A 57,671-nucleotide genomic window follows, 5' to 3' on the forward strand; every position below is an offset into this window, starting at 1 on the left:
AACCTCCGTCAAAGTATGTAAAAAATACTTCGACGAAGGTCATTGGAAATCCTTGTTAGTTAATTGGTCAGCCGTAGTTTTTTTTTTTCACTAGAAAGTTTAAGCTTCATTAAGCTATTCAAAGGGGTGGCGTAAGCCGTTTATCCTTGTTATTCCCCGTAGAGGATGGACGTGCAGTGTGTAGTTCAGTTGCCTGAGATCAAGACATCATTTTATACTTGAGAGGAAGTGCATGTTTAATTTTATATAGGGAGGGAGTTTCTTGTCTGTTTCTATAGAATGGTCGATGGCTGCTGATCGGAAGATACGGGCCGATTTTTACCCTGCAGAGCGCGAATCTGTGGGAACGCTTCTCGTTTGTCACGGTTTCAAAGGGTTTAAAGATTGGGGCTTCTTTCCTTATATAGGCAAGAAGCTTTCGCACAAGCTTGATGTGATCGTATTTAATTTTTCCCACAATGGAATCGGTGAGAATGGGACGGATTTCACGGAGTTGGATAAGTTTGCACTCAATACTTACTCCAGGGAATTGGAGGATTTGGATTTTGTCGTTCATGCCGTTCGGGACGGTTTGTTTCCTGAAGAGAAGCGGCCCCAGACAGCGCGGCTATTTGTGCTGGGACATAGCCGGGGGGCCGGAGTCGCATTAATTTACGCTTTGGATCATCCGGATCGAATCTCGGGTGTGGTCAGTTGGAACGGAATTACCCATCCGGACTTTTTCGAACATAAAGTAAAGGAACAAATAAATGCCAACGGAATAGGGTATGTGGTTAACGCCCGCACCGGCCAACAGATGCCGCTGTCTAAAGAAATATTAGACGATATGGAGAGGAATGCGGACCGATACGATATCGTGGGCCGAGCCAAAGGCTCCCGGCTTCCGATTCTTTTGGTTCAGGGGACGGAAGATTATGCGCGTCTGGTAGAGGGATCCAAGAAGCTGCTGCAAGCCCGTCCGGACATTGAATGGCATAGGGTCGAGGGAGGAACGCATGCCTTTAATGTGGTCCATCCTTTCCAGGGCACGTCAGAACCTTTGGAGGAGGCCCTGCGGGTAAGTAGTGATTGGATTATGAAATTAGACCCCCATGCCGCTGACCGCGGCACCATCAGATGATGAAAATGGATGGATATTTAAGGTAGAATAGAGTTGAATTGCTTCAATAGTGTGAAATTTGAAAACTAAATGGATTTCATACAGTTAGATTTCTATATTCGGAAGAAATATGGAAACTAACTGGAAAACCTACAGCTAGTTTGCGCCAAAACAGCCGTTTCGCCCAAAGTTGCCCATTTTAACTGTAGTTTATCCAGTTAGTTTGATCATTTTCGCCCATTCGCTTGAATCTACCTGTACAAAATACAGTTAGACGCGCCATTCCGCTTGCAACGATGCCTGCAGACGGTAAAATAGACGGATTTTCAAGGTAGTTACAGGTTCTTAAAGTCACACGTCAAGGCACAGCTGCGGCTGTGTCTTTTTGTAAAAAGTTTGAAGTTCATTAGAGCATTAATATAACCAGTTTCTAATTGGCATAAAAAGCTTCCTCTAATACCGGGTTATTCGTCTTCGAGTAGTTCATTAGGAGCTTTTTTATTGATTTTTGCCGGAAGCTCCAATATAATTTTTGTATAATCATTATAAAAAATATTAATATTATTTATATATAATATAAAGGGGGTTTTATGTCTTGGTTGAAAATATGGAGTGGTACCGCGCTTTTTATTTTACCGCTATTACCGGCAGCTTATCCAAGGCGGCGGAAGAGCTTTTCATCACTCAGCCGGCGGTCAGCTATTCGATCAAGCAATTAGAAACCCGTCTGGGGGGAAGATTATTCTTTCGTACTCCCAAAGGCGTTAAATTAACGGCGGAAGGGGAGGTGCTGTTCAAGTATATTGAGCAGGCATATCATTTCATAATGACAGGAGAAAAGCAGATCGCCGCTATGCATAATCTGTTGAGCGGGGAAATAAAAATCGGGGCCAGCGATACGCTGTGCAAATATTATCTGCTGCCTTATGTCGAAGCTTTCCATCAAAATCATCCCGATATTAAAATCAAAGTGACCAACCGCACGTCCAGGGAATCGATAGAGCTGCTGAAGCGGGGGAAGGTCGATCTGGCCGTTGTCAACCTTCCTCTGGAAGATAAGCAGGTAACGATTCGGGAGAGCCTGGAGCTGCAGGATTGTTTCGTAGCCGGGAGCTCCTATCGGGAGCTGGCGGAGAGCGGTCCCGTCTCTTTGGACACGCTGCTATCTCATCCCATTATAATGCTTGAGCAGGGAAGCAGCATCCGTCGTTATATCGATCGGTATGCAGAAGAGAACGGGAAGGAGATTTATCCCGAGATCGAGCTTGGAAGCATCGATTTGCTAACCCAGTTTGCCCGAATCGGATTGGGAATAGCTTGTGTGATTCGGAATTTCGTTGAGGACGAGCTGAGAAGAGGGGAGCTGCTGGAGATTCGTCTGAAGAAGCCGATTCCTCCGCGGAAGATCGGGATAGCCGTGCTGAAGGAGGTTCCGTTATCCTCTGCCGGACAGACCTTTATGGATATGCTGCCGTAATCCTAGAGCCGGATATAATCGTACTCGCAGGTGGGTAATCTAACCCTGGGAGGCGATAGCATGATAAGCGGGTATAAACTGCGGAATGAGGATGATTTCGAGAGGGCGATGAAAGCCGGCCGGACGGTTTCCGTCTGGCAGAAAGGTTATTGCATGGATGATGGAGGGGCGATTCAATGGGTTGCCTCCGATGCCGTCATCATTAATGGAGCCCGTTATGACAAAGCCTGTAACGAATTTCGGATCGTCTGATCCGAGCGCGCGCCAATACAGGACTATGAAGCCCCAGAGATAGTTATCTCTGGGATTGCTTTCCTACCGAAAACAAGCTTAACACGATGGTTAGAATCACATAAGTCCAGAAACCGTTAATTTCAAATCCGGTTAAATAAGTATCCAGCAGCCACAGCTTGATCGGGGTCAGCACTACCGAAGCCAGAAGCAATAACGGGGTCGTCACGCATCCGACACCCAGAGGTATCGCAGCGAAGGATACGATCAGCAAGAAATTAAATAAGTAGCCTATAACAAACATAAATAAAGAAGCAATGATCAAAGTCTGCAAGTCGGAGATGGCGACATATTCGGAGAAATACTCGCTTCCGACCCAAAATACGGCTAAGGTGACAAGTAAATTGATAAGATTTCTCATTCTATCCTCCCCAATTCGTTAAATAGAGTTATGGTTTTGGCTCAATTTCAAAAATCAGTGCTTGATTTTCTACCTTCGGAATAACTAACTGGTCATCTGCCCGGCTCCCGTCCGGTTTCAATCTCGCTAACGAATCTGGGTAACGTTATTGTCTTAAAAACGATACCATTTCAATTATAACGAAACTCACAATCGTTATTTGGGAGAAATCCTGCTCCATGGCCTTCTTTTTTTGGTCAATAGCGATATGGAGTTTCGTAAGAAAATGGAATAGCTATGTTTTGGCCGAATAACGTTTCCAGGTTTCGTAAGAAAATGCATTTTGTTTGACCGATACTCCTTCACACACGTTGGAGTGAAATGTTTCCCCGCCACATCCTGCTCTGTAAAGAATAGCCTGGAAATGAAATGAAACATCGCATAAATAGCCGGCAAAATGCCGATAGAAGAGCAGCTTTGTCATTCGGATGAAGCGAAGTCCCGTTGACATATTGGCTTAAATCTACATTAGCGAATAAGAAAATTTCGCCCATTCATACTGGCTTAACATTTGCACGAACGGATGGCCCAGCATCAAAACCAATATGTTCATCCCAATCCTTTGCCCGATATATAGTTATTATGGAGCCACGGACTTGTGATCATCCGTGTCCTAAGCGTTATCTTCGCGTATAGTAATACGCTCATTACCTGTGCCGGTTTCAATCAGGTTGTTCTACGCCGGAGGAACATTTCAGAAGGAAATAAAAAAACAGAAAAATTAGTTGACAGTTCCATTTTTACTTGGTATTATATTAATTGTCACTGAAATCACATGACCTGATAGCTCAGCTGGGAGAGCGCTATCTTGACAGGGTAGAGGTCACAGGTTCGATCCCTGTTCAGGTCATAAGTACAATAAGATCAAGGGTTTGGACGATTTTACTACCATTACGAAAAATGGTAGTCTTGTCCAAACCCTTTTTCGTTTCCTATAACCATTATCTTATTGATTCTAAATTGGTAAGGTAGTGGTTTTTATTTTGCTGAAATTCAGCTTAGAGGAATTTAAAAATAATATCGCAACATTTCCCCCAGAACGCTAACCTCTTACATGGGAGTGTTGAATGAGGACCCCGGGAGCATTCAGTAACAATGATCTTCATGTACAAAATACTATCTTTTGGCCGATCTTGCAAGGCCTATTTACGTAATTACAAAGACAGCGGGCCGAATGTAACACTGTGTTGTGAGAACTGCGGTCATCGACTACATAAACATGGCAGGTATTACCGTTACGTTGCCGGCAAAACCGAATATCTCCGCATCCCGATTTATCGTTGGCTATGTCCGAAATGCGACACGTCTGTGAACGGTGAGCAAACGGCGCTTATGCGAGAGATCGCAAGCCACGTCTACACAGCCCCAGATGGCCAGACTAAAAGAGTGAGCCTGCTTATTCACACTTACCTTGGAACGGTATGTCCAAGCTTACCGGTAGGGTGGATGGGAAGCATTGCTTCCAGCACCGCGTGCAGACAAACTGCAATCGCGCGAGATCGCCGATGATGTGCTGCACAAGGCCATTGCCTTGAAGCAGGAGCATCCGGGTCGCAGTGTCCGTCAGATCATCACCATCCTCGAGTTGGCGCCCGTCACTGTCAGTTCCGAAAAGACCGTCAATGAAAGTGGCTAATGACAAATAACTCTTAATATTCGACCAGATGCTTCTAAAAACCTGCTCACATAGGAAAAAGGACCTGCCTAAGCAGTGCCTTAAGTAAAAATTTTATGCATTATGTTTGACATCCAAATCGCCATAAGTTATATAATAGAGTCAGGGAAAGCTTTCACCCCACAAAAATACTAGATTTGCATAACTTAATCAAAATATAATTATAACAGTAGATAGATATATCAAGGGAGGACCGGAAAATCTTGTGTGCTTGCATGCACATGGGATGTCCGGTCCTTTTTTCATTCTCGATGCTACAGTCCATCTTCCATAATATCGTTAAGGAGGGTAAGGTTGAAACGCGAGACAAACGAAGTTACACAGTTCTCAATTAGGCAAGCTCTATGTCGATGTGCCAGAAACAGCGATATAACACCATATTTCAAGGCATATATTTATGCACAGACCGAGAGCCATGAGGAGGATGCAGAATTGATGATGAACTTTCAATCTACTACCTTGAAAATCCGTCTATTTCACCGTCTGCTGGTGCCTTTGTAATGGAATGGCACGTCTAACTGTATTTTGTACAGGTAGATTCAAGCGGATGGGCGAAAATGATCAAACTAACTGGATAAATTACAGTTAGAGTGGGCAACTTTGGGCGAAACGGCTGTTTTGGCGCAAACTAACTGTAGATTTTCCATTTAATATTCCTATTTCTCCAGAATATAGAAATATAACTGTATGAAATCCATTTAGTTTCAATTTTCATACTAATGAAGGTAGCGTCAAGAAGTTTGTGTAAGCCGGCAGGGTTATCCATCGGGACGATGGATAAGAAATATTTTAAGCTCGGTGGAGGACGCAGCCCAAGCGGAGGCGCGGGAAGCGGTTTTTTATTCTACTTCCGGGCCATCATCCGGATGACTTTCCTCTAACAGATCAAAATGAAGCACGATTTTCAGGCTTAGTGCCAATAAAAATGGACGCCATGCAAAATAGCTGTGATTTAAAATTTTGGTGTAGCATAAAGCTACACACCTTTCTTTGTTTGGAGTGGTTAATTGACACTTCCATTTTACCAAACAAAGGGGTGTTTTTCTGTCAAGACCCTATTATATTTTTGGGATTTTCCCCGTCAATCTGAGTCTGCGAAAGTTGAGGTATCAAGTTATAAAGTTATAAAGTTATAAAGTTATAAAGTTATAAGGCTGTGGATTCCATTGGAATTTTAGGTTTGACAAAGAAAGGCTGTTCCTATTCACGTTATTTTTTGTGAAGGGAACAGCCTTTCTTCAGTGATTGATGGAATTTTCGTAATTTATGATTATGAAGTAATCGTTTTCATATGATCCAGCGCATTAGTAGACCTTGCCGTTCAGTCCCCAGACAATGGTCGTCAGCAAGCCATGTTCGGATGCGACGGCCTGTTCTCCTGTATTCATGAGCATGAAACAGTTGGTACTATAGTTGTTCTTGGCCATTGCTTCTGAGAAGCATGCTTGCCCGAACAGTGCTGCCGGCTGATCACCTGCAATGTCGGCAAGGGGGATTTCCTTGCCAGAGAAGAGGGAAGGAGCCGTATAGGCGTAAACTTCCGATGATGAACAAACCTCCGGCAGCATGGATTTTGGAACGTCAATATGTCCAGTCATTCGTCATCCCACTTCAACTCATGGAAGTCACACATTAACGTGCGGGAGGCATTGGAATAATCGGTGACATGAGCTTTGCCTTCCGTCAGTTTTCAGACGAGCCAGGAATCGATTGTACCAAACAGCAATTCACCGTACTTGGCCTTTGACCCTGCACCCTCGACTCCTGCTGCCTCACATGAATAAACAAAATGGCGCGGTAACTGATCGTACCCTGATCCAATGCTAAAATGTATGAATCCATGTTGATCACTTCTTGGCCTTGGCTGATGCAGGCGGTTCATAATGCTTCCACAGTTCGCGATTGGAGGTGGTGACGGTAACGGCACCGAGTTTTAAAGCTGTCTCCACATCTTCGATAGTTCGGATAAATCCGCCTGCAAGTATAGGGATTTGCAATTTCCACTGTGCCATGACTTCTTTGGTCATCATCAGCACGGCAGCCGGCAAAACTTCGATGAAATCCGGCTTTGTCTTTTCCAGCAAAGCATAGCTTTTGGAAAGAGCGTTGTTGTCGATCAAAAAAATACGCTGAATGGCGATCACGCCTTTTTCCTTCGCCTTAAGGATGACGTTCGCTTTCGTTGACAGCAATCCATAAGGTTTAAATTCCTGACAAAGAAATTCAGTGCCGTATTGATCATTATGCAAGCCCTGGATTAAATCCGCGTGCAAAAAAAGCTTTTTGCCATGTTGATTGGCCAGTTGAAAGATCGACTTTAGCCTGGCAAGATGGATGTCCAGCATAATGATATATTCATAATTGCTGGATAGCAGAATCTCAAAATCTTTCATCTGTCTGACTGCCGGCATAATAGGCTGTTGAATAAAAACCAACGGATGGCCCCCTTCCGCATTTTTCTCTCGTCGACTCTCTTCAGCAAGACGAATGGTACATAATTCATTATATCAAATCGCCATCATATAGCCGGAGCCTGCTATTGAACGGCTTCTTTGGCAAATCGCAGAGCTTGGTTGGCTTCCTCCTCAAATTGGGCAATCTGCGATTCATCCCATTCGAACAGTTGGCTCATATAAACTACGACCGGCCGAACCCAGGCCTGTGCCCGCTGATGATCGAAGTTAACGGCTGAGGAGCGGCGATTGATAAAGTCTGCCGGTCTTGTGACCATTTCTTCTTGAATTCCGTACATTAATCCTGCCAGCACAACAGGTTCAAGTTGGAGACTTTCAGCTGTTTGCTTTGTTTCTTCCTTTTCCATCAATTCAAATACTTTGTTAATATTAGTTCCGTAACGAAGAACCCATCGGGAAGCGGCTTGTTCCGGCACACCCAACTGTTTGGCATAGCGGACTTTTTCGTCTACGAAGCGGTCGAAGCTTCCGCCGAAATCTCCGCCGGCCAGCGTGACCTTATCGGTGCTGCAAGGCGGATAGATTCGCCCGGTTTCATCCGATAGTTGGCTCGCAACCAGATCGACAATGCGCTCGGCCATTTTGCGGTAGCCGGTAAGCTTGCCTCCTGCGATCGTAATGAGACCTGAATCCGAGATGAAGATTTCATCCTTGCGCGAAAGCTCGGATGGAGATTTGCCGTCTTCATGGATGAGCGGACGCAAACCGGCCCAGCTGGATTCCACATCCTCCGGCTTAAGCGCAATAGAAGGGAACATGCTGTTGGCACATTTCAAAATGTAATCGCGATCCTCTGTTGTCATCCGCGGATGCTCCAGATTGCCGTCATAATCCGTATCTGTTGTACCAATATATGTTTTGCCGTCACGAGGTATGGCAAAAACCATTCGTTTATCCGGGGTGTCGAAATAGACCGCCTGGCGCAAAGGAAAGCGTGATTGATCAACGACGAGATGTACGCCTTTGGTCAAATGCAGCCGTTTGCCTTGCTTGGAGCCGTCCAGTTCGCGAAGCGTATCGACCCACGGACCTGCGGCATTGACGATCTTCGATGCTTGGATCGTGATTTCCCGGCCGCTGTGGAGATCCTTTGCTTTCACGCCGTAAATCTTACGATTGATGTCATAGAGGAAATTCTCCGCTTTCACATAATTGATCGCAGTAGCGCCGCGCTGAACAGCGGCTTTCAGAATTTCAATCGTTAAGCGGGCATCATCCGTTCGATACTCGACATAATATCCGCCGCCAATTAGGCCATCCTTTCGCAGAAGCGGCTCTTTCGCCAACGTTTCTTCTTTGGACAGCATTTTTCTTCGCTCTTCCTTCTTTACGCCGGCGAGCCAGTCATAAACATAAATTCCGATGGAGGCCATCAGTTTGCCGTAGGTGCCGCCCTTAATAATAGGCATCAGCATCCATTCCGGCGTCACGATATGGCGAGCGTTCTCATATACAATCGCACGCTCGCGGCCAACTTCACGCACCAACCCGATCTCACCCTGCTTAAGATAGCGGAGACCCCCATGAACCAGCTTGGTGGATCGGCTGCTTGTGCCGGCGGCAAAATCCTGCATCTCGATCAAGGCAACTTTCATCCCCCGGACAGCACTGTCCAGAGCGATTCCAGCGCCTGTCACTCCGCCGCCAATGGCGAGCAAATCATACTTCTCTGCCTCAAGCTGTTGAAGGAGTTCATTACGGGCAAGACTAGAGAACGAATTCTTCATGATTTACTGAACATCCTTTCAGAAGAACATGAAAGGACCGCAACAAGTCCATCGCGGCTAGCGATGGACAGTTGCGGTCCCCTCATAATCTCCGACCAATTTTTAACTTTCTTATATCATAGGCTAATTTTGAGTATTTTTCAATAGGCGCCGGATCAGTTTTATAGGGCAGTCCTATACAAGTTTTTTTACAGTATTGATTTATGCAATTTTATATAATATACTCAAAATTAAGTTAATAGTTGGTTTTGACTTGGAGATGACCGTTTCATACCTCATACATCTTTTAGTATGGGTACGTTTCTGGTCTTCTTTTTTATTGACTTTAGAGGGAGGATAGGCTGAAAAACTTTAAAGCTTCATATGACTTGTAAGCGCTTCACATCTTGAGTTTGATTTATTTAATGATGTGAAGAACACTCCAAAATGATGAAGAAAGGGGCTTGACACATGTCTGCAAATGAAACCGTGATTCATCCGATGACAAATAATAAAATTTCTTGGGTCAAAAAAAAGAAAGCAGGAGAAAATATTTTAGCTTATATCTTTCTGGCACCGTCCATATTTCTATTTATTGTCTTTCTGTTTTACCCCATGTTGAGATCATTTTATCTGAGTATGACTATTACGGATCCGCGCGGACGGGTCGCAGAGTTTGTCGGTCTGGAGAATTTCATTGATTTGCTTACGACCGGTCAGTTTTATTCCAATCTGAGGGTAACATTGCTGTTTATTTTATTTACAGTACCGACCTCGATTATATGGTCGCTGTTTTTGGCGGCGATTACCAATAACAAATTAAAAGGCATGAAAATTTTTCAGTTTATATTTTCATTGCCGATCGTCATATCGGTTGGTACGGGATCCATTATTTGGTTCCTGCTCTTTCATCCGACTGCCGGCATGCTGAACTATTTTCTCAGTTTGATCAATGTCAGCCCGATTCCTTGGCTAACCGATCCGTCCTGGGCCTTGATCTCCATCTCGATTATGACTATTTGGATGAATATGGGTTTTCTGTATATTGTATTGTCCAGCGGTCTTCAGGGGGTTCCGGATGAACTTTTTGAAAGCGCTAAAATAGACGGTTCCGGTCCGGTCCGGACTTTCATTCGAATCGTTCTGCCTTTGCTGTCGCCGACTTTATTTTTTGCCTTGATCGTATCGGTGATTAATGCGTTTCAGGCTTTCGGACAAATTCATATCTTAACCAAAGGCGGCCCGGTGAATTCAACCAATGTCATCGTGTACTCCATCTACCAGGATGCGTTTATTAACTTCCGATTCGGAATAGGTAGCGCGCAAGCGTTAGTGCTGTTCATCATTATTTTGGCGCTCACTTTGTTTCAATTCCTGGTACTGGAAAGGAAGGTGCATTACCAATGATCGCGAGAAGACTTACCCATACCCTCTTATATATCTTACTCATATTGCTGGCCCTCGCGGTCTTGTATCCGCTTATCTTCACGGTTTTGTCATCCTTCATGACCGAGAAGGAAGCGAATGCTTTTCCGCCGCCATTAATTCCATCCCAACTTTATTTAGGGAATTTTAGCAATGTGGTTCAAACGTTTCCGATCGTTCGCTTTATCTTGAACAGTTTTATTGTATCTACAGCGATTATGTTGAGCCAGGTTCTTACATCCAGTCTTTCCGCATACGCTTTTTCATTTTTGAATTTTAAGGGCAAATCCATTCTGTTCACGCTCTTCTTATCGACGATGATGATTCCATGGGAAGTTACGATCATTCCGAATTATTTATTGATTAAAGATTTAGGCTGGATGGATACCTATCAAGGGTTGGTCGTGCCTTTTATGGCCGGAGCGTTCGGGGTGTTCCTGCTTCGCCAGTTTTTCCTGCAACTGCCTCATGAGCTGTTCGACGCCGCCAGAATAGACGGATGCGGTCATCTCAGAAACTTTTTCTCCATTGTGCTTCCGCTGTCTCGCCCGGCACTGGCTACTCTCGCGGTTTACGTATTTCTAACCCACTGGAACCATTATTTATGGCCGCTGCTCATCACGAACTCGCCGTCCATGCGAACGGTCCAGATCGGGGTCGCCATGCTGCAATTTGCTGAAGTCATGTCCTGGAACCTGATCCTGGCGGGTGTGACACTCGTTCTGCTGCCCTCGTTCATCTTGCTGGCTCTCGGTGTGAAACAATTGGTTCGGGGGATTACCGCAGGTGCAGTAAAAGGTTAGCTGAACATGGTGATGCGTCTGTTCATAAAACGGACTTGTCATAGAGAAGAAACGATCTTTATTGAGAGGGAACGTTTCTTACCAAAAATGAATGGAACGAAGAAAGGGGATTGGAAGATGAAGAAAAGAAAAGTACTAGGCTTATGTCTGGTCATCATGATGATTTTCCTATCTGCATGCAACGTGAATATGGGAGGAGGAACGGAAAGCAAGAAGCCGGAAGGCACCCAGTCGGGAGGCCAGGCAGCAGGCGGCAAAACGAAGGTCATCTTCTGGCATGCGATGGGCGGGGCTAATACCAAGGTCGTTGATCAAATGGTCGCTAATTATAATGCTTCTCAAGACAAGGTGGAGGTCGAGGCGATTTTTCAGGGAAGCTATGATGATCTGCTCAGCAAATTAAAGACGTCGATGGGGTCGAACGAAGGTCCTGCTGTCGTGCAAATGTATGAGATCGGCAGCCGCTTTATGATCGATTCCGGCACCGTTACGCCAATGCAAACGTTCATTGATCAAGATCATTGGGATGTATCTCAACTCGAGCCTAACATTGCGGGCTACTATACGTTTGACGGCAAGCTTTACTCGATGCCGTTCAATACGTCAAATCCGATCCTTTACTACAACAAAAACCTGTTTAAAGACGCTGGCCTGGACCCCGAAAAACCGCCGACAACGTTCGAAGAATTGAAAGAAGCGGCAAATATCATCTCCAAGAAAGGTAAAGCCGTCGGCGCAAACTTCGCGATCTATGGCTGGTTTATGGAGCAGTTCTTTGCGAACCAAGGCGCAGACTATGTGAACAACGGTAATGGCCGCGATTCCATGGCCACCGAATCCCTTGTAAATTCGGAGGCAGGCGTAAAAGTACTGACTTGGTGGAAAGATTTAATCGATACGGGGGCTGCCAACAACTTGGGGCGTAAAACCGATGATTCCAAAAAGGCATTTGCTGCTGAACAAGTGGCGATGATTCTGGATTCTACGGCTGCTCTGAAGGGGATCGTCGATACGAACAGCGGTAAATTCGAAGTCGGAACCGCTCCGCTTCCGAAACCGGCTGATGCCAAAGAAGGCGGCGTCATCGTCGGCGGAGCCAGCTTATGGATGATGAATGACCGTTCGGAAGAAGTACAGAAAGCGGCCTGGGACTTCATCAAATACCTGACCTCGCCGAAGGAGCAAGCTTATTGGCATATTAACACAGGGTACTTCCCGATCACGATCAAAGCATATGAGGAGGAAAGCGTGAAGGAAAATCTGGTTAAGTTCCCTCAGTTCAAGACTGCGATCGATCAGTTGCATAATACGAAGCTGAATACGGCAACTCGAGGCGCTGTTATGGGCGTCTTCCCGGAAGCGAGACAAATCGTCGAGGGAGCGATCGAAGAGGTGCTTAACAACAAGAAGTCGCCGCAAGACGCCTTGGATGCCGCAACCAAAGAGATAACATCCAAAATCCAACAGTATAATAAAACAGTGAAATAATAGCGTTGGCGCATTGTCCGTTAGTCAACCCCCTCCTGATGATCTCTAAGGAGGGGGTTGACTGGATTTGAGCCCTTATTTCTCAACTTCTCTTGTTCTGTTTCTTAAACCGGCAAGACCGATCAAACCGAGAAGGCCCAGCCATCCCCAATTATTTCTATTATTGTTATCAGCGAAGGCCCTGGTATTATTATTTCCATTCCAGTTATTCATGGTTCCGTTGTTATTGGCATTCATAGTTCCGTTGTTATTGTTATTCGCGTTTCCGTTGGTTGCCGTATTTATAATACGCGCATTCGTTGGAATCATATCTGCCGCGAAGGCATACGAAGAGAAGCTTAGAATCAAAACAGCGATCAGCGTAATTGCAGTTAATTTTTTCATGGTCAGTTTTTTCTCCTTTCGTGTTTTAAGCATTAACGGGCTCAGGTCTTTTTATTTGCAGCGGTGGCGGGACCAACCAGCCTTTTGCCTTATTCATCTCAAGAATTCTGAGACCTAAAGCTGTTTTGGTCGCGTGATATTTAGCAAATAATGCTCCAATATCTTCTCTGATGGACTTGCCCATAATTTGGCTGCAAGCAACCATACTTGCTACGTTGTCTGCTGCGACAAGAGCTGCGATTTCCTGGTCGCTAATTCTTGCGCCCATAGGAATATCAGCAAGCTTGGCCTCGGGCCTTTCAGGCAGTGCTGGGGAAGGCACAATATCGTTGTTCGTTAGAATGGCGTCACATTCTTTAGCTTCCAACTCTGCCTGTCCGATTAAATCATTCAAAATCGCTTTTAAGTCTTTGTCTCCTGCGTGGAAAGAGTAAGCTCGATAGACTGAACTGCAGCCTTTGGCCTTCATTGAAAACGACCACACATCATAAATTTCGCCGTAATGAAGGGGCTCTTCTTTCGGATTTCCGCTTAATATGCCCACGGTAACAGCTCCTTGTGATTTGGTGGTAATCCATCATTATATTTCCCGTTTTCTTGATTATTATGCCTATTAGTCAGAACGGCTATAATTATTGGTGATGTACCTCACTGTTGCCAAATAGCTTGTCAGCCACTTTTGGTCTGCGTTCGAATATGGGAATCATTGAGTCAGAGGTGGAAGGAGAAGAAGCGCGTGTGAACTTGTTATGCCTTTGTCTTATAAACTCAACTTTCGCAGGGGAAAATCGGCTTTTCAGGTTGATGTGATGAACAAAAGATAAGCTCGTTTATAGAGATTGCATAATAGTGAACATCGTTTCGTTTGCTCAAGGGGGGAGCGTTGTAAACAGCAGCGGTAGCTAAAGCTGTAACGGTTGCTACAGTTGTTATTCCCGCAATAATGCATGCTCAGAAATTGTAACGGTTGCCATCGCCGCTATAGGTGTCTTTTTCCTCTCAAATCTATGGAAAACATTGAAATAACATCACCTGCAACCGTTAGATTTTGAAAATGGATAAAATCAGCGAATTAACAACCATGGCAACCGTTAGACAACGTGGAGCGGCTGATTCCCCGGAATCCCGATCAAGCCTCAAGTACGTGATGAAAAACAGAGACCGGATCAGACGGCGGAAATCACAAAGTAATATCTGCATCAACTTAAGCAATGAATCTCTAAATTGCCTAATCAACAAAATTAAAAGGATCAGGCGATCTCAAGCTGCGAAAGTGGAGTTATAATTTCAAAAGCGTCACGGATTCAGGTCTGTCTTTGCCTGGTTCCGTGACGCCTTTTTTGGTGGGGATGATGTTGAAAAGATTGCGGAAGAAGAAACTTAAACATGGTTAGAAACCGCGGTCCGCCCGGTTTTTCTTTGAACATGCAGGAGCCTCAAGAGAAGACAGACGGCTCCCATAGCCAGCCCCGAAATTAATCCGATCCAGTAGCCAAACGCCCCAAGCGATGTATAATTGGCTAGCAAGTAACCCGTCGGCAGCCCGATGACCCAGAAAGAGATCAATGCGACTATGAAGGTAACGTTAACGTCCTTATATCCGCGAAGAGCTCCCTGAATCGGCGCCGCGATGGCGTCGGAAAGCTGGAAGAAGATGGCGAAGTACAGGAATTGCTTGGTCAGCTCAATGACGGCCGAATCGTTCGAGTAAAGGCCGGCTGCTTGTTTATTAAAGATGAACAAGGCAATCGCGCACAGAGCGGACATGATAACGGCCATGGCGATTCCGATGTAGCTGTACTGCCGGGCGTCCGCTACCCTTCGTGCGCCGACTTCGAAGCCTACCAGAATGGTTAGCCCCATTGAAATGCTCAAAGGCACCATGTACAGAAAAGACGCAAAATTAATCGCGGCCTGATGCGCGGCTATCGTAATCGTATTAAAGTTGCTCATCAGCAGAGTGACCGCGGCAAAAATCCCGGTTTCCAGCCTTTTTTATAATTTATAGAAAATGGGGTGATTCGGAATATAACACGTATAATATATCAGCAGGCTTATATGACCCATTGAGCATACATAGTCTCAAGACGTGCTCCCGGTTCAGTTCGGGTAATGAATAATAACATGGAACCGTGTGACGGTTGGAGCCAGGTTCCGGTAGACGTGCGGCCGATCGGCGGGAAAATGAATCGCGCTGTGGGCGCAGACTTGGAAGGATTCATTTTCGATTTCGACTTCCAAGTTCCCTTCGAACACGAGAATCCATTCCTCCACCCCTTCATTGTGGGGCTCCGATGGATGTACACACCCGGGGTCAATTTCCACGGAATATACTTCAAATTGTTTGGCGGAATTGAATGGGAATAACGGGTAAGTCCGATAAGCTCCCTCTTCAGAAAGAAAAGGTTCGAGAGCTTCCGTGCGGACGACTGAAATTTCGGGCGATTCTTCTTCCACCAGGGTAGTGAATGAAATTTTGAGCCCGGTCGCGATTTTCCAGAGAATGGAAATCGTCGGATTAGTATCGCCCCGTTCTATTTGTGCCAGCATAGCTTTACTGACGCCGGTGACTTCCGCCACCTTGTCCAGGCTCAAGCCCCGGGCTTTACGAATTCGATGCAAATTTCTTCCAACTTTAATATGAATTTGTTCCATAAGCTGTTCAGCCTCTCCTATGCCGCATCTTTCTATAGCTATTGCTTCAATTTCAGGCTTCCGGCGGAAGCTCCGCTTCGCAAATCCTCCTCAGCCCGAATATACGAATCGCCCCCATTATACACAATCCATTCGCAAAAAAATAGAAAAAAAGCAAGCAAGCCGTTAAGTTTTCCACTCTCGAAGGCAAATCGCCAAGGGATTAATACCTCTCTGTGCATAATCTAAAAATAAAAGTAAAAAAAGAGTTGTTCAATATAACACATATTTGTATAATATAACAAACAAGGTCAATGTCCTTATTATTCCATTTTCCAAAGAGGGAGGAGGGATGTTCTGTGAAACAGATGGAGGCTTTAGTAAAGGATAGACCAGGCCCGGGAGCTTCTCTTGCCAAAGTTCCGGTACCCGTCTGCGGACGCGATGAAGTGCTAATTAGGGTGCAGGCCAGTTCGATATGCGGGACCGATCTCCATATTTACAACTGGGATGAATGGGCGAGGAATACCGTGGCGGTTCCTAACGTGTTCGGTCATGAATATGCGGGGGTGGTTGAACAAGTCGGAAGCGAGGTAACGAACGTTAAGCCCGGTGACTATGTGACCTCGGAAGGCCATTTCGTTTGCGGAGTATGCCGGGCTTGCCGGACGGGAAACGCGCACGTATGTACGCGAACAAGAAGCTTCGGGATTACCGTTCCCGGGTGCTTTGCCGAATATACGGTCGTTCCCGCCAGCCATGTCATTCATAATCACCCGGACCTGCCGCTTAAGACAGCATGTCTGCAGGATCCGTTGGGCAATGCGGTTCATACCGTACTGGCCGGGAGCATCGTTGGAAAAAGTGTGGCCATAGTCGGAGCAGGCCCCATCGGATTAATGGCGATAGCTGTAGCCAAGGCATGCGGAGCCGGAACCATCTTTGCGGTAGATGTAAACGGATACAGATTAAAGCTGGCCAAGCAAATGGGAGCGGATATCGTGCTTAACAGTCTGGAAAACCCCGATTTTGCCGATCCGATACGCAGTTTGACGGATGGGGAAGGAGTGGAGGTGCTTCTGGAGATGTCAGGCCATCCGGGAGCGATTCGGGAGGCTCTGTCCGCCGTCGCCAATGCCGGCCGGGTCTCGCTTCTCGGAATTCCGACCAAGGAGGTGCCTATCAATTTAGCCCAAAGCATCATTTTTAAAGGGCTGCGGGTGGAAGGTATCACCGGAAGACGAATGTATGATACCTGGTACCAGATGAAGGGTCTGCTGGACAGCGGAAGAATCGATCTTCAGCCGTTGGTGACGCATACGTTCAAGCTGGAGCAATACGAGGAAGCGTTCGAGCTGGTCCGTTCCGGACAATGCGGGAAGGTTGTATTTCTCCATGAGGGGTAAGAGCCGGCTGTTTTTCTAATGGAATTATATGAATACGAAATCCTGGGAGGGGAAGAGGATGTATTCCAGTTTCGAGCAAGAGCTGACGAAGATTAAGGAGGAAGGAAGATACAGGCCGCTGACGGTTTGGGATAGTGCGCCGGGAACGTGGATGACGCTGAACGGCCGGAAAATCCTGCAGATGTCGTCCAACAATTATTTGGGGCTGACCGGACATCCCGAGATGAAGGAGGCGGCCAGACAGGCGCTGGAACGCTATGGAGCAGGCAGCGGTTCGGTCCGGACGATTACAGGTACTCTCGATATTCATGATCAACTGGAGGAGGAGTTGGCCAAATTCAAGGGGACACCCGCGACCCTGGTGTTCCAATCGGGCTTCACCGCCAACCTGGGAATATTGGGCTCGATTCTGAGCGATCAGGATCTGGTCATCAGTGATGAATTAAATCATGCCAGCATCATCGACGGCATCCGGTTGACCAAGGCAAAGCGGAGTATTTATGCACATAAGGATTTGAATCAACTGGAAGCTATTTTGCAGACGTCAGGGTCCTACCGCCGTAAGGTCGTCGTGACCGACGGGGTATTCAGCATGGATGGGGATATTGCTCCGCTTCCCGGCATTGTTGAGCTGGCGGAGAAGTATGGGGCGATCGTTTATGTAGACGATGCTCATGCCAGCGGGGTATTAGGCAGGAACGGCAAAGGCTCCACGGATCATTTTTCGCTGCACGGTCGAGTGCACATTCAAGTCGGAACGCTGTCCAAAGCGGTTGGTGCCGTCGGAGGCTACATGGCCGGGGAGCAGGTGCTTAAGGATTATCTGATTCACAAGGCCAGGCCGTTCCTGTTCAGCACATCCCAGCCGCCTTCGGTTGCGGCAGCCTGCCTCGCCGCGATCCGTATCCTGCAGCGGAGCGAAGATTTGATCGAACGATTATGGGCGAACGCGACTTATTTCCGAATGAGTCTGAAGCAAATGGGCTTCGACACCGGAAGCAGCGAGACACCGATCATTCCGGTGATCATCGGCGACCCGAAACGAACGATGCAGTTTTCGGATCGAATGCTGCAGGAAGGAATTTTCGCTCAAGGGATCGTTTATCCGACGGTCCCGATGGATAAAGGACGGGTGCGTTTTATCGTAACCGCCATGCATACGATGGAGGATCTGCAGTTTGCCCTTGACCGGCTGCAGAAGGCCGGTCGGGATTTCGGCCTGATTTAACGGCGGCGGCCCGGGAATGATACTTATACTGCAAGAAATGCTCTGGAAAAGCGGCTAACGTCCTCCGTGATCTATACGGAACGGCCCCCTGGGAAGTTGAATAAGCAAGTAATAGGAAAGTTATTTGCGAATCAAGGGGGGATGAGAGGGTGACGAGAGAACAATTTATTAAGCGAATCGCTCCTATAGCCGTGCAATTGCGGGCCGAGGGCTCGCCGATTTTTCCGTCCGTCCGGATTGCCCAATCGATATTGGAAACCGGAGGCACGATAAATCCGTGGAATAATTTGGTCGGATACAAGGTTGGGGGAGGGGCCATAACCCCTTATTGGCAGGGAAAATCGGTAAGGAAGCTTACCTGGGAGGTCTACGACGGGACCAGACAGGATCGCGTTCCTGCCGATTTTCGGGCTTATGACAGCATAGAGGACGGATATAGGGATCAGGATCTCCTCTTCGAGAAGGACAGATATCGGCGCGTCAGGGAAGCCGAAAATCCCGAGGAGCAGGCGGATATGCTGTATATGTCGGGATATGCGACCGATCCGAATTATGCCGTAAAGCTGAAGATGCTGATGGCCTCTTACGGTTTGGGCCGCTATGACGAAGAGGCCGTACAGCTGCGGAAGGAATGGCAGGAGCGGCTTCAACAATTGGAGCAACGGAAGCAAGCGCTCCAAGCCCGGCTGCAAACGTTACGGCAAGCGCTGGCCATGACGGAAATTCCCGAATGGGCTAAGGAGGCCGTGGAGAGAGCCGTTCAGTCCCGATTAATCGATACGCCCTTGAATGGCAGCTACGATTTCTACCGATTATTGACCATTCTGAAGAGAAGAGGAGTTATATAGTGCGCTGGCTCGAGGAAATGCCGGTATAAGGTGTTTTGTGGATTTTAATTTCCAGCCAGCCTCCTTTGCCGTTAACGATCGCCTTGGCATTGAAAGCTGCCTCGAAAAATTTCTTCTTGTCTTCGAACTGGTGCAGGGCCATTCCCGGCCTCAATTCGTATTCAAAGACATAGTACTCATCATCGATTTTCTCGCTGAAGCGGATCAGGGCAGGAAACAGCTTGACGGTTCGCTTGCCTCGATCGATTTTGACAAACAAACCGGTACGTTCAAAAGTAGCTCTCATCTTGCGAACGTTACGGTTCTTGTTGGATGAATACCATAAATAGAAGAAAAAGGTGAGAATGACGGAGAGTGCAAGCAGTTTCCCCCGGTTGGCTTCCAGGAAAAAGGAAATCGTGTCCAGGGATGAATCGAACGGATTAAGAAGCATCCGGATCACCCCCAGCGCATAACGGTCTCCGGAAGCCTCCATCAGAAGCATTCCGCATAGCCGGGAGATTCCCTAGCGGTCTCATGGTCAGAACCCCTTTCCCAGCAGACATTTACTACAAGAATATGTTGTCCTAATGAAAATAGTCCACTGGAAAGGAAGAAAAAGCTACTCCCAAGGAAATGAAATGCCGAATGTTTCGGCCAGCTGCTTGCTTTCGATCCGGCGCTTGCTGCGCGCTTCCGCGCGGGCGGGAGCGGAGTCATGCAGCAGCTTCTCCTGCGGGGTCTCCGGGATGGCCTTGGGAACCTCCGTCGGCCGGCCATCGTCTCCCAGAGCGACATACGTTAAAAATGAAGTGGCACAGACCATTCTTTCCCCGGTGTGTAGGTCCTCCGTAAGCACTTTGACAAAGACCTCCATCGATGTCCGTCCGGCCCAGGTTACGAAGGCTTCCAGCGATACTTCGTTGTCTACCCGGATTGGCTGAAGAAAATCAATCGAATCTGTTGAAGCGGTGACGACCGGACGTCTGGAGTGGCGCATGGCGGCCCGGGCTGCTACGTCGTCAATGTAAGCCATCAGCTTGCCGCCGAACAAGGTATGATGGTTGTTGGTATCCGGCGGAAGCACATAACTGGACAGGACTGTACGGGACTGTTTAACTGGTTTAGCATTCATCATTCATTCTCCTTGATCTGGTTGGTATAGTCGTTTTAAGGTAAGAGGCGGGCTTTAAGTTGTTCCGAGATACCAGAAGCCCCGCTTACCGGCAGAAGAGGTGCTGGAAGGGCCCAGAAGCGGTAGCAAGGAAACTACTCCCGCTTCATCATCTGCTCGTTGAATTGCCGCGAGCCTCCTTTTGGAATCGACAACGTTTGCCATTCGGAGGATTTGATCATTTTAGCGAGAAAAACGATTTGTCCGATATGATAGCCGTAATGGGAAACTTGACGCTGGATTGCCTGGATGACCGTATGCGGTTCATTGCGGATATAAACGGTCTTGAGCAAATCATCTTCCGTCAGCTCTTCCAGGGCACGGAAGACCGCTGCCCAGCCTTGCTCCCACATGCTTGTGAGCTGTTCCTTGTCTTCCTGGCGGGCGATGAATTCCTCGTCCCGGTTCCGGTCCGGCTTCTCGCCGTCTGCAGTCAGAAAATCGGTAAACCGGGAAAGCATATTTCCATACATATGCTTGACGATGATGCATACATTGTTGGATTCAGGGTCGGGCAGCCAATGCAATTCATCGTCGGTAAGCTGGGCGATTGCTTTATCTCCGTTGGTTTTCATACTCTTGAAAGCCTGGATCGATTCCTTTAGAAATACGTTGCCCACGGTGAGCGGTTTAGATTCCATCACAAGAAGCACCTCCATCTAAAATAACGGACTCTAATTTGACTTTAACACAGCGCTTTTGCCGCGGCAAAGCATAATGCATATCCCTTGGCCGAGACGGAAATTACTCCGTTCGCGGAAATTGAGAATTGATTTATCCGACGGACAACAAACAACAAATGAATGAAACTATGCTATAGTTAATGTTGTAATGGTTATAGCAAATGTGAACCGGAACGAAAGCGCTTTAATCGTTCCCCAAGTAGACTGATTACAGGGAGAGAACTGATTATGAAACTGATCACTGCAGTATTGATTGGAGCCGGCGCGAGAGGTGCTCAGGGATATGCTCCCTATGCTCTCGATTTTCCTCATGAGCTCAAATTCGTAGCGGTAGCGGAGGCGAATCCGGTCAGAAGGGCCAAGTTTGCGGAAGAACACGGAATTCCGGAGGACCGCTGCTATGAAACCTGGGAAGATTTGCTTAAGCAGCCGAAGCTTGCGGACACCGCATTCATCTGTACCCAGGACCGGATGCACTATCATCCTACGCTTAAGGCGTTGGCGGCGAAATACCATGTGCTGCTCGAAAAGCCGATGTCTCCCGATCCGCGCGAATGCCTTGAAATGGAGAGGGCGGCCGCCGACAACGACCGGCTTCTGACCATTTGTCACGTTTTACGATACACTCCTTTCTGGTCGACGATTAAACGCCTTCTGCAGGAAGGAAGAATCGGCCAGGTGGTTTCAATACAGCTTAACGAGAATGTAGGTTACTGGCATATTGCCCACAGCTTCGTCAGGGGCAACTGGAATCATTCGGAGAAGTCCAGCCCCATGATTCTGGCCAAATCCTGCCATGATATGGACGTTCTGTCCTGGCTGATGGATCAGCCGTGCGTCCGGGTGAGCTCATTCGGCTCCTTGATGCATTTTCACTCCGGCAACGCTCCCGAAGGATCAACGGATTATTGTATTAACGGATGTGCGGTGGAATCGACATGCCCGTATTCGGCTCCGCGTTTCTATTTAGGAGAAGGCAAGGCTTGGGCCCGCCATTTCACCGAGGAGCTGACCCGCGAGAATATCGTTCGGGGCTTGAAGGAAACTCCCTATGGCCGCTGCGTCTATAAAAGCGACAATAACGTGGTCGATCACCAGGTAGTTAACATGGAATTTGCGAATGGGGCTACCGCGATGTTCAGCATGTGCGGATTTACCCGTCATCAGGAACGGATTATTCAAATAATGGGGACGAAGGGAGAACTGCGCGGTTTTCAGGATAAGATTACGGTTTCCGACTTTGTTACCCATGAGGAAACACAGATTACGATCCCTCCGCAGATAACCGGACATGGCGGAGGAGATTCCGGCATCGTCCGCAGCTTCCTGCAGGAGGTGAGAAGCTACGGCAGCGGGGGAGAAAGCCTTACTTCGGCTTCCGCATCCGTACGCAGCCACCTGATGGCGTTCGCCGCAGAGGAATCCCGGTTAAATAACGGTAAATCAATTGATCTGTCCGAATATGCAAAACAGCTTATGAACTCATGATATCCCGGTTTAAACGGATGAGAGGCGTATCCTTCGCGATAGGCCTCTTTTCTATTGCCGTGTTGTCCCCATCGGCTTAGCTCATTATTGATTTCGAGAGCAAGGTTACCTTAAGATAAGGAAAACTATAAAGGGAGAGAAAATAACTATGATTCCATATGGAGCATCCGTCTGGCAGGAAATTCGCTTCACCGGTTTTACTCCTACCGTGGAGGAGCGGCCTCCATGGATAGATATTTACTTAAAGCTGGAATGGGAAGAAGGCACGGTATTGCCCGAAGGTCTGTCCGATCCGAGCGGGCTGGTCATCTGTAATTCCGACCGCATGATTGTTCAGATCATAGTACTGGATGAGGGCTGCGATAGCGAGTTTCAATTTACGCCGGGAGAGAAGGACCAGATTATCCGGTATTTGCTAGAAACCGGACTGGCCTCAGGCTGCATCGAGGAAAGCGTCCGCTAGAATGCAGCTTGGCTGTAACGATTTCGCTTTATGGATATAGAGCGTAAGAAGCTATCGGCATCCGGCTGGACCGGTTTCCTTTGTTTAGCGGATCGGAAATAGGGGCATAATGTTTTCAAGGTGGGTCCTTTGGCAAAAATAAGCATAACAGAATTTTAATTTCCGGGGCTCCCCGCAAAGTACCAGGAATACGCTTCGAAGGTCCCACGTCACTTTGTGGGGTATTTACAGGGCTCCCCGCAATGTACTGTGCAAACCTTTATCGAAGCAAAGCAAGAAGAGCGACCGCGTTTAGAAGAAGGTCTAGACGCCGACTCCGTTGGAGTGCGGACGGAATACGCTTCGAAGGTCCCACGTCACTTTGTGGGGTATTTACAGGGCTCCCCGCAAAGTACCAGGAATAAGCTTCGAAGATCACACGTCACTTTGTGGGGGATTTTATTAGGGGTGCTATCATGAAAACACTTATTATTATCCCTGCCTATAACGAAGAAAAAAGCATTGTCCAGGTGCTTGCCTCCGTTAAACAAAATCATCCGGCCGCAGATATTGTCGTTGTTAACGACGGGTCCAAAGACCAAACCGGGGCACTGGCCCGTTCTACCGGATTGGCTCACGTCATTGATCTTCCGGTCAACGTAGGCATCGGCGGGGCGGTTCAGACCGGGTACCTGTTCGCTTATCGTCATGGATATGAGGTGGCGGTCCAGATTGATGCCGACGGCCAGCATAATCCGGCGGATGTCGATAAAATTGTGAAAGTCATCGAATCGGGGGAGGCGGACTGCTGCGTCGGTTCCCGATTTCTCCAGAAAACGGCTTATCGCTCCTCCTGGTCCCGCCGGACAGGGATTCGTTTTTTCGCATGGCTCATTCGCGGAGTAACCGGCAAAACGATCACAGACCCCACATCCGGCTTCCGGGCCGTCAACAGACGGGTCATTGAGCTGTTTGCCGAATATTATCCGGACGATTATCCCGAAGTGGAGGCCGTTGTGCTTCTCGAAAGGAAAGGTTTCCGGGTGCGGGAAGCGTCCGTATTAATGAATGAACGCACCTCGGGCAAATCTTCGATTACCCCTCTCAAATCACTGTATTACATGCTGAAGGTATCTCTTGCTGTGCTGATGACACGTATAAGAAATGTGAGCTGAATTCCATGAACATTTTTCTGTTATCGGTCCTGTTCAGTCTGTTATTTCTGTTCATTACGCTGGAGTTGATTCGACGGCAAAAAATAGCCGAGAGATACTCTCTGCTCTGGCTTATCCTCGCTCTCATTATGCTGGTATCCAGCTTCTTCCCCGAATGGCTTAACGCGGCTTCGCGGCTTTTGCATATTTATTATGCGCCCTCCCTTCTATTTTTTATCGGGCTTATTTTCTCGTTGCTGCTAATCATGCATTTGACCATCGTGATCTCCAAGCTTCAGCGTCAAATGACGAGAATGATTCAGGAGGTGGCCCTGTTGAAAGCACAGAAGGAAGGGGAGGAGGCTTCGTATGACCGCTCTTCTCATCGTATTGGTTAATGTTCTGATGCTGGTTACAGGGCAATTGCTGTGGAAAATCACCCTTAACCGGTATCCGGTTAAATCTTGGGACGGCCTGGTCACGATTATGCTTCAGCCGGCCATGATTCTCGGTTGTCTCTTATTTGGGGGGGCTACTTTGATCTGGTTCTATGCTTTAAGCCGCTATGACCTGAGCCGAATTTACCCGCTTCAATCGATGGCTTATGTATTGGGCGCCTTGGGAGGGGTTATTTTCCTGAAGGAATCGATGTCCCTCTATCAATGGCTGGGGATATCTTTGATCATAGGGGGGGCGTTCCTGCTCTCCAAATCATAGTGGTCGGTAGAATGGGGTGAACTTGAACTTGCAGCGAATCTACACTTGGACGCTGGCACTCATCATGCTGCTCGCGCTCGCTCTTAGACTGTTCTACGTCTGGAACGAAACGTACGAGCCTCTGGAATGGGACCAGCTGGAATATACGAAATTGGCAGTCCAATGGCTGGAAAGAGGGATTTACGCCTATCGGGATACGGCTCCGAATACATTGGTAACCCCCGGATGGCCGGCTATGCTCTATGTGCTGTACGGCCTGTTCGGCTATGACCCGTTGGAGCCGACACTGATGATCATTCGTACTCTCAACTGCTTTATTTCCGTTGTGGCCATATTTTTTATCTATAAGCTCGGAACCCGCTTGTTCCATCCGCTGACCGGGTTAATAGCCGCTGCGTTCGCCGCGGTCTACCCGTCCTACATATGGTCTACGTCGCTGATCCTGACGGAGGTTCCTTTTCTGACCGTATTCACCGCTTTTCTGTTCATGCAGGTCAAGATCATTCAGGAGAACCGTCCGCGCGACCATCTGATTATGGGGCTGCTGCTGGGGGCCTGTGTGCTGATTCGGCCCAATGTTTTGCCGCTTGCCGTTGTGCCCTACGTGTTCCTCTGGATCAATCACCGTCAGTTATTTTTGCCGCAAATCCTGCGGGGAGCCGGGGCTTTCGCACTCGTCATGCTTCCCTGGTGGATACGCAACGCCATCACCTTCCACGAATTTATCCCCATTGCAAAGGGGGAAGCGGGAAATCCGTTTCTGGGCGGTACGGATCCGTATTTCAGAGGTACCATCGAATGGACGAAGGTCGACGAGAGCCGTCAGTTCCAGGAAGGACTGGAGCGCATCCGGCAAGGCTTGAAGGAAGATCCCTGGCTCTGGATCCGTTGGTTCACCGTCGGCAAATTCAAAGTATTTTACAAAACGATGTGGGTGGGGCCTTATCAAAAATTTGTTCCGGAGGCTTATTTTTGGCTGCTTAGAAAGCTCCATTATGGTATCGTTTATATTGGGTGGCCGGCTCTGCTTGCCTTTAGCCGGTTTCACCGCTCGTTCGCTTACTTGGCGGTAAGTCTGCTTATTTTTTACGGCGTGCATGCGTTGTTTATTCCGGTGGACCGATATTTATACGGAATGCTCCCCTTCTTAATGATTGGGACCGCTCAGGCGGGAGTTATGGGGCTGCGTTGTTTGCGGCAGATTTGGCGAAGCCGGCGGCCTAAAGAGGCTTCGGCGTAGTACGGACGGTCATCGCTATAAATGATAAATTCCCCGCTGGACGAGGCGTATCCAACGGGGAATTTGGGTTGTTTTATTTTGCCGCAATACAGGGCCGGTATCGCTAACGGCTACAAATGGACTCGGGGCGAACCTCCTCCGGCCGGAGTAAGCTCATCGGGAGTTGACTTCCTTAAAAATCTGTTCGGAGCAAAATTCAATAATATCGCTTCTGCGTACAATTCCAATAAATTTATCCGTATCATCCACAACCGGAACGAAGTTCTGAACTTTGACCAAGCGGATCAGGTCCTGCATATTGGAGTCAATCCGGACGGATTTGTTCTGCATCTTTAACGGGACTTCGGCTAGGGTATGCCTGTGTGCATTGTCAAAGTTGACTTCCCTGTTATTTTTGAAAAACCAAAGCAGATCGCCTTCCGTGACACTTCCGACATATGTTCCGTCATCCTTCAGAATCGGGACGGCGGTGTAGCGGTGGTACTCCATCTTCTCAATGGTTTGACGCAGAGTAGTATGCAATGTTAAATGAATGACTTCATGCTTGGGCAGTAAAAAGAAAGCTATGTTCATAGGCCGAGCTCCTTTATCCTTTTCTCTCTCTCCCTGAGTTCATTTTATCAAAATCCCGTTCAAGAAGGTAGGGCGCGCAAAGGTTTCCATTAGAAAAAATTAGGAATGGAGGGAACATCGTGAAAATAGTGGAGGTACAAACGCAGGAGGAGCTGGATCAGTGTCTCTCCGTGCGGAAAGAAGTGTTCGTTATAGAGCAGAAGGTTCCGGAGGACTTGGAGATAGATGAATATGACCGATCCCCCGGGGCTTGCTCGCATTGGCTCGCCTTGGACGGCAGCAATCCCGCCGGTACGGGGAGATGGATCTTCTATGGGGAAGAAGCAGATACTGCAAAGCTTCAGAGGCTGGCGATATTATCCCGGTACCGGGGAACAGGCTTGGGAAGCCGGCTGCTTAATGCTCTGGAGAATTCGGCCAGGGAAGCGGGAGCGCAATATGCCGTGCTGGACGGGCAGTGTCACGCGGAAGCTTTCTATGTCAAGCATGGCTACGTTACGGTTTCGAAGGAGCCTTTCCTGGAAGCGGGCATATGGCATGTGCGGATGAGGAAGCGGCTGTAGCTTGGTCAAAGTTCGTTGAGCGGGATAATAGGACGGCGGAAGGAACAAACTAATGGAATCATAAGGAAAGGGATGATTTCATGCAGCAGGGTGAACAGAACGGCACAACGATTTCTACAGGACAAGCCGCTTACGGAATGGAAAACCGCCAGCAGCCGGATTCCGACTCGATGCTTAGGCAGGTTACGCAGATGCAGCAGCAGCTGGAGGTATTGAGACAGCAGCTTCTACAAGGCGCAGGCATGCAGACGGGCGGAATATCGCCGGCCAATGTCATGTCAAACCCGGAAGGGGCTATGTCCACTTATGGAGGAGGGGCTAACCCTTCCGGTGCGGTTCCTAACGGCTTGACGCAGTCCTCCGGCATGCCGTCCCTTCAGGGAGGGGGTTCATTCCCGTCCGGATCGCAGGTAAACGGGGGAGCAGGGCAAAGAGAGGCCTTCATCGCCGTTCGTAAAAATGGTGATGGGGATTTAAGAGAATTTATGACGTCCTCCGGCCGGGTATTGTCGTACGAGCAGGCTCTGCAGGAGGTTCAGATGGGACGAATCCAAGGGGCCAACGTCTTCAAAGGACGGGATGGAGATTTGTACATTCGCGGAGATGCCGATGGCGACCCGAGCAACAATCTGGATAATTTGCCCGGCTTCTAACGGGCACAAGGGTGTTCTACGCTTCAGCAGCGTAAGAACACCCTTTTGCTTTTGCAATCAGGCTCTGTGTAATAAGGCGCGCTTAGTCCAGGGGATAGCGGTAAAGCTCATGCTGGTGAAGGAAGGTCATGGGCCCCGTGCGGCCTATGTAGTTTTCCATGTCATCGCTATAATGCATTAATTGGATCTTCTCCTGCAGCTCTTCCGGCAAGGTGAGCAGCTCTTCCAATGTAGTATGGACACCGGGTGCGCCGTAAAGCTTGCATTCATGTAAAAAGTAGCGCACTCCCCGATCATGCAGCTCCTCAAGCCGTGCCCGGTTAAAGCGGGTATCCGCACTGTAGTACAACCGGTCGTTGACCAGCAGCGAATAACTTGACTTGTAGCGAACGTGCTCGGAAGGCAATATTTCCAGCCGGAAGTCTTCCGACAGCTTTGCGGCCGATCCTTCGGCTATTTCGATAACCTCGAAATAATCGTCCAGCGAATTCAATCCGGCCTCCGGATTAATCATTCCGCCCTTCAATGAATTCTCCCACAGCACGTTGCGAAGGGTGGAGGGAACGAACAGCTTTGGCTTCTGTCGATAGACGTAAAGCATTTGGAAAGCAAACTCTTCCAGTCCTCCTATATGGTCCGCATGCTGATGAGTGATGAAAACCCCGTCAATGGACGTAAGCGGGACTTTCATCTCGTGAAGCGAACGGATGGCGGTTACCCCGCAGTCCACCAGTAAAGTGAAGTCTCCGATCGTCATTAATGCGTTGTTGTTGGCATAACGGGTGGAGAAGGCACCGCCTGTGCCAAGCATCCTTAATTGTAATTCCATATATTGCTTTTCCTCCTTCGGCCGTTTGTTGAAGACCAGTACAGTAGTAAATTTTTGGATTCGAACTCTATTGTATCTCACAATGGATTCGGGATACAGAGTTTAATAAGGGAAGATTGGGCAAAAAAACGTTCCTGCGTACCCGTAATCCCTGATCCTTCCCGGGTAAAACTACTTAATAGCACAGACAGGAAAGTCTTCTCTCGAATATTCTGATAGCAAGGAGGCCAACCAGTACTGCTGGCTTACGGGAGGTGATGGCTTTCCATGGATATACGGTGGGTCGGCAATGAACATACCAATTCCAGCAGCAGGCAAGGGTATGTTCCGTTTGTCATTGTCAATCATATCTCGGCCGGCACGATGGCCAGCATGGATTATTGGTTTACGGATCCGGGCAACCGGGTTTCTTCCGCTCATTTCGGCGTCTCCAAGACCGGGACGATTCATCAATATGTCGCCATAGAACGGATGGCCTGGGCCAACGGCCTATCATCCGATCAGATGTCTTGGGCGACTGCGCCGATTGTGCGCCAGATGAAAGTGAATCCGAATTTATATACCGTTTCCATAGAACATGAAGGGATGGACGGGGCTTTAACCGAGGCGCAATTTCAAGCATCCGTTTGGCTGCACCGTTATATACAACAGTATATTTTGGACAAATGGGGTAAGGATTTTCCTTTGGATTCGGAGCATGTTATCGGACATTTTCAAATTAATCCGGTTAACAAGCCTAATTGCCCGGGACCCCAGTTTCCCTGGAAACGGCTATATTCCGCGTTAACTCCAAGCGAAGGAGGGACAGACCCTATGGCAAATCTAACGGACCGGATTGCGGCGTTGGAAATGGAAACGAAACAGCTTGAACAGAGACTCAAGCAGCTTGAAGACTATTTCCAGATGGACGCGATTCCGGAATGGGCTCGGGCCAGCGTGGACAAAGCAGTCCAATCGGGATTGATCGATACGCCATTGAACGGCTCCTACGATTTTTACAGGCTGCTGGTCATTCTTGACCGTAAAGGGTTGCTCTAAGCCACTTAATCTCTTGCGATCGTCAGAATGAAAGCACAGGCCTTTTTCCAAAGCAAGCTTCGGAAAAAGGCCTCTAAAATGAACCGGGAACATGATATAATTCAAAGGATCGTTGCTGCTCGCTCGGGGCAATAGGGTCCGAAAGGCGGGCTTGGCTGCATGTACCGACGGCTTGACCGGCATCCCGCAACCATGGACCGGACCAGTTGCGTAATACGCGTAATACGAAGCTTATATCGGAGGACAAAGATGATGCTCATTATATGGCTTGCGCTGCCAGTTCTGGCTGTGCTTATTTGCGCGGGAATCGCCGGGTATGTAGGCTGGAATCTTACACACCCCGAGAGAAGACCGCTGAACGATTCCCCTGCCAATTATCAATTGAAGTATGAGGACGTCCGCTTTCTCAGCAAACTAAAGGATGTTCAATTAAAGGGATGGTTTCTGCCCGCCAGTACTTCGGTACCTAAAATGACTATCGTCTTCGCTCACGGCTACTCTATGAACCGTCTGCAGGATGATGTACCGGCCCTACCGCTGGTCAGGTCTCTTGTCGAAGCCGGTTTTCAGGTGCTTTTGTTTGATTTTCGTAATTCCGGCGAATCCGAAGGAAACCTGACTTCAGTCGGACAATTGGAGAAGGAAGATTTGCTGGGCGCCGTCGAATGGGTCAAGGAGCATCATCCGGGTCCGATCGGGCTGATCGGCTTCTCCATGGGGGCGAGCACCGCGCTGATGGCCGCCGCCGAAGACGATTCCATTGCAGGGGTGGTGGCGGACAGCCCGTTCAATCATTTAACGAGGTATTTAAAAAAGAACCTTCCCACCTGGTCGGATCTGCCGGATTTTCCTTTCACCAGACTCATTCTCGCCCTGCTGCCGAGGTTGACCGGATTAAACCCGGATTCGGTCGATGTGCTTGCGGCTACCGAGCGGATCTATCCCCGGCCGATCTTGTTCATTCATTGCGAGGATGACGATAAAATCCCGTATACGGAAAGCGAAGCGATGCTGGAGAAATATCCGGACAGGTTTGCAATGTGGAAGCCGGCTAGAGGCAAACACGTAGGCGGATACCGGGAAAGCCCGGAAGAGTATACCGCCAGGGTTATCCGATTTTTTGACGGCTTGTGCTGAAATCAGTGGCGATTTATGCTCACCCGGATCGGCATGAAGCGCAAATAAGGACCCGTGAGCAAGGATCGGCCTGAAGAGGATACATAATTATTAGAAAGCCAATGATCGGATTAGTAAGGCAAGTGGGCGTTCCTGTTCCGCCGGACTGGAAATATTTCGCGCGGCCATCGCAACTTTTGCGCCCCGATGTGAGTATAAACAAGCAATACTAGCAAGATGGAGGGTTCCCGCTGCATGAAAACCAAATCCAAACGGATCGTCATTCTGACCACACTTATCTTTACACTCGGGACGGTAACCGCCTTTGGTGAATCCTTGTGGGGAAGCTATGAAGGCTACAGTAAAGCAAGGGTATTTATAAATGACAACCAGATTAACGTTCCTCAAGATGATGTGCCCGCATTTATTATCAATGGAAGAACAGTCCTTCCGCTGAGACTGCTGGCTGAATCCCTGCAAGCTACCGTATCATGGGACAACAAGACGCAGACGGCCAAAATCTATAAACCGAACATCCATATGTTCGTTTCGCTGGATGTGGATAAGGATTACACGATCAAGAAGCCTTTCGGCAAGGTGGCCCATGGCGAAACCCGAAACTTCGTCGTATCTACCCAGGTCGATACGCTGAAGATGAAGCCCAGCGGTTTCAAAATCACAATTGAAGCTCCGAACGGAGAATTGGCGACGGATGCCGTGGAGGTTCCGCTTGAGGAATCCAGTGAGAGCTTCTGGTACACCTGGCCGTTTAAAGTTAGCTTCACGCAAGCCGGAAATTATACCGTAAACTTCTCTCTGCTGGTCAATGGGGAGTACACGGTCGTTTCCAAAAAAACGATCGTTTCCGAATAGGGAAGAATGTTTGACCTTAATCAGTCAATAGTGATACGATACAAAGAAGCAATTTACTTTATAACGAAATGAGGCGATGTCATTGACCGATCATAACAACCAGGATTGTGGTTGCGGACATGACCATAACCACGAACATGATGAAGATATATTTTTAGTAACCGATACAGATGGCGTAGAGCATGAGATGGTGATGGTATACACCTTCGAGGCTGACAATCAGGCTTACGCAGTTTTGTTGGACCGGAATGCGCCGGATTCCGACGGGGTCATCTTTCGGATTGAGGAAGAGAATGACGACGCCTATCTGGTAAGTATAGAGGACGATGAAGAGTGGAATCGTGTCGTCACGATATATAATGAACTGGCCATGGAAGAAGCAGATGGACAGGCTTAATGGATAGTCTCGACAGTGAAAGAGGGCTGCCCGGCAATCATGCCGCTGCAGCCCTTATTTCGTTATCCGAATGAGCGGACGAAATCACTTGCGGGGGTTGTAATACATGACTCTCCCATTAAACAGGTGCAGCTCCGCCTTCCACTTGCGACCCAGGTGCTTGCAGAGCTCATTGGCTTTGCACTTGTCCCCGTGGGTGGAATCATCGGGAAGAACCGCCTGCACATACGGAATGCTCTGATCCTCGCGGGATTCGCTGCCCAGACCAAGGACAATATAACGGTATAAGCTGTCGATTCCTTTCAGGTAGAACCATCGGTTCTCACCCTCGGCTCGGGTTTCAATCGTGTATGGAAACGCTGCCCGGGCATAGTCCCAACCTAGCTGCCTGCCGGTCTGTGCCAGTTGTTCTTTGTAGCTCAGCAGGGCATCCTTCAACTCTTCCAAGGTTAAAGAGGAGATGCTCGACCCTTCAACCAGCTTAATGAAAGCGCTTTGAGCCATATATAAACACCTGCCTAATGTAATCTCTCCCCCATGATAGCATTCCGCTTACCGATTGACAATAACTCCCTGGCGGATCAGGTTCTTGCAGACGGAATAACTCCGTGCTCGGCAGCCTTCCCGGTCTTCGACGGAAGGCAAGCGGCTTTACAAAATAGAAGAAAGACCGGGATATATCCCGGCCTTCGTTAACCACATTAGAAAGTTTAAGTTCGTTAAAGCATTAAAATGGAACAAACTTTCTAATTGGCATAAAAAGCTTCCTCTAATACCGGGTTATTCGTCTTCGAAGAGGCTCCGTTAGGAGCTTTTTTTATGCAATCCAATAATCCATGTTGTACAAGCCTATGGTTACTACCCTGAACAGGGTCTCTAGAAAATGGCTTCCGTCTCAACAATAACCTTGACAAACTCGACATTGCGGTCTTCCGGACCTTTGACCGGCAGGCCGACCTGAACGTGATCCATAATGTAATCGATATTCTCCTGGGAGATTACCTCGCCGGGCAGCAGAATCGGAATGCCGGGAGGATAAACATAAATAAACTCCGCAATAATTCGTCCGGCGGATTCCTTAAACGGGATGATTTCCGTATCCCCGTAGAAAGCATCGCGCGGCGAAAGGGACAGCTGCGGGATTTCCGGAATCTGCACAACCAGCTCCCGGACTTCATTCACATTGCGATGCTGATCCGCGAGAGCAGTGAGCGCCTGCACCAGAACCTGGATCGATTCCTCCGTATCCCCGGGAGTGACCAGGCATAGAATGTTGTACATGTCGCTCAGCTCGACCTCGAGGTTGTAGTGCTCGCGCAGCCAGTTCTCGGCATCATAGCCGGTGATGCCCAGATGGCGGACATGAACCGTCAGCTTCGTGGGGTCGAAGTCATAGGTAGCTTCTGTCCCCAGAATTTCCTCTCCGAAGCAATACAGGTCCGGAATTTGGTTGATCCGCTTCCGCGCTTCGTTGGCGAGGCGGATCGTCGTCTCGGCAATTTCTCTGCCGTTCAGGGCCAAATTCCGCCTGGAGACATCCAGGGAGGCGAGCAGGATATAGGAGGTGGAGGTCGTTGTCAGCATACTGAAGATGGTCTGGACGCGTTTAGGACTAACGAGCCCTTCTTTTACATTGACATTCAGTATGGAGCTTTGGGTAAGCGAACCGCCAAGCTTGTGAACGCTCGTTGCGGCCATATCGGCTCCGGCTTCCATGGCCGATACAGGCAGCTTCTCGTGGAAATGAATCAAGGCCCCATGGGCTTCATCCACCAGAACGGGAATGCGGTAGCTGTGTACGAGCTCTACGATCTCTTTCAGGTTGGCGCATACGCCGAAATAAGTCGGGTTTATGATCAAGACGGCTTTCGCATCCGGATGGATCTCGAGAGCCCTTCTGACCGAACGGGTCGTAATTCCGTGATCAATTCCCAGATTTTCATCGCGGGCCGGTGACAGGAACACCGGTTTCGCGCCGCAGAAGATAATCGCAGACATGACCGATTTGTGAACATTGCGGGGAACGATAATTTTATCCCCTTCGGAACAGACCGACATAATCATGGTCATGATCGCTCCGCTTGTACCCTGTACGGAAAAAAAGGTATAATCAGCATGGAATGCATTGGCAGCCAGTTTCTGCGCTTCCTCAATGACGCCCATCGGCTGATGCAGGTCGTCCAGTGGGGCGATGTTAATCAGATCGATGGAGAGAGCGTTGTCTCCTATAAACTGTCTGAAATCGGGGTCCATCCCGATGCCTTTTTTATGTCCGGGTATATGAAATTGGATCGGATTGCGTTCCGCATGCTGAACAAGAGCGGAGAACAACGGGGTTCGACGATGATCCATTGTAACCTTCTTCCCTTCCGTATGAATTTCAACCAAGGGGCCTGTCCGTAATGCCCGTTTTGACCTGATTCCGTAACGGGTTCACTAAGCTCCCCTAAAGTGGTAAACAAAATGAGTATATCAAAATAGCAAAAGGATGCAAGAGAAATTTCTTGATCGGACGATGGACGAATAATGAAGAAGGCCATTGCCGCATGCTCGCTAATTATTATGGCCTTTCCCCGCAACAACTATTGGATGATCAGGCCAGATCACGTTCGTGCAAGAGGAGGAACCCAATTATGAAGAAACAAATGATCATCATCATGCTGCTGTTGATGACCGTGTTCATAGGCTTCGGCATTATTATACCTGTGCTGCCGGTCATCATCGGGGGCGGCGAAGGAGAGGGCATCCATCTAGCTCTGCTTCTTTCGCTGTACTCTGCCGTCTCCTTCGTCATGTCGCCTTGGTGGGGCGGCGTCTCCGACCGAATCGGCCGCAGGCCTGTCCTGCTAACCGGGCTGATCGGCTTCAGCCTGAGCTTCTTTCTGTTCGGTATTGCCGGTGATAACCTGTGGCTCATGTATGCGTCCCGAATTATAGGGGGTGCTTTCTCCGGGGCCGTTACCTCATGTGCGGTAGCCTATGTCGCGGACATTACCAGCGAGGAGAATCGGACGAAGGGTATGGGGCTCGTCGGGATGTCCATCGGGCTCGGATTTCTGTTTGGCCCCGCCTTGGGAGGAATATTAAGTTTATGGGGCACGCATATTCCCTTCCTGGCCTCGTCATTACTTTCTTTGTTAACCTTTGTGTTCGCTTTCCGTTTTCTAACGGAATCGCTGCCGCAAGCCGTCCGCAAGCAGAGGTCGGAGCAGCCGCGAACTTCGAGATGGACGGCCTTCCATGGGCCGCTTAAATATTTGTATATTCTGTCTTTCTTTGTCACGTTTACACTCGCCGGTTTGGAGACGACCTTCCAGCTGTTTCAAATGATGAAGATTGGCATCGGCTCTTACGAGGCCGGCTGGATGTTCTTTGTCAGCGGATTGGTCGGTGCATTAATTCAAGGCGGCGTAGTGCGCAGGTATATCAAGCCGGGAATGGAGAAGACGGCGATCCGGATCGGACTGCTGGTGTCCGCCATTGGCTTCTTGCTTATTCTTTATTCGACTAACGTCGTGACAGCGGCCATCTATCTTTCCGTATTTGGCGCAGGGAATGCACTGATTCGTCCGTGTGTTATCTCCCTGATAACCCAGAAAACGAATGTGGGGCAGGGAGTGGCCACCGGTCTGAATTCATCGATGGACAGCCTCGGCCGGATTGCCGGTCCGCTGATCGCTATGGCCTTGTATGGCTTGGAGGCTTCTCTGCCGTTTATCGTTGGAGCGGCACTTTGTGTGGCTGCCTTGACGCTGGTAGCCCAGTTTGTCCGTCTGGATAAGCGTTACAGCAGGTCGCAGGACGAAGCCACCCTCCAATAAGGGAGAGGGGCTCAAGAATCCTCCACAGAATAAAAAAAGGTGGTTGGGAAGGAAACTTCGCCAACCACCTTTTTTCTACCTGATTGAATTTTAATCTAAGCCGGCCAAGTTGATATGAATCGACCGGCCGTTACCAATGGCTTGTCCGCGTGCTCCCGGCTTCTAATGGGCAGGAGCCGGCAAGTCCTTGGCCTCTTCCTTCAGCTTGGCGATCAGCAGTTCTTTGCTTATCCCGTTGGCCTCTGCAATTTCAACCAGAGTCTTCCCTTCCTTAAGCAGGGAAGATAGCGCTTCCTCGGTAATGCCGATAATGGCAGCGACTTTTCCGGGGTTGAAATGGTTCAGGGTGTCATGTCTCATCGATTTCCACCGGTCTTTGTGCAGAGCCTTGATTCCTTTCTGCTTGACCATGTAGGTGATATGATCGTTCATGTAAGCTTTGATCTTCTCAGCCTTCTCCGCAGTCAATTTGCCGGCGATTACCGCATCATTGATTTTCTGGTTTCGGAGGGCAAGCAGCTTACCGATCAGGTCGCTTTCGCTTATTCCGCGGGATTGGGCAACGTCTGACAAGCTTTTGCCTTGCTTTAATTCTTTGACGAGGTCCTCCTTGGTTATTCCGAGCAGTGAGGCAGTCTCCTTAAGAATGGGCAGCGCCGATTTTCCGTCTTTCCCGTCTTGGTTAGAGCGGTGACGACGGTCGCGCAGCTGTTTGATCCGGTCATTCTTTTCCTTGGTCCAGCTTCTTTCCAACGCTCCGGACTTGCCGGAATCTTTAGCCAATCCGTAGGCTATATTTCCGCTGAAGACGAGCGATAGCACGAGTGCCGTCGTTACGATCGTTTTTGACCTCATAACGTTCACCTTCCTTTCCTGATGGTAAGCCGGTCCTTCTCTCCCTATATGTATAAAATAACCCAAAAACATTAATTTAAATTTAAAAACAGATTAAATAACTTTAAAAGTTTGTAACTTTTTGTTACTAAACGGTTCATTAGACCTTCGCATACATGCCGGAAATCCCGAGAAGCGGCCTCCCATCTCCGCAATACTCCTTCAGGAGCTTAAGCTGCGTCAGGTGCTGCCTATCCAAATGCCCGGTTTCGGGTTTTCCCTGCTAGAAAGCAATACGGTATAACGGGACCAAGGTTTCAAAAGTTTGCTCCGCTAACCCGATCAGCTTCTTGCCGTTCTTGAGCAGCGGGTCATTCCTTTCAATTCGCAGTCCGCACAGCACTTCCGCTTTCTTTACCTTCTTGAGCTTATCCATCCACTGAATCCAGTCTTCTTCATTCATGTCCCGATGGGGCACGGTCTCCGGCCGGGTATGATCGTCGGACCAATAGAAGTGATCGGGGATGGCCTGCTTCACTTCCGCCAGGTTATCCAGCAGCTTATCGGCAAAAACCGCCTTGTTCGTGCTTTCATAAATGATAGCGAACTGCAGGAACAGGTGAGTCGACCACAAGCCCAGTTGGAAGTGGGGATGAGCTTTATAGCCTCTTCTGTTATTCGCCCAAGCAACCCAGGTGTCATTCGGGGGGTTAACGGTCCGCCGGGCATGCTTGGCTACATGGGGAAACATCGGTTCTCCGCATAGAGCGGACAGCGATGGAGCCAGCAGCTCGCCAAGCTCCGTTAATTTCGGGCGAATTATTCCGATAATGGCTTCCATTCTGGGCTCCAGCCCGTCTATAGTCAGTGCTTTGAAATCTTGTTGGCTAAATCCTTGAAAAGTCATTGGTGATTCCTCCAGTGTGCTTGAACTGATTTATTCGTTAGTTTACATTAACTATAGCATATCTAAACCTGCGATGATGGATCAGCCTCTTCCGGCCATCCTTATTACCTACAAGCTACCTATTCCTCGATTAACCGGAGATAGGAAAAGCCTCTCATGGAAGCCCTTTCGAAGATGCTGTCCCGTCTAAACTAAATTCTCCTTGAGAGTGCAGCAGGTTCCGAATCCATTCCGGGAGCCCCCGTCCTTAAAGCATTCGAGCTATCGCGAAGGGGAACACCAAGCTCGAAATGCCGCCGTGGATCCGTTAAATTATTCTTTTGAGAGTTTTCTCCTCATAAATAGGTTTCTATTGAAGATTTTTTGTCTAAGCTATAAACAGAAGGACGAGATCAATCCCGAAGTCTCAGCCCCGACATGCAATCTTGGACATTCAACCAAATTTCTCCCCGCAGCAAGATTTAATCATTAAACCAAGTTGCTAAAACATAATAATGGTAATAAGATATTGTAAAAGGATAAGTTGTCTGAACATTCTGTCAAGTAAGTGCGATGGGGGAGGGATCGGCCGTGAGCAATGGGCACGAAGTGGAGTATTGCAACTTAGAATTGCGGTTTGATCGCCGTCAAATCCGGAACTTCATCAAGGCGTTGATTCAGGAAGGGTTCTCATTATACTGGAATGAAAACGATACCCAGTTCATCATCTCCGTCCGCACAGGCAGGAAACTCGTCAAATTGAAATTTGAGCGGATCGGGGAACGTTTCAAGATGGTGGGAAGCTACTCTTTTAAAGATGAGAAGCTTTCGGAATTGATGGAAAAAATGATAGGCGACACAAGAGGGCATGCGGTGGTCAAGAGGTTTAAGGAAAGACAGATATTGATAGAAAGCATCATGTTCGGTGAAATAATTCGGATGGTTGAGATTTCCGGGGTGGACCATAAAATAATTTTTCAGAGGGATCCTATGGTTACTTTAGAAGAAATGACGGAAGCACTCAAGTCGACACGTATAGAAGAGCGGATACCGGTTTTGCGAATGGAATTGGATTATGAGCTGGCCAACCTGCAGGAAGCGTTGGAGCGCGGCAACTACAGTGAGATTATGGAGATTAAGAAAAAGCTGGAGGAGCTGCGCAGAGAAATGCTCACGCTGGAGATGTGAGAAGTGAAGGGAACAGTCAAGAGCTAGGCAAAAAAATCTTTCGCATGATTCATTGCGGAGATTTTTTTGATTTACGGATGTACGGTAAAAGTGGAAGGCCGGCATCGATCGATGCCGGCCCAGGTAATAACAGAAACCTATCCCCTCATTTAAAGGACGCCGTAAGGCGTTCTTTTTGTTACCACATAGGAATCTTTAAGTTCTTTACAGTGTTAATACGATGAAAATATAGATTCCTATTGGCATAAAAAGCTTCCTCTAATACCGGGTTAATCTTCTTCGAAGAGGCTCCGTTAGGAGCTTTTTTTACCGATCATCCTAAATAATTTTAATGCTGCAATTTTCGGAAGACATGATAGCTTCTTTGAGCGCATTCGGAGATGGCAATGGGGTGGAAGCCGCTGACATCGGCATACAAGGTATCGTTTAGCGGCGAGATCCACTTCTCGGGAAGCGCCGCCGCTCCAAGCGATGCGCCAAGAATGGAACCGACGGTGGCGCCGTTGCAATCGGTGTCCCAGCCGCCAAGTACGGCTGTCGTAATGCCTTTCTCGAAATCGCCTCCGGAATGAATGAGAGCAGCCGCGCATAATGCAGCATTATTATTGGTATGAACATGGTGATAGTGCTTAAATGTCTCCCATATTTTACTCACCAATTCTAATGTGTCTTCCGTTTCCTCAGCAATTTTGACCGCTATGGCGATATCTTCTGCAAGACGGCTGCGTTTCGGTATTTCACTCAATCCGATCTCGACAATTCGCTTCATATCACTTTCAACGAATGCGGCGGCAATCATAGCCGAGCAGAACATGGCGCCGTAAATACCATTCTTCACATGGGAGAAGGAAGCGTCCCGCCAAGCAAGCTCGGCTGCAAGCTGGGGCTGGCCGGCAGCACCGTATGCATAGCCGTCCACACGGATCTGGGCGCCGATCCATTCGCGGTAGGGATTCAAATAAGAACGTACCCAATGGATATGTTTCTCCCAGTCATCCGGCTGGGCGCCGCTAATATGTGAAGTGACACGAGCGAAATTAAGATAGGACTGCGCTTCAGCCGTGAATACCTGCCCGAATGATAACTGGCGATGCCACAGCTTACCCACGTCCCAGGAGTTGAAATCAAGCCCGCGTTCCTCAAGCATGAGCAGGCCCAGAACGGTATAACGAATATCATCGTCCGTTTCCATAAAGCGAATGTTTTCCCGGCAGCTGGCCAAGCTGCACCATCGGGCTATCTCGATACCGTACTCGGCCTCTGCAGTTGATTCGCCCGGTGTATAATGGCGAATCGGCCATTGCCCTGCGCCTTCGAACCACAATTTAATATTGTGCCAGCCGGGTCTGCCGCCGGAGCCTTGCATGAAGGGAAGAGACTCCAGAGGTTTTCCGAGCGCACAACCGGCAGAACGGCCGAGCCAAGCACCATGAAATTTATCCTGCCATTTAAGTTCATCCCAGTTTCCGGACAATATTCTCGGTCCGTCCGGACGTTCGGCGCGAATGGCTTCCAATTCCGACGGCTCGATATACTTGAAATCCGCACGTGGCTCAAGAGCCATTAAAGCCCGGTATACTTCCATTAGCTTTACTTCGTCTGTGCCGGCCGCTTCCAGACGTTCGGCCATCCCTTCTACATTACAGCCTTCTTCTCCGCGCTGTCTTATTTCTTCCCGAACCAATTCCCTCAGTCCAAACCATTTCGTCATAACGGCTGCCCTCCTGAAATACGTGAAATCAACATATGCCTTGATTATAACCAGCCATGCCGGCAATGGCTTCTCAAATTAGGAAAGCATAATTCTCATTTTTTGCTCATTCCGTAACCCCCATAGATTGCCGATAACGGATCGGAGACATGCCGACAGTCTCTTTAAAAACGCGGTAAAAGGTCGGCAAGCTTTGAAAGCCGCATTCGAATGCAATATCAGCAACAGCTTTGTCCGTTCCCGCCAATTCCCGCTTGGCCGCCTGGATACGCAGCAAGGAAACATACTCCGAGAAACGGTAACCGGTCGTTTCCAGAAACGCGCGGCTCACGCGCGAGACGCTTAAACCAAGTTCATCAGCCAATTCCGCTAAGCTGACCGGCCCGGTGTAACGCTGCTCGACCAAAGCGGCCAGCGACTGCACCTGGCGAACGGACTGTACCATATTATGCCTCTCATCATCTGTTAGCAAACCGTTGTAATGTCGCAGAAGACGGCCGCATAGCTGAATGAGAGCGCTTTTGGCCATTACCAAATAACCCGGGGACTTCTCCCGCAGTTCTTCCGCTATAGCCAGCACCCAAGGAGTAAGCTGTTTGGCGAGGGGCGAGCCGCCAATAATATGATTGCAAAAATGTGTGGAGCGATAGGAGAATGGCAGCAGCAGACCAGGATCCTCCGCCAGCAGCAGCGCGGGATCAAAGTTTATAAAAAGATAGCGGCTCGGGTCGTCGGGGGCAGACTGGGCAATATGCCGTTCCTCATTATTGACCAGGAATAAGTCGCCGGGATTAGCCGCATATTGTTTATTCCCGAAGAAAAAACAGCCTTTGCCTGTTAAACAAAGGCCGATCTCCAGACTCGCATGCACATGAGGCGGCTGCCGATAAGTGGCGGGAGTCCATTCGAAAGCATTGATAGCAATGGGATGATCATAAGTAATATGAAGTTTCATTATGATCCAATGCCTCCAGACAATAATTAATTTATGGGGCTAGGTATATAGGACAAGGGATGAGTTCAGCAGGCACTGCTGTTTACTTTCATACATACATTTTGGGGTATTTCTACCTTGAAAATCCGTCTATTTTACCGTCTGCAGGCATCGTTGCAAGCGGAGCGGCACGTCTACCTTGAAAATCCGTCTATTTTCACCGTCTGCTGGTGCCGTGCAAACGGAATGGCGCGTCTAACTGTATTTTGTACAGGTAGATTCAAGCGAATGGGCGAAAATGATCAAACTAACTGGATAAACTACAGTTAAAATGGGCAACTTTGGGCGAAACGGCTGTTTTGGCGCAAACTAACTGTAGGTTTTCCAGTTAGTTTCCATATTTCTTCCGAATATAGAAATCTAACTGTATGAAATCCATTTAGTTTTCAAATTTCACACTATTGAAGCAATTCAACTCTATTCTACCTTGAAAACCCATCCATTTCATCATCTGATGGTATCGCGGTCAGCGGCATGGGGATCTAAATGAAAAGTAAAGTACGGCCAATTCAGCAACTTTAAACAACGGAAGGTCCTTATGCATTCGTTTTTGGAAACGGCCGCTGTATACGTCAATCAAAACAAATAAGCTTCCTCGCTACTCTGGGTGGGGTAAATAGACAGCGATTTTATATGGAGAGGCGGGCATGATAAGCTGGTTAGCAACGCGAATTCCTTACCCTTCGCGGCTTTCGCGAGTACTCATGCCCGCAGAGGCTCCATGTCAAATCGCTCTATTATGCCTCTCAAACGTAGTTTTTCCCATGTAGTATAGCGAAGAGCCACAAATAATTGTTTTATGCCTGGTGTCAAGAGGTGTATACGAAAGTAAAGACTAGTATATAGAACAGCGGGGAGCTTCTTTCTATACTAGAATTATGAAAGACTGCAGTGCAATTTGCAGCGAAAACTATAACGAAATATACCGGAGGGGTAAAATTTGAAGAGCAAAAAGGCACTTGCAATGATCTCCTTGACGCTTGCAGTGGCGATTACAGGCTGCGGCGGCAAAACGTCCCCTGAGCCAAGCCATTCACCTGGAAATTCCAAGGAACCGGCCGAAACAACAGGCACAGGAAACGGCAGTGATATTATTGAGGTTTCAACGGTTTCGCCAAGCGATCCCTACTTGAAATTTGACGAAGGGGAAAGCTTCGACAAAAACTCAGTTTATGATGCTTATGAAAAAGATATCGGTGTAAAAATTACAAACAAATGGGTTGCAGATATAAGCCAATTTAAAGAGAAGGTAAAAATCACCATTGCATCCGACGATCTTCCGGATTTCTTGCTTGTAAACGCTACACAGCTTAAAGAGCTTACTGAAGCGGATATGATTATGGATTTGACAGAGATTTATGAACAGCATGCTACGGAAGAGACGAAAAAGTTTCTGACCATGGACGGCGGCATGCAAATGAAAACAGCGATGATCGACGGGAAAATGATGGGTATTCCTAGCTCATATAACCCGTTCAACTATCAATACTTGTTCGTCCGTACGGACTGGCTGAAGGAGCTGGGCCTGCCTGAGCCTAAAACAATGGATGATTTCATGAAAATTGCCGAAGCGTTCAAAACGAAAAATCCTGGCGGCACAAAAGAAGCTTTCGGTATTGCGGTCAGCAAAAGCCCATTTAGTATAGAGACAGGCGTGACCGGTCTGAGAACGTTCTTGAACGGCTATCATGCTTATGAAAACATTTGGATGGAAGACGGGAACGGCGGTTTGATGAACAGTGATATTCAGCCCGAGATGAAGCAGGCTCTTGCAGCGCTGCAGGACATGTTCAAAAAAGGGTTGATCGATCCGGAGTTTGCGGTTAAAGATACGGAAAAAGCTGCTGAGCTAATCTACAACGGCAGCATCGGCATGGTATTTGGCGCTTCCTGGACTCCGGCGCAGCTTGCGCAAGGCGCTGTGAAAGACGGCAAGGTTGTTCAAGAATGGGGAGTGTTCCCTATCCCTTCCGTAGATAACAAGCCTACATTGAATCAAATCGGTCTTGGCGTTGATGAGTATTATGCCATCTCTAAACAAGCCAAGCATCCGGAAGGCGTGATCCGTTTGCTAAACCAATGGATTACAGTAAGCAACAATCCGACGGAAGAGCAAAAAGTGTATGAGTATGGTAAAGACCGCGTTGAAAAAGGCAACAACTACTGGCTGCTTAATCCGCTTCGAGTAGGCAAACAGTTTGACAATAACGGCGAAATCTTGCCCAAAGCCATTGAAAACAAAGACGAAAGCATACTTGAGACCAAAGATCAGAGAACACGTTATGCACGCGCTATGGAATACGTTGAAGGCGATACAAGCATGTGGTGGGAATACTTAATTTCCGGTCCTAAGGGAGCCTACTCTCATATTCCGGAAATTCAAAAAAACAAACAATACCTGCAAAACAAATTCTACGGCGCACCTACTCCGGCGATGGCAGACCGTCAAGAAATTTTAATCAAGAAACGTGATGAAATATTCATCAAAATCATTATGAACCAAGTATCCGTAGACGAGTTCGATAAATTCGTTGAAGAGTGGAAGAAGCTTGGCGGCGATGAAATCACGAAAGAAGTTAACGAGTGGTATAAGTCGCTTAAATAGAATCTGTACGCAGGGAGGGATTGATTCTATGCAATCCCTCCTTTTTTGAACAACCAGGTTCTTGAGCAAGGAAAGCACAGCATGAAAAGTGAATCAGCGAGGTGAAGATATGAATAGACTGACGCGCAGGTGGAAGAAGGAATGGCCGCTTCATTTGATGCTGCTGCCGGGTTTGGCTTTTATTATTATTTTTAGTTACATTCCTATGACAGGAATCATGATGGCTTTTCAAAAATATGTACCGAACAAAGGGTTGTTCGGCTCCCCGTTTATCGGATGGAGGAACTTCCAATTGTTAATGGATTATCCGGATATCGGCCGCATTTTCTTTAACACGGTCTATATTGCTGTAATGAAAATAATTGCCGGTTTGTTCGTGCCGATTACCATTGCTATTTTGCTAAATGAATTGCGCAGAGAGTGGATCAAAAGAACGTTCCAAACATTGGTCTATTTGCCCCATTTTTATCCTGGGTGTTGCTGAGCGGTATTTTGGTCGATATTTTGTCTCCTTCCTCCGGCGTATTTAACCAAATGCTCGGATGGTTCGGCATTGAGCCGATCTTCTTTCTCGGCGACAATAACTGGTTCCCTTATGTCATGGTCATCTCCGATGTATGGAAAGAATTTGGATTTGGCACCATTGTTTATTTGGCGGCGCTGACGGGAATTAACCCTACGCTTTATGAAGCCGCTGAAATTGACGGCGCGGGCCGCTGGAAACAAACGCTTCACGTGACGCTGCCGGGCATGATGCCGATCATAGTTCTTATGCTTACGCTTAATATCGGCAATGTGCTGAATGCCGGATTTGATCAAATATTTAACCTGTACAGCGCACCGGTTTATGAAAGCGCCGATATCATTGATACTTTCGTCTACCGCATGGGGATACAGCAAGCGCAGTTCGGATTTGCCACAGCTGTCGGCTTATTGAAATCAGTCGTATCCTTTATTTTCATTTCCGTATCCTACGTACTCGCATACCGGTTAGCGAATTACCGTATTTTCTAATTGCGGAAAAGCCGGTCATTCAGAAAGGAGACAGACCGTGGTCATTAAACCGTCATTCGGAAGAAGGGCTTTTCTAGTTTGCAATCTAATCTTTCTTGCGTTTATATCTTTTTTATGCTTAATGCCGATTATTCATATTTTGGCGCTTTCCTTTAGCTCGGGTTCGGCGGCGGCAGCCGGCAAGGTTGGGCTGTGGCCTGTAGAATTTACAACGGCGGCTTATGATAACGTGTTCGGCAAGCCTGAATATTTAAGAGCCTTTGGCGTTTCTATTCAACGGGTTGTAGCAGGGACGGCATTAAGCATGCTTTTAACGATCGTTACAGCCTATCCTTTATCCAAGGACCGCAATACGTTTCGTCTAAGAACCGTTTATGCCTGGATATTCGTTTTTACGATTTTGTTCAACGGCGGATTAATTCCTACCTATTTGACCATCAAAAGCTTGGGACTTATTGATTCCCTCGGAGCGCTGGTGCTTCCTACGGCGGTTAACGTGTTCAATGTCATCCTGCTATTAAACTTTTACCGCAATTTGCCCAAGGAGCTCGAGGATGCTTCACGGATTGACGGAGCCGGGCATTTTGCAACACTATGGAAAATATATGTTCCGCTATCGTTGCCCGCACTGGCGACAACGGGGCTTTTTACGATGGTAGGGCATTGGAATAGCTGGTTCGACGGCATGCTTTATATGAATCATACGGAAAATTACCCGCTGCAAACCTTCCTGCAAACCGTTATTATTAAGATGGATTTCCGATTTATTAAATCAGAAAATGTGGAACTCATGCTCCAGCTGTCCGACCGTACAAGCAGGGCGGCACAAATCTTCGTTGCGGCTTTCCCGATTCTTATTGTCTATCCATTCTTGCAGCGGTTTTTCATTAAAGGCATTGTAATGGGAAGTGTAAAAGAATAGACAGGAAGGTCGTAGATCTCGGGCACAGGAGAACAAACGATGAAAAGAATATTCTTTTTACAGGATTCCTCCATATTCAAAAAAATAATGGCTGCCTTTTTGGCGGCCTTGCTGCCGCTTATGGCCATTACCTGGATGATTAATGAGCAGGGGGCCAATAATATCCGCAGTGAAATATCCGATTCGATTTTAAATACGACGCGGTTTTATTTAGACTCTCTGGATAAGGAGGCAGAGCGGATCAGCCGATATTTGCCTAACTACGTCATGGACAGGGATTTAATGGAAGTGGCGGCGACAGGCGAGCAGATGAACTCCTATGAGCGGTCCTATAAAATATTGGATATTCAGCACCGCCTGGATTTGATGAAAAATTCCAGTCCGTTTATTCGCGAGGCAAAGGCGTACATTCCGCATATCGAGCGCACTGTGCTGAGCAACAGCTTTGAAACCATGCTGAATGAGGAAGAATATGAAGCGATGCAGCCAGGCAGGAAGCTTTATACCGAGCCCTTTATTTATTGGCAGGACCGGCTGTTTATTACGATGCAGTACCCTGCAGCCAAGAAGGAACCGCTCTATGTGGTGGGCGTAGAGCTCTCAACCGGAAAAATTAAAGAAACATTGGCGCAAATCGGCAACAGCAGGGGAGGCCAGACCGTATTGGTTAATCTGGAGCGCGGCTGGGAAATCAATAGCGGCTCCGACTTGGAATTGCATGATCTGATGAAGCAGTTGGCTTTCGAAAAGCAGGCTGCGAAAATGGATGAAGGCTATGATACGATCCATTATAAAAGTAAGCGATTTCTAACCGTATTCAAGTATTCCAGCCTCTGGAATTCATACATGATAACAAGCATACCGGAAGAGAAGGTTCTCGGTTCATTGCAAGTATATAAAACTTTGTTTTGGTGGGCTTGTGTGCTTGCCGTTTTTATTGTGCTGTTCTTTACCTATTTTTTAATCCGGTTAATATACCGTCCGTTGATAAAGCTGGTGCGTTCCTTCCGCCGCATGCAGCAAAACGAGCTGGAGCCGATCGTGATCGATCGCGGGAAGGACGAGTTCGGCTATTTATACCAGGCTTTTAACGATACGGTGAAATCTTTGAAAACACTGATTGAGGAAAATTATGAGCAGCAAATTCGCACTCAGCGCTCGGAGCTGAAAAGATTGCAATCACAAATTAATCCTCATTTTTTATATAATTGCTTTTTTGTGCTTTGCCGTTTGATTAAATCCGATAGCCAGAAGGAAAAGGCCTACCGGTTCTGTTTATACATCGGACAATATTTTCAGTTCATTACTCGCCATAATGATGACGACATCCTGCTGGAGATGGAGCTTGAGCATTCCCGCACTTATGTGGAGATGCAGTCGATCTGTTACGGGGATCGAATACAAGTGCTGTTTGAAGTCGAAGCCCCGCCGATTGAAGTCCCCCGGTTGATTTTGCAGCCTATTATTGAAAATGCCTATAAGTACGCCCTCGGCAATATGCCGGGCACGGGCGAGCTATGGGTGCACAGCAAGCTGCGCAATGATGCTTTTTATATTTATGTAGAAGATAACGGCGAGTTCATTACGGACGACGAGATAGAAGCGCTTGGCAAGAGGCTGCGTTATTCAACGAACCAGATGGAGGAGACAACCGGGCTGCTTAATGTTCATCGCAGAATTCAGCTTCGTTATGGAGAAGAGTTTGGGATTACCGTGTCACGCTCTGAGCTTGGCGGGCTTCAAGCTATTATTAAACTGAGCATGAGCTAAGGAGGAATCGCCATGTACAGGCTTTTGATCGTAGATGATCTGCCGATTATTGTAGATGGTCTTCTGGAGTTGTTCGAGAAGACGGAGCATTTGGAGCTTGAAATCATGAAAGCTTATTCCGGCGAAGAAGCGTTGGAAGTGCTGTCTCATCACCGGATGGATATTGTGATTTCGGATATTAAGATGTCCGGCATTGAGGGCATTGAGCTTCTGCAGGAAATAAAATCGCAGTGGCCGGAGTGCAAAGTTATTTTATTGACGGGGTACAATGATTTTCACTATGCGAAGAGCGCCCTTACGTTCGGTGCCTTTGATTATTTGCTGAAAGTGGAAAGCGACGAGAAGATCATCCATGCCGTTGAACGGGCGATAGAGAAAATTGAAGAGGAACAGGATCAGGCGCAAATGATCTTGCGGGCCCAGGCCAAAATGAGAATAGCGCTGCCTTCCTTGCAGAAGGAATATATTTGGGGCTTATTGCAAGGCAAGACTATGACGGGGCAGCAGCTTCGGGACGCTTTTGCGGAAATTGACATTCCTCTTGACGCATCGCTGCCTGTCTATTTGCTGATTGGCCGGATCGATGCCTGGAAGGAAATATTTACGGCGCCGGACAAGGCTTTGCTCGCTTACGCTCTGCAAAATATCGGTGATGAGTATTTATCCGCCCATGTGCGCTGCTTCTCAGTCGTATTTGACATGAACAAAATGGTGTGGATCTTTCAGCCTAAAGCCAGTCCGGAGTTAACGGCGGATACCGGTACTGCGGAATGGGCCAAGGCATACCGCTATGTGAGCGGCAATTTGGAGACGATACAGGCTACCGGCAAAAAGCTGCTGAGCCTCTCCATATCTTTTCTTATCGGCAGTGAGGCAGTCCCATGGAATCGGCTGTCGGATCGTTTTCATGCGATGAAATACGGTCTTGTGCAAGGCCATGGTTTGTTCCATGAAATCATTATGACAGATAAAGATATTCAGAAGTCCGCGGAAAAAGAGAAGGCGAAAAGCTATCATGACGGCTTTATTCACGCTCGCGTACAGCTGCTGATGAGCTGTCTTGAAAATAATCACCGCGAGCAGTTCAATAAACTTTTTGTTGAATTGACAGACATCTGGAAAGATCCGGATACTTCTGATGGGCGCAAGGTTGAGCTGTACCATTCCATATCTGCGGTATTTCTGGCGCATTTGCACAAAAATAAAGAGATGCGAGACAATATGAATACCCAGATCAATTTGGATATGCTGTTCCGCCAGGAGGAGACCGCTTCGTGGACGGAGCTAATTCCGTATTATTGGCAAATTGCGGACTGCTTTTTTGAATGGAATGCGATTAGAGGAACAGAGCTGCCGACGGAGATCGTGGGTAAGGTGCACCGCTATATAGAGGAGCATATTGCGGACGATATATCCCTAACCGCTCTTGGGGATTATGTCAGCTTGAATCCCTCGTATCTATCAAGGCTATACAAGCAGATAACGGGAATCGGACTCTCTAAATACGTAAATGATTACCGCAATGTCATTGCAAAGGACATGCTGCTCAATACATCCATGAAGGTCAATGAAATTGCCGCCAAGCTCGGCTATAATTCAGCGCTTGCCTTTTTCCGCTTCTTTAAGAAGCAAAATGATATGACGCCGCAGGATTTTCGGACGGCCCGCGCCGAAACGGTGCAGCAAGGTCAATAAATGTATATGGAATGTAAGCAATGATCTCTTTATGATGCACGGTGTCACCCCTTACAATGAAATTAGGATGCAATTGTATATGCAAGGGGGAAGAGCATTGAAAACATTAACGGCTGTACTGTTAGGCGCAGGCAGCAGAGGAAGATACATCTATGGACCGTATGCGGAAAAATTTCCGAATGAGCTGAAGTTTGTTGCGGTAGCCGAGCCGGATGATGAACGCAGGCAACGTTTTGCGGAGATTCATCAAATCGCTGAAGAGCATGTTTATAATTCTTGGGAAAAAGCATTCGAGCAGGGAAAAATAGCCGACGTGATGATCATCTGCACGCTTGATCGGATGCATTATATACCGGCAATGAAAGCGCTGGAGCTTGGCTACCATGTCATGCTGGAGAAGCCGATGTCGCCGAATGTACGGGAATGCATAGAACTGGAGCAAGCTTCCCTTAAGCATAAGCGGTTGCTGGTGGTCACGCATGTGCTTCGCTATTCCCCGTTCTGGTCGGGCATCAAGAAATGCGTCGAGGACGGGGAGCTGGGTGCAATCGGTACCATTCAGTTAACGGAGAACGTAGGCTATCACCATATGGTTCATAGCTACGTACGCGGCAATTGGCGCAATTCCGAGGAAACAAGCCCGATGATTTTGGCCAAATCCTGCCATGACCTGGACCTCATCTCCTGGCTGATGGATGAGCCGTGCACAGCGGTCAGCTCCTTTGGCTCATTGCTTCATTTTAAACCCGAGAACGCGCCGGAGGGTTCGACGGACCGCTGCATCGATGGTTGCGAAGTGGAGAGGGAATGTGCTTTTTCAGCGATTAAAATGTATTTGCAGCAGCCAGCCGACCAATGGGCGCGCTATATGACGCACGATTTATCACGGGAAGGCATTATACGGGCGCTTAAGGAAGGACCGTTCGGCCGCTGCGTCTATCGCTGCGATAACAATGTTGTCGATCATCAAGTCGTCAATATGGAATTTGCCAGCGGCGCCAACGCTAACTTTATTATGTCGGGATTAACCAAGAGCGGTACTCGCCGTGTGCAAATTATGGGTACGCAGGGAGAGATCATCGGCGACATGGATAAAGGCTCATTTACGCTGTACCGCTATGCGACGGGCGAAGAGATTGAAATTAAATGCAGCGTGCAGGAAGACGGCCACGGCGGAGGCGATGAGCGTATGGTGAGCTCCTTCCTCAAAAATGTACATCAGTTCGACCGCAACCCATCCCAAGGTCTTACCTCGGCTACAGCTTCGTTGCAAAGCCATTTGATTGCCTTCGCTTCCGAACGATCTCGTTTACAGCAAGGCAGAAGCATAAAGCTGACTGAGATGTATGAGAAGGAAGAAGCGGGCGTTTAATTGAGAAATCTGCGGAAAGCGCAGTAATAATGGCGGACATCCGCGGCGTCCGGGCTTGGGAAGAGCGTACCCCGGAGGCCGCACAAGTTCGCGGGCTAAGAAAGGAAGGGGGAATGAAATTTTTTTGTTATTGAAAGCGATTCCAAAGAAGGCTTGTGCCGGATTTTGTGAAAGGGGGGATCCATTCGGGTATTCATCACAAAGCAAAGATTTCAGGCATACCTACACTCGAGATTAAGAAAAGGAGTTGACCCAGATGATTTCGAATAAGAAATGGGGATCCGTCCTGATGGCAGCAGTATTGCTGATGTCCCCGGTTTCGGCAGTGCAGGCGAAATCGCCTGTTTCGGCAGCATCTTCGGCAGTGGAGGAGACGCAATTCCGCAATCTTGCGGCCGATCTCCCTTATGAATGGTCCGAGGAGCCGGAAGCGTCGCGTCCTGACGTCGGGTACAAGCTTACGGACGGAAAATACGGCACATTGGATATGAATGACCCTGCATGGGTAGGGCATCTGCGTGGAAAAACGCGGGAGGTCGTCTTCGATCTCGGTGAGGAAAAGTCAGTCGGAAAGATTACATCTCACTTTTTCCAAGATTATCCCACCAACTCGATCCTCGTGCCGCTGACAGTATCGATGTATGTCTCCGACGATAAAGAAAATTGGGGACTGCTTTCCCATAACGCCACCCAGCTGCTCTGGGGGGAAGGACCGCCAAGACAGGAGACCTTCGAATGGGACGGCAGCCGGGATGGAATCAAAGGCGGTTATGCGGACGGCAAGCTGGCTTATGCCCGTTATGTTAAAGTAACCTTTACGATGCATCCTTCGCAATGGTCATACATTGACGAAATCGAAATTATAGGTACGGATGACATGGTCGAGGGGGCCGTGAAGGTTTCTGCCGAGCAGCCTCGTTTTTTGGAGCCGGGAGAAGCTACGGCCGGTATCCGGAATCTGAATCTGCTGTATAACGGACAATATGCAGATGGTTTGGGTGACTGGAGCAAGAAACGGATCATCCCTAACATCAGTTATGTAAATAAAGATGGCGAGCCTGTCGACTGGCTTTTTGACGGCGTTCTATATCTCGGACTGGCTTCGCCGGCCGGCCGTGACTTCGGTGTCGGGCAAACGATCCTGGAGGACTGGAAGTGGTATTTGGATAAAACCTTCGCAGCCGCAGGGGATATGCAGCAGTTGAATGAGGCTGCAGTGGAAGTCGGAACCAAGCTGAACCAGCCTGATCATAAAGTGAAGGTTGTGCTAATGATTCTGAACCCGGGGGAATACGTAAACGACTTTGGCGACGTTGACGGTGACGGAGTATCCGAAAGCTTCAACGACTCTGTTGTCGGCCAAGAGAAAGCGCTCGAAAACCGGATAAAAGTGGTGCAGTGGTGGCTGGATCAGGTCCGCCAAAGATGGCAGGAGGCGAACTATTCCAATCTGGAGCTCGTCGGCATGTACTGGCTGGAAGAGCAAATCAGCACAAGCGAGACGGGCCCGGATTTGGTTAAAGCCGTAAGCGACCAAGTCCATAACATGAACCTGAAGTTTTTCTGGATTCCTCACTCCTTGGCTTATAAAAGCTTTATGTGGAAAGATTTAGGCTTTGATGCCGTGGCGCTTCAGCCTAACTATTTCTTCGGCGGAATGGATTCCGACCGCTTGGAAGACGCCGCGAACTTGGCCAAGCAGTATGGAATGTCGAACGAAATCGAGTTCGATGACCGGATGCTGACGGACGACGTATTCCGCGAGCGCTATATCGAATACTTGGACAGCGGCGCTGAAACCGGCTTGATGCAAAATGGATTCAGGGCTTATTACCAAGGCAATAAAACCGTTTACAACTTAGGGGTGAGCAAGGACCCAAGTTTGCGTTTAATGTATGACTGGCTGTACCAGTTCTTGAACGGAACGTACACGATTGACAGCAGCCCGACGCTGGAGACGATGGCGGAGCTTGTAAGGGGTTATGTCGCGTCGAATGAAATCAATGCGGCTTTTGGCGATGAGTTGTCGTATCGATTGCAGATCATCAAGCTTCTTCTGGACGAAAACAAGCCGAAGGACGCCGTAACGTATATGCAGGATTTTCTCGCGCACATTCACGACCCGGCCGTGCAAGCGCAGGGGTTGATTTCGGCCTCGGCGGCAACGCTGCTTGATACTTACGCCCAAGTTCTCATTCAAACTTGGTCTGAAGGCTGGGGCCTCAGCAATCTGGCTCAAGGTCTAAGCTATACAATTTCGCGACCGCCTAACAGCAGCTATCCCGATTCCGGGAATGAGCTTACGAACGGCCTATTCGGCGGGACGGATTTCCGCAACGAGCAGTGGCAGGGTCATGCGGGAAGCGCCTACCCCGAGGAACGAAGCCGCACCATCACATTTGATTTGGGCCGCAACAAATCGATCGGGGTAGTTAGAGCCCATTTTCTTCAGGATCAAGGACCCGGCATCTATGCCATAATGCATAGTAACTCTAATAAAAGCCATGGGAGCAGCGTTACTTTCACGCTGTGACCTATGGCTTCTGCTTTTGAATCGGGTGTTGATAACCCATGGGAAATATGTGCCGGAGATATTTAGTCAATCGGCTGGAGGCGGAAGTCCGTGCAGCGGGGGAATGAAAGTGGTTACCAGAGAGAGTTTTAGCGTCGTATTCCAGCCAACCGAATAATTTGTATCAATTCCGTTGTTAACGTGTGCATAAATATGGTATGGTAGAAGCAGAGGTGAACATGATGAGCGTAACGATCAAAGACATAGCGAAGTTGGCCAACGTTTCGCACACTACGGTTTCGAGAGCGCTTAATGGAAGTCCCTTGATCAACCGGGAGACGAAGGAGAAAATACAGGAAATTGCCAGGAAACTCCATTATACGCCCAATTTCAGTGCGAAGAGCCTTGTTCTGGATCGTTCCTACAACCTCGGGTTGTTTTTCTCGACGTTAAATGAAGGGACCTCTGCGGGCTTCTTCTTCGAATCGGTTCGGGGAGTCAACAGCGTGATCAAAGGGACCTATAATCTGGTCGTTCGCGGCATCGATGATTATACGGATTTTAAGGGGATATCGCGGAAAAGCTTCGACGGTCTTCTGGTGATGAGCCAAAGCGCCAAGGACGATGACTTCATCCGTCATGTCCGGGATATGCAAATACCATGCGTTGTGCTGAACCGCCATGTAGACAGCTTCGATGCGGTCAATATTTTATCCGACGACCGTCAGGGGGCCTTTCAAATCGTAGAGTATCTGATCAGGGAAGGGCACCGCAGGATAGCCATCATCGAGGGAAAAGCCGGCTTCAAATCCACTCAGGAACGGAAGAAAGGCTATCTGGACGCTATGACCAAGTACAAACTGCCCGTTCGGAAGGATTATCAGGTTCAAGGAAGCTATGACCTGGAGAGCGGTTACCATCGTATGAAGGAGCTGCTGAAGCTGGGAGCGGATGAGCTGCCGACCGCCGTTTTCTGCTCGAACGACGACATGGCTGTAGGGGCGATGAAGGCTGCCTTGGAATACGGGTTAACCATTCCTGACGACCTGTCTTTGGCCGGCTTTGACGACAACCTGTTCTCCGGGTATCTGTCTCCGGCTTTGACTACGGTCAAGCGTCCGGTGGAGCAGATGAGCCGTAAAGGCGCGGCCGTTCTGGTTGATCTTATTGAGACCAAGGAACAAGTTAAAGATACGGTCTACCTCCGTACGGAATTAATGATCCGTGATTCCGTGTCCCGGCCGCGGGAGGCTCTAGATAAAGCGAAAACGGCTGGGCCGTCGTCAGCAGACTGAACCGGATGACACAGCCGCTTGGAAATATGAAGGAGGCATCCATAAAATGGACATTTTACATGACTTGTTAAAGGACATCCCGATTCCGCAGATGGTCCGGATCCGGCAGAAATTCGACCGAACCGTCGTCGAGAATCCCAAGGAAAAGCTGGAGGAAGAGCTGGCCAAGCCGGGAGGGATCGATCGCATTCAACCCGGGCAGCAGGTTGCGGTTGCCGTAGGAAGCCGCGGGGTAGCTAACATTGATCTCTTTACGAAGACGACGATCGATGCCATCAAGGCTGCCGGAGGCCGGCCCTTTATCGTCCCCTGTATGGGAAGCCATGGCGGCGCTACGGCAGAAGGGCAAAAAGAGGTTCTGCATCATCTTGGCGTCACGGAGGAAGCGATGGGAGCACCGATTCGCTCTTCCATGGAAGTGGTGCAAATTGACCAGCTTCCTAACGGGCTTCCGGTCTATGTCGACAAATACGCCTATGAAGCGGACGCTATCGTTGTCATTAACCGGGTTAAGCCGCATACGGCTTTCCGCGGGCCGATCGAGAGCGGAATTATGAAGATGATCGCCATCGGCCTGGGCAAGCAGAAGGGGGCGGAGGCATGTCATCAGCTCGGGTTCAAGTATATGGCCGAGAATGTCCCCGCCATGGCCCAGATTATGATCGACAAGCTTCCGATTCTGTTCGGAGTGGCGCTGGTTGAGAATGCGTATGATGAAACCTGCCGCATTGAAGTGCTGCCCGCCGAATCGATCCGGGAGAGGGAAGAAGAGCTTCTGGTGGAAGCGAAGCAAAGGCTGCCCAAAATTCTGTTCGATCAAATTGATGTCCTTCTCATCGATTACATCGGCAAAAATATTAGCGGCGACGGGATGGATCCGAACGTAACCGGCCGTTACCCGACACCTTATGCCCAAGGGGGACCCGAGGTGTCGAAGATGGTTGTATTCGATCTGACTCCGGAGACGAAGGGAAATGCCAACGGGGTGGGAACTGCCGATTTTACGACCCAGAGGCTGGTTGACAAGACCGATTTGAAGGCGACTTACGCCAACGGGTTGACTTCAACGGTTTGTGCGCCGACGAAGATTGCAACGACGTTGGCCAACCAACGGGAAGCGATTAAAGCTGCCGTCAAAACCTGCAACATCCTTGACTACACCAAGTGTCGGATGGTCAGAATCCGCGATACGCTTCACCTCGGCGAGATTGAAATCTCCGTCAATCTGCTGGAAGAGGCAAGAAAGCATCCGGATATCGAGATCTTGTCGGAGCCGTATGATCTGAAATTTGACAGCGAAGGGAATTTGTTCTGAATGAGTGTAGCTAAACATTATGTCATCGCCGCCGATTTAGGAACAACAAGCACAAAAACTTTGGTTATAGACCGCGGGGGACGGGTGGTGGCTTCCCATTCCATCGAATACCCCCTTCATACTCCGCGGCCTGACATCGCCGAGCAGGACCCGCTGGAAATTTGCGAGGCAGTCATCCGCGGTATAGGGGAAGTCATACGTAAAGCGGGGATCTCCTCCCATGAGGTGCTCTGCGTATCATTCAGCTCGGCTATGCACAGCCTGATAGCGGTAGACCGGGAAGGGCAGCCTCTGACCCCTTGCATAACCTGGGCGGATAACCGGAGCATCTCCTATACCGGACGGCTGAAGACGGACGGGAAAGGGCATGAAATCTATTTGCGCACCGGAACGCCGATTCATCCGATGTCTCCGCTTACCAAGCTGATGTGGATGAAGGATCATCAGCCCGATGTGTTCCAACAGGCCTATAAGTTTATTGGGATCAAGGAATTCGTCTTCGCCCGCCTCTTCGCGCGATATGTTATCGATTATTCGCTGGCAAGCGCTACAGGGATGTTCCATCTGCGCAATCTGGATTGGGACCGGGAGGCGCTGGAGATCGCCGGAATTACTGCGGACAGACTATCCGAACCCGTACCGACCACCTATTGTCTGGAAGGGCTGCAACCGGATACAGCCGCCCGTATGGGTCTGGCCCCGGACACCCCCTTCGTTGTCGGAGCATCGGACGGGGTTCTGGCCAACCTGGGGGCGGGCGCCTTCGAGGAGGGCATATATTCCGTAACGATAGGTACGAGCGGAGCTGTTCGCGGAGTCGTCCGCGAGCCGCTAACGGATCCCCGCGGCCGTTTGTTCTGTTATGCTTTGAAAGAGGATTTCTGGGTGATCGGAGGACCGATCAACAATGGAGGGATTATGTTCCGCTGGGTCAGGGATCAGCTCGCAACGCTGGAAGCGGAGGAAGGGCGGCGCAAGGGAATGGACCCTTATGATTATTTGACCCAGTTGGCCGAAGAAGTCCCTGCCGGCTCCGGAGGGCTGTTGTTCTTGCCGCTCATGCTGGGTGAGAGGGCCCCCTATTGGAACGCTAACGCTCGCGGAGTCTTCTTCGGTTTGTCCATGTTCCATGAGAAGAAGCATATGATCCGTTCGGTTCTGGAGGGGGTTGTTTACCGCATCCATTCGGTCGTTCAGGCGTTGGAGGAGATAGGAGGCAATACGAAGGAAATTCGCGCTTCCGGCGGATTTGCCCGCTCCCCCTTCTGGCGGCAGGTGATGGCCGATGTGCTCGGCACTCCGGTCACCGTTCCGGATTCCATCGAGAGCTCGGGGCTCGGGGCGGCACAACTGGGGCTTCTTGCCCTCGGAGAGGTCGGTGATTTCAGCGGAGTACACGATTGGGTGAAAGCGAACCATCGGCATGAGGTCAACCCTGCCAATCATGAGCTGTACCGGGAATTGACGGAAATCTATTTAC

At 48.6% G+C, this 57,671-nt stretch carries 50 protein-coding genes, 1 tRNA gene and 3 pseudogenes (1 of these 54 running past the window's edge); 35 read left to right on the plus strand and 19 right to left on the minus strand.

All coding sequences use genetic code 11. The features are described 5' to 3' along the window. Positions 1–262: 262 nt before the first annotated feature. The 3 genes from ACTHRH_RS12565 to ACTHRH_RS12575 all read left to right on the plus strand — a co-directional run bounded on the left by ACTHRH_RS12565 (position 263) and on the right by ACTHRH_RS12575 (position 2,828). The gene (locus tag ACTHRH_RS12565; protein WP_379289915.1) at positions 263–1,120 is read left to right on the plus strand and encodes an alpha/beta hydrolase family protein; all 858 of its coding nucleotides are present in this window, start codon (positions 263–265) and stop codon (positions 1,118–1,120) included. Between the two features lie 574 nt (positions 1,121–1,694). Beyond that, complete coding sequence (locus tag ACTHRH_RS12570; RefSeq protein ID WP_144939634.1) at positions 1,695–2,576, plus strand: LysR family transcriptional regulator; 882 nt, start codon at positions 1,695–1,697, stop codon at positions 2,574–2,576. Between the two features lie 60 nt (positions 2,577–2,636). Further along, positions 2,637–2,828 (plus strand): hypothetical protein, encoded by a 192-nt coding sequence (locus tag ACTHRH_RS12575; RefSeq protein WP_144939632.1) that lies wholly within the window; start codon positions 2,637–2,639, stop codon positions 2,826–2,828. A 43-nt stretch (positions 2,829–2,871) separates the two neighbouring features. Here ACTHRH_RS12575 and ACTHRH_RS12580 read toward each other — a convergent pair whose 3' ends face one another. Continuing rightward, the gene (locus ACTHRH_RS12580) at positions 2,872–3,228 is read right to left on the minus strand and encodes a phage holin family protein (RefSeq protein ID WP_144939630.1); all 357 of its coding nucleotides are present in this window, start codon (positions 3,226–3,228) and stop codon (positions 2,872–2,874) included. 816 nt (positions 3,229–4,044) lie between these two features. Between ACTHRH_RS12580 and ACTHRH_RS12585 the strand changes: the two genes are divergently transcribed. Continuing rightward, positions 4,045–4,117 (plus strand) — tRNA-Val (locus ACTHRH_RS12585). Positions 4,118–4,723: 606 nt separating this feature from the next. Next, complete coding sequence (locus ACTHRH_RS12590) at positions 4,724–4,903, plus strand: hypothetical protein (RefSeq protein WP_144939628.1); 180 nt, start codon at positions 4,724–4,726, stop codon at positions 4,901–4,903. A gap of 1,349 nt (positions 4,904–6,252) precedes the next feature. Here the strand turns inward: ACTHRH_RS12590 and ACTHRH_RS12595 are convergent. The 3 genes and pseudogenes from ACTHRH_RS12595 to ACTHRH_RS12605 form a co-directional block, all read right to left on the minus strand. Beyond that, positions 6,253–6,704 (minus strand): annotated as a pseudogene (locus ACTHRH_RS12595) (FGGY family carbohydrate kinase); the annotation flags it as partial. Between the two features lie 85 nt (positions 6,705–6,789). Then, on the minus strand, positions 6,790–7,377 hold the full coding sequence (locus ACTHRH_RS12600; RefSeq protein ID WP_440415830.1) for a glycerol-3-phosphate responsive antiterminator: 588 nt from the start codon (positions 7,375–7,377) through the stop codon (positions 6,790–6,792). 101 nt (positions 7,378–7,478) lie between these two features. Then, positions 7,479–9,143 carry a glycerol-3-phosphate dehydrogenase/oxidase gene (locus ACTHRH_RS12605; RefSeq protein ID WP_144939624.1) on the minus strand — a complete coding sequence of 555 codons (1,665 nt, stop codon included), beginning with the start codon at positions 9,141–9,143 and terminating at the stop codon, positions 7,479–7,481. Between the two features lie 480 nt (positions 9,144–9,623). Here ACTHRH_RS12605 and ACTHRH_RS12610 point away from each other — a divergent pair, with 480 nt between their 5' ends. From ACTHRH_RS12610 to ACTHRH_RS12620, 3 genes are all read left to right on the plus strand, one after another. Then, positions 9,624–10,529, plus strand: a complete 906-nt coding sequence (locus ACTHRH_RS12610; RefSeq protein ID WP_144939642.1) for a carbohydrate ABC transporter permease — start codon at positions 9,624–9,626, stop codon at positions 10,527–10,529. Further along, the gene (locus tag ACTHRH_RS12615) at positions 10,526–11,350 is read left to right on the plus strand and encodes a carbohydrate ABC transporter permease (RefSeq protein ID WP_144939622.1); all 825 of its coding nucleotides are present in this window, start codon (positions 10,526–10,528) and stop codon (positions 11,348–11,350) included. Before ACTHRH_RS12610 ends, ACTHRH_RS12615 begins: the two co-directional genes overlap by 4 nt. A 117-nt stretch (positions 11,351–11,467) precedes the next feature. Then, the gene (locus tag ACTHRH_RS12620; protein ID WP_150960004.1) at positions 11,468–12,838 is read left to right on the plus strand and encodes an ABC transporter substrate-binding protein; all 1,371 of its coding nucleotides are present in this window, start codon (positions 11,468–11,470) and stop codon (positions 12,836–12,838) included. Positions 12,839–12,913: 75 nt separating this feature from the next. Here ACTHRH_RS12620 and ACTHRH_RS12625 read toward each other — a convergent pair whose 3' ends face one another. The 4 genes and pseudogenes from ACTHRH_RS12625 to ACTHRH_RS12640 form a co-directional block, all read right to left on the minus strand. Continuing rightward, positions 12,914–13,222, minus strand: coding sequence for a WGxxGxxG family protein (locus ACTHRH_RS12625; protein WP_144939619.1), 309 nt, complete (start codon positions 13,220–13,222; stop codon positions 12,914–12,916). A gap of 25 nt (positions 13,223–13,247) precedes the next feature. Continuing rightward, positions 13,248–13,766, minus strand: a complete 519-nt coding sequence (locus tag ACTHRH_RS12630) for a DUF3231 family protein (protein ID WP_440415834.1) — start codon at positions 13,764–13,766, stop codon at positions 13,248–13,250. A gap of 836 nt (positions 13,767–14,602) precedes the next feature. After that, positions 14,603–15,208: pseudogene (locus ACTHRH_RS12635) on the minus strand (MATE family efflux transporter); the annotation flags it as partial. Positions 15,209–15,322: 114 nt separating this feature from the next. Continuing rightward, positions 15,323–15,877, minus strand: a complete 555-nt coding sequence (locus ACTHRH_RS12640) for a helix-turn-helix domain-containing protein (RefSeq protein ID WP_144939613.1) — start codon at positions 15,875–15,877, stop codon at positions 15,323–15,325. A 347-nt stretch (positions 15,878–16,224) separates the two neighbouring features. On the opposite strand from ACTHRH_RS12640, the gene tdh reads away from it, so the two are divergent. From tdh to ACTHRH_RS12655, 3 genes are all read left to right on the plus strand, one after another. Then, positions 16,225–17,262, plus strand: coding sequence for an L-threonine 3-dehydrogenase (gene tdh / locus ACTHRH_RS12645; RefSeq protein WP_144939640.1), 1,038 nt, complete (start codon positions 16,225–16,227; stop codon positions 17,260–17,262). 58 nt (positions 17,263–17,320) lie between these two features. Continuing rightward, positions 17,321–18,490 carry a glycine C-acetyltransferase gene (locus ACTHRH_RS12650; RefSeq protein ID WP_150960003.1) on the plus strand — a complete coding sequence of 390 codons (1,170 nt, stop codon included), beginning with the start codon at positions 17,321–17,323 and terminating at the stop codon, positions 18,488–18,490. 149 nt (positions 18,491–18,639) lie between these two features. Next, a complete protein-coding gene (locus ACTHRH_RS12655) occupies positions 18,640–19,338 on the plus strand; it encodes a glycoside hydrolase family 73 protein (RefSeq protein ID WP_144939610.1) in 699 nt (232 codons plus the stop codon). Here the strand turns inward: ACTHRH_RS12655 and ACTHRH_RS12660 are convergent. The 3 genes from ACTHRH_RS12660 to ACTHRH_RS12670 all read right to left on the minus strand — a co-directional run bounded on the left by ACTHRH_RS12660 (position 19,331) and on the right by ACTHRH_RS12670 (position 21,132). Beyond that, positions 19,331–19,813 (minus strand): hypothetical protein, encoded by a 483-nt coding sequence (locus ACTHRH_RS12660; RefSeq protein ID WP_144939608.1) that lies wholly within the window; start codon positions 19,811–19,813, stop codon positions 19,331–19,333. The genes ACTHRH_RS12655 and ACTHRH_RS12660 overlap by 8 nt on opposite strands. Positions 19,814–19,939: 126 nt before the next feature. Next, positions 19,940–20,455 (minus strand): acyl-CoA thioesterase, encoded by a 516-nt coding sequence (locus ACTHRH_RS12665; protein WP_144939606.1) that lies wholly within the window; start codon positions 20,453–20,455, stop codon positions 19,940–19,942. A 131-nt stretch (positions 20,456–20,586) separates the two neighbouring features. Then, on the minus strand, positions 20,587–21,132 hold the full coding sequence (locus tag ACTHRH_RS12670; RefSeq protein WP_144939638.1) for a DUF1572 family protein: 546 nt from the start codon (positions 21,130–21,132) through the stop codon (positions 20,587–20,589). Positions 21,133–21,402: 270 nt separating this feature from the next. Between ACTHRH_RS12670 and ACTHRH_RS12675 the strand changes: the two genes are divergently transcribed. From ACTHRH_RS12675 to ACTHRH_RS12700, 6 genes are all read left to right on the plus strand, one after another. Then, a complete protein-coding gene (locus ACTHRH_RS12675; RefSeq protein ID WP_144939604.1) occupies positions 21,403–22,662 on the plus strand; it encodes a Gfo/Idh/MocA family protein in 1,260 nt (419 codons plus the stop codon). A gap of 148 nt (positions 22,663–22,810) precedes the next feature. Then, positions 22,811–23,125 carry a hypothetical protein gene (locus ACTHRH_RS12680; RefSeq protein ID WP_144939602.1) on the plus strand — a complete coding sequence of 105 codons (315 nt, stop codon included), beginning with the start codon at positions 22,811–22,813 and terminating at the stop codon, positions 23,123–23,125. 455 nt (positions 23,126–23,580) lie between these two features. Further along, positions 23,581–24,279: a glycosyltransferase family 2 protein gene (locus ACTHRH_RS12685; protein ID WP_150960001.1), complete on the plus strand. Its 699-nt coding sequence runs from the start codon at positions 23,581–23,583 to the stop codon at positions 24,277–24,279. Positions 24,280–24,284: 5 nt separating this feature from the next. Continuing rightward, positions 24,285–24,656 carry a DUF2304 domain-containing protein gene (locus tag ACTHRH_RS12690; RefSeq protein ID WP_144939598.1) on the plus strand — a complete coding sequence of 124 codons (372 nt, stop codon included), beginning with the start codon at positions 24,285–24,287 and terminating at the stop codon, positions 24,654–24,656. Next, positions 24,628–24,975: an EamA family transporter gene (locus ACTHRH_RS12695; RefSeq protein WP_440415839.1), complete on the plus strand. Its 348-nt coding sequence runs from the start codon at positions 24,628–24,630 to the stop codon at positions 24,973–24,975. The genes ACTHRH_RS12690 and ACTHRH_RS12695 overlap by 29 nt, the downstream gene beginning before the upstream one ends. 28 nt (positions 24,976–25,003) lie before the next feature. After that, positions 25,004–26,215 carry an ArnT family glycosyltransferase gene (locus ACTHRH_RS12700; protein WP_440415840.1) on the plus strand — a complete coding sequence of 404 codons (1,212 nt, stop codon included), beginning with the start codon at positions 25,004–25,006 and terminating at the stop codon, positions 26,213–26,215. Between the two features lie 153 nt (positions 26,216–26,368). On the opposite strand, the gene ACTHRH_RS12705 is transcribed toward ACTHRH_RS12700, so the two are convergent. Next, positions 26,369–26,788, minus strand: a complete 420-nt coding sequence (locus ACTHRH_RS12705; protein ID WP_144939594.1) for a CBS domain-containing protein — start codon at positions 26,786–26,788, stop codon at positions 26,369–26,371. Positions 26,789–26,907: 119 nt separating this feature from the next. Between ACTHRH_RS12705 and ACTHRH_RS12710 the strand changes: the two genes are divergently transcribed. Further along, positions 26,908–27,351 carry a GNAT family N-acetyltransferase gene (locus tag ACTHRH_RS12710; protein ID WP_150960000.1) on the plus strand — a complete coding sequence of 148 codons (444 nt, stop codon included), beginning with the start codon at positions 26,908–26,910 and terminating at the stop codon, positions 27,349–27,351. A 365-nt stretch (positions 27,352–27,716) separates the two neighbouring features. Further along, a complete protein-coding gene (locus tag ACTHRH_RS12715; RefSeq protein ID WP_144939636.1) occupies positions 27,717–28,004 on the plus strand; it encodes a DUF3892 domain-containing protein in 288 nt (95 codons plus the stop codon). 82 nt (positions 28,005–28,086) lie between these two features. On the opposite strand, the gene ACTHRH_RS12720 is transcribed toward ACTHRH_RS12715, so the two are convergent. Further along, positions 28,087–28,833: an MBL fold metallo-hydrolase gene (locus tag ACTHRH_RS12720; RefSeq protein ID WP_150959999.1), complete on the minus strand. Its 747-nt coding sequence runs from the start codon at positions 28,831–28,833 to the stop codon at positions 28,087–28,089. A 267-nt stretch (positions 28,834–29,100) separates the two neighbouring features. Between ACTHRH_RS12720 and ACTHRH_RS12725 the strand changes: the two genes are divergently transcribed. The 4 genes from ACTHRH_RS12725 to ACTHRH_RS12740 all read left to right on the plus strand — a co-directional run bounded on the left by ACTHRH_RS12725 (position 29,101) and on the right by ACTHRH_RS12740 (position 32,257). Next, on the plus strand, positions 29,101–29,871 hold the full coding sequence (locus ACTHRH_RS12725; protein ID WP_225312710.1) for an N-acetylmuramoyl-L-alanine amidase: 771 nt from the start codon (positions 29,101–29,103) through the stop codon (positions 29,869–29,871). Between the two features lie 249 nt (positions 29,872–30,120). Further along, positions 30,121–31,008 carry an alpha/beta hydrolase gene (locus ACTHRH_RS12730; protein ID WP_186328428.1) on the plus strand — a complete coding sequence of 296 codons (888 nt, stop codon included), beginning with the start codon at positions 30,121–30,123 and terminating at the stop codon, positions 31,006–31,008. Positions 31,009–31,242: 234 nt separating this feature from the next. Beyond that, entirely contained in the window at positions 31,243–31,860 is a 618-nt protein-coding gene (locus ACTHRH_RS12735; RefSeq protein WP_186328427.1) for a copper amine oxidase N-terminal domain-containing protein, read from the plus strand. Between the two features lie 82 nt (positions 31,861–31,942). Then, positions 31,943–32,257 carry a DUF1292 domain-containing protein gene (locus tag ACTHRH_RS12740; protein WP_144939582.1) on the plus strand — a complete coding sequence of 105 codons (315 nt, stop codon included), beginning with the start codon at positions 31,943–31,945 and terminating at the stop codon, positions 32,255–32,257. Between the two features lie 84 nt (positions 32,258–32,341). Here ACTHRH_RS12740 and ACTHRH_RS12745 read toward each other — a convergent pair whose 3' ends face one another. Both ACTHRH_RS12745 and ACTHRH_RS12750 read right to left on the minus strand, forming a co-directional pair. After that, a complete protein-coding gene (locus ACTHRH_RS12745) occupies positions 32,342–32,761 on the minus strand; it encodes a DUF1885 family protein (RefSeq protein WP_144939580.1) in 420 nt (139 codons plus the stop codon). A 372-nt stretch (positions 32,762–33,133) separates the two neighbouring features. Next, entirely contained in the window at positions 33,134–34,609 is a 1,476-nt protein-coding gene (locus ACTHRH_RS12750; RefSeq protein ID WP_144939578.1) for an aminotransferase class I/II-fold pyridoxal phosphate-dependent enzyme, read from the minus strand. 281 nt (positions 34,610–34,890) lie between these two features. On the opposite strand from ACTHRH_RS12750, the gene ACTHRH_RS12755 reads away from it, so the two are divergent. Next, positions 34,891–36,078: an MFS transporter gene (locus ACTHRH_RS12755; protein ID WP_150959997.1), complete on the plus strand. Its 1,188-nt coding sequence runs from the start codon at positions 34,891–34,893 to the stop codon at positions 36,076–36,078. A 162-nt stretch (positions 36,079–36,240) separates the two neighbouring features. On the opposite strand, the gene ACTHRH_RS12760 is transcribed toward ACTHRH_RS12755, so the two are convergent. Together ACTHRH_RS12760 and ACTHRH_RS12765 are read right to left on the minus strand one after the other, a co-directional pair. After that, positions 36,241–36,933 carry a hypothetical protein gene (locus ACTHRH_RS12760; RefSeq protein WP_150959996.1) on the minus strand — a complete coding sequence of 231 codons (693 nt, stop codon included), beginning with the start codon at positions 36,931–36,933 and terminating at the stop codon, positions 36,241–36,243. A gap of 262 nt (positions 36,934–37,195) precedes the next feature. Then, complete coding sequence (locus tag ACTHRH_RS12765) at positions 37,196–37,819, minus strand: YktB family protein (RefSeq protein ID WP_150959738.1); 624 nt, start codon at positions 37,817–37,819, stop codon at positions 37,196–37,198. Positions 37,820–38,389: 570 nt separating this feature from the next. Here ACTHRH_RS12765 and ACTHRH_RS12770 point away from each other — a divergent pair. Further along, positions 38,390–38,986 carry a hypothetical protein gene (locus ACTHRH_RS12770; RefSeq protein ID WP_150959737.1) on the plus strand — a complete coding sequence of 199 codons (597 nt, stop codon included), beginning with the start codon at positions 38,390–38,392 and terminating at the stop codon, positions 38,984–38,986. A 328-nt stretch (positions 38,987–39,314) separates the two neighbouring features. On the opposite strand, the gene ACTHRH_RS12775 is transcribed toward ACTHRH_RS12770, so the two are convergent. Both ACTHRH_RS12775 and ACTHRH_RS12780 read right to left on the minus strand, forming a co-directional pair. Continuing rightward, on the minus strand, positions 39,315–40,697 hold the full coding sequence (locus tag ACTHRH_RS12775) for an ADP-ribosylglycohydrolase family protein (protein ID WP_150959736.1): 1,383 nt from the start codon (positions 40,695–40,697) through the stop codon (positions 39,315–39,317). A 106-nt stretch (positions 40,698–40,803) separates the two neighbouring features. Then, positions 40,804–41,652: an AraC family transcriptional regulator gene (locus ACTHRH_RS12780; RefSeq protein WP_379288271.1), complete on the minus strand. Its 849-nt coding sequence runs from the start codon at positions 41,650–41,652 to the stop codon at positions 40,804–40,806. A 979-nt stretch (positions 41,653–42,631) separates the two neighbouring features. Here ACTHRH_RS12780 and ACTHRH_RS12785 point away from each other — a divergent pair. The 10 genes and pseudogenes from ACTHRH_RS12785 to gntK form a co-directional block, all read left to right on the plus strand. Further along, complete coding sequence (locus tag ACTHRH_RS12785; protein WP_379288269.1) at positions 42,632–44,296, plus strand: extracellular solute-binding protein; 1,665 nt, start codon at positions 42,632–42,634, stop codon at positions 44,294–44,296. 109 nt (positions 44,297–44,405) lie between these two features. Next, positions 44,406–45,310, plus strand: a pseudogene (locus tag ACTHRH_RS12790) (ABC transporter permease). A gap of 37 nt (positions 45,311–45,347) precedes the next feature. Next, a complete protein-coding gene (locus tag ACTHRH_RS12795) occupies positions 45,348–46,232 on the plus strand; it encodes a carbohydrate ABC transporter permease (RefSeq protein WP_186328220.1) in 885 nt (294 codons plus the stop codon). Positions 46,233–46,271: 39 nt separating this feature from the next. Next, positions 46,272–48,002: a sensor histidine kinase gene (locus ACTHRH_RS12800; RefSeq protein WP_440415850.1), complete on the plus strand. Its 1,731-nt coding sequence runs from the start codon at positions 46,272–46,274 to the stop codon at positions 48,000–48,002. Positions 48,003–48,014: 12 nt separating this feature from the next. Further along, on the plus strand, positions 48,015–49,697 hold the full coding sequence (locus ACTHRH_RS12805) for a response regulator transcription factor (RefSeq protein WP_440415852.1): 1,683 nt from the start codon (positions 48,015–48,017) through the stop codon (positions 49,695–49,697). Positions 49,698–49,794: 97 nt separating this feature from the next. Next, complete coding sequence (locus ACTHRH_RS12810; protein WP_144933620.1) at positions 49,795–51,069, plus strand: Gfo/Idh/MocA family protein; 1,275 nt, start codon at positions 49,795–49,797, stop codon at positions 51,067–51,069. Positions 51,070–51,325: 256 nt separating this feature from the next. Then, on the plus strand, positions 51,326–53,602 hold the full coding sequence (locus tag ACTHRH_RS12815) for a DUF4855 domain-containing protein (RefSeq protein ID WP_440415855.1): 2,277 nt from the start codon (positions 51,326–51,328) through the stop codon (positions 53,600–53,602). 221 nt (positions 53,603–53,823) lie between these two features. Next, positions 53,824–54,876, plus strand: coding sequence for a LacI family DNA-binding transcriptional regulator (locus tag ACTHRH_RS12820; protein WP_144933619.1), 1,053 nt, complete (start codon positions 53,824–53,826; stop codon positions 54,874–54,876). A 46-nt stretch (positions 54,877–54,922) separates the two neighbouring features. Then, positions 54,923–56,191 (plus strand): lactate racemase domain-containing protein, encoded by a 1,269-nt coding sequence (locus ACTHRH_RS12825; RefSeq protein ID WP_144933618.1) that lies wholly within the window; start codon positions 54,923–54,925, stop codon positions 56,189–56,191. Then, positions 56,192–57,671, plus strand: partial view of a gluconokinase gene (gntK, locus tag ACTHRH_RS12830; protein WP_144933617.1) — the 5' portion only. It continues 68 nt past the right edge of the window; 1,480 of the gene's 1,548 nt are visible here — the first part of the coding sequence; its start codon is at positions 56,192–56,194; its stop codon lies off the right edge, out of view.

Origin of the sequence: Paenibacillus sp. SAFN-117 (assembly GCF_051966115.1) — a bacterium.
In the GTDB taxonomy this organism is placed as follows: domain Bacteria; phylum Bacillota; class Bacilli; order Paenibacillales; family NBRC-103111; genus Paenibacillus_L; species Paenibacillus_L residui.

Coding starts and splice junctions, on each gene's coding strand:
- ACTHRH_RS12775 (WP_150959736.1), bottom strand. CDS start 40,697: ATGACGAAATGGTTTGGACTGAGGGAATTGGTTCGGGAAGAAATAAGA.
- ACTHRH_RS12670 (WP_144939638.1), bottom strand. CDS start 21,132: ATGGAATCTAAACCGCTCACCGTGGGCAACGTATTTCTAAAGGAATCG.
- ACTHRH_RS12805 (WP_440415852.1), top strand. CDS start 48,015: ATGTACAGGCTTTTGATCGTAGATGATCTGCCGATTATTGTAGATGGT.
- ACTHRH_RS12580 (WP_144939630.1), bottom strand. CDS start 3,228: ATGAGAAATCTTATCAATTTACTTGTCACCTTAGCCGTATTTTGGGTC.
- ACTHRH_RS12725 (WP_225312710.1), top strand. CDS start 29,101: ATGGATATACGGTGGGTCGGCAATGAACATACCAATTCCAGCAGCAGG.
- ACTHRH_RS12625 (WP_144939619.1), bottom strand. CDS start 13,222: ATGAAAAAATTAACTGCAATTACGCTGATCGCTGTTTTGATTCTAAGC.
- ACTHRH_RS12735 (WP_186328427.1), top strand. CDS start 31,243: ATGAAAACCAAATCCAAACGGATCGTCATTCTGACCACACTTATCTTT.
- ACTHRH_RS12755 (WP_150959997.1), top strand. CDS start 34,891: ATGAAGAAACAAATGATCATCATCATGCTGCTGTTGATGACCGTGTTC.
- ACTHRH_RS12575 (WP_144939632.1), top strand. CDS start 2,637: ATGATAAGCGGGTATAAACTGCGGAATGAGGATGATTTCGAGAGGGCG.
- ACTHRH_RS12715 (WP_144939636.1), top strand. CDS start 27,717: ATGCCGTCCCTTCAGGGAGGGGGTTCATTCCCGTCCGGATCGCAGGTA.
- ACTHRH_RS12780 (WP_379288271.1), bottom strand. CDS start 41,652: ATGAAACTTCATATTACTTATGATCATCCCATTGCTATCAATGCTTTC.
- ACTHRH_RS12720 (WP_150959999.1), bottom strand. CDS start 28,833: ATGGAATTACAATTAAGGATGCTTGGCACAGGCGGTGCCTTCTCCACC.
- ACTHRH_RS12675 (WP_144939604.1), top strand. CDS start 21,403: ATGAAACTGATCACTGCAGTATTGATTGGAGCCGGCGCGAGAGGTGCT.
- ACTHRH_RS12695 (WP_440415839.1), top strand. CDS start 24,628: ATGACCGCTCTTCTCATCGTATTGGTTAATGTTCTGATGCTGGTTACA.
- ACTHRH_RS12815 (WP_440415855.1), top strand. CDS start 51,326: ATGATTTCGAATAAGAAATGGGGATCCGTCCTGATGGCAGCAGTATTG.
- ACTHRH_RS12745 (WP_144939580.1), bottom strand. CDS start 32,761: ATGGCTCAAAGCGCTTTCATTAAGCTGGTTGAAGGGTCGAGCATCTCC.
- ACTHRH_RS12640 (WP_144939613.1), bottom strand. CDS start 15,877: ATGGAACAAATTCATATTAAAGTTGGAAGAAATTTGCATCGAATTCGT.
- ACTHRH_RS12680 (WP_144939602.1), top strand. CDS start 22,811: ATGATTCCATATGGAGCATCCGTCTGGCAGGAAATTCGCTTCACCGGT.
- ACTHRH_RS12800 (WP_440415850.1), top strand. CDS start 46,272: ATGAAAAGAATATTCTTTTTACAGGATTCCTCCATATTCAAAAAAATA.
- ACTHRH_RS12825 (WP_144933618.1), top strand. CDS start 54,923: ATGGACATTTTACATGACTTGTTAAAGGACATCCCGATTCCGCAGATG.
- ACTHRH_RS12610 (WP_144939642.1), top strand. CDS start 9,624: ATGACAAATAATAAAATTTCTTGGGTCAAAAAAAAGAAAGCAGGAGAA.
- ACTHRH_RS12820 (WP_144933619.1), top strand. CDS start 53,824: ATGAGCGTAACGATCAAAGACATAGCGAAGTTGGCCAACGTTTCGCAC.
- ACTHRH_RS12615 (WP_144939622.1), top strand. CDS start 10,526: ATGATCGCGAGAAGACTTACCCATACCCTCTTATATATCTTACTCATA.
- ACTHRH_RS12690 (WP_144939598.1), top strand. CDS start 24,285: ATGAACATTTTTCTGTTATCGGTCCTGTTCAGTCTGTTATTTCTGTTC.
- ACTHRH_RS12650 (WP_150960003.1), top strand. CDS start 17,321: ATGTATTCCAGTTTCGAGCAAGAGCTGACGAAGATTAAGGAGGAAGGA.
- ACTHRH_RS12665 (WP_144939606.1), bottom strand. CDS start 20,455: ATGATGAATGCTAAACCAGTTAAACAGTCCCGTACAGTCCTGTCCAGT.
- tdh (WP_144939640.1), top strand. CDS start 16,225: ATGGAGGCTTTAGTAAAGGATAGACCAGGCCCGGGAGCTTCTCTTGCC.
- ACTHRH_RS12750 (WP_144939578.1), bottom strand. CDS start 34,609: ATGGATCATCGTCGAACCCCGTTGTTCTCCGCTCTTGTTCAGCATGCG.
- ACTHRH_RS12660 (WP_144939608.1), bottom strand. CDS start 19,813: ATGGAGGCTTCCGGAGACCGTTATGCGCTGGGGGTGATCCGGATGCTT.
- ACTHRH_RS12605 (WP_144939624.1), bottom strand. CDS start 9,143: ATGAAGAATTCGTTCTCTAGTCTTGCCCGTAATGAACTCCTTCAACAG.
- ACTHRH_RS12705 (WP_144939594.1), bottom strand. CDS start 26,788: ATGAACATAGCTTTCTTTTTACTGCCCAAGCATGAAGTCATTCATTTA.
- ACTHRH_RS12730 (WP_186328428.1), top strand. CDS start 30,121: ATGATGCTCATTATATGGCTTGCGCTGCCAGTTCTGGCTGTGCTTATT.
- ACTHRH_RS12760 (WP_150959996.1), bottom strand. CDS start 36,933: ATGAGGTCAAAAACGATCGTAACGACGGCACTCGTGCTATCGCTCGTC.
- ACTHRH_RS12765 (WP_150959738.1), bottom strand. CDS start 37,819: ATGACTTTTCAAGGATTTAGCCAACAAGATTTCAAAGCACTGACTATA.
- ACTHRH_RS12620 (WP_150960004.1), top strand. CDS start 11,468: ATGAAGAAAAGAAAAGTACTAGGCTTATGTCTGGTCATCATGATGATT.
- ACTHRH_RS12685 (WP_150960001.1), top strand. CDS start 23,581: ATGAAAACACTTATTATTATCCCTGCCTATAACGAAGAAAAAAGCATT.